The 52,690-nt window shown below is 69.1% G+C and carries 35 protein-coding genes and 1 pseudogene; 13 read left to right on the top strand and 23 right to left on the bottom strand.

All coding sequences use genetic code 11. From position 1 onward, the window contains the following. From M4D77_RS09880 to M4D77_RS09870, 3 genes are all read left to right on the top strand, one after another. The coding region (locus tag M4D77_RS09880; RefSeq protein WP_396266571.1) for an amino acid adenylation domain-containing protein at positions 1-7,573 on the top strand (7,573 nt) is incomplete at its 5' end. Between the two features lie 121 nt (positions 7,574-7,694). Next, positions 7,695-7,922: an MbtH family protein gene (locus M4D77_RS09875; protein ID WP_006360234.1), complete on the top strand. Its 228-nt coding sequence runs from the start codon at positions 7,695-7,697 to the stop codon at positions 7,920-7,922. Positions 7,923-8,227: 305 nt separating this feature from the next. Further along, the gene (locus M4D77_RS09870; protein WP_006360233.1) at positions 8,228-8,545 is read left to right on the top strand and encodes a hypothetical protein; all 318 of its coding nucleotides are present in this window, start codon (positions 8,228-8,230) and stop codon (positions 8,543-8,545) included. Positions 8,546-8,665: 120 nt separating this feature from the next. Here the strand turns inward: M4D77_RS09870 and M4D77_RS09865 are convergent, their stop codons facing one another. Both M4D77_RS09865 and M4D77_RS09860 read right to left on the bottom strand, forming a co-directional pair. Further along, positions 8,666-9,301, bottom strand: a complete 636-nt coding sequence (locus M4D77_RS09865) for a DUF4190 domain-containing protein (protein ID WP_259936123.1) — start codon at positions 9,299-9,301, stop codon at positions 8,666-8,668. An 80-nt stretch (positions 9,302-9,381) separates the two neighbouring features. After that, the gene (locus M4D77_RS09860) at positions 9,382-9,915 is read right to left on the bottom strand and encodes a DUF4878 domain-containing protein (protein ID WP_006360231.1); all 534 of its coding nucleotides are present in this window, start codon (positions 9,913-9,915) and stop codon (positions 9,382-9,384) included. A 132-nt stretch (positions 9,916-10,047) separates the two neighbouring features. Between M4D77_RS09860 and M4D77_RS09855 the strand changes: the two genes are divergently transcribed. Beyond that, positions 10,048-11,148 carry an LLM class flavin-dependent oxidoreductase gene (locus M4D77_RS09855; RefSeq protein WP_165629707.1) on the top strand — a complete coding sequence of 367 codons (1,101 nt, stop codon included), beginning with the start codon at positions 10,048-10,050 and terminating at the stop codon, positions 11,146-11,148. Continuing rightward, a complete protein-coding gene (locus M4D77_RS09850) occupies positions 11,145-11,816 on the top strand; it encodes a CE1759 family FMN reductase (RefSeq protein ID WP_259936122.1) in 672 nt (223 codons plus the stop codon). Before M4D77_RS09855 ends, M4D77_RS09850 begins: the two co-directional genes overlap by 4 nt. 7 nt (positions 11,817-11,823) lie before the next feature. Here the strand turns inward: M4D77_RS09850 and M4D77_RS09845 are convergent, their stop codons facing one another. Together M4D77_RS09845 and M4D77_RS09840 are read right to left on the bottom strand one after the other, a co-directional pair. After that, positions 11,824-12,840, bottom strand: a complete 1,017-nt coding sequence (locus tag M4D77_RS09845; RefSeq protein ID WP_259936121.1) for a pirin family protein — start codon at positions 12,838-12,840, stop codon at positions 11,824-11,826. Between the two features lie 56 nt (positions 12,841-12,896). Beyond that, complete coding sequence (locus tag M4D77_RS09840; RefSeq protein WP_259936120.1) at positions 12,897-13,652, bottom strand: acetoacetate decarboxylase family protein; 756 nt, start codon at positions 13,650-13,652, stop codon at positions 12,897-12,899. A 378-nt stretch (positions 13,653-14,030) separates the two neighbouring features. Between M4D77_RS09840 and M4D77_RS09835 the strand changes: the two genes are divergently transcribed. Next, a complete protein-coding gene (locus M4D77_RS09835; protein ID WP_065631886.1) occupies positions 14,031-14,705 on the top strand; it encodes a LuxR C-terminal-related transcriptional regulator in 675 nt (224 codons plus the stop codon). A 135-nt stretch (positions 14,706-14,840) separates the two neighbouring features. Next, positions 14,841-15,191 carry a response regulator transcription factor gene (locus M4D77_RS09830; protein ID WP_374100826.1) on the top strand — a complete coding sequence of 117 codons (351 nt, stop codon included), beginning with the start codon at positions 14,841-14,843 and terminating at the stop codon, positions 15,189-15,191. A 25-nt stretch (positions 15,192-15,216) separates the two neighbouring features. On the opposite strand, the gene M4D77_RS09825 is transcribed toward M4D77_RS09830, so the two are convergent. The 7 genes from M4D77_RS09825 to M4D77_RS09795 all read right to left on the bottom strand — a co-directional run bounded on the left by M4D77_RS09825 (position 15,217) and on the right by M4D77_RS09795 (position 34,185). Next, the gene (locus tag M4D77_RS09825) at positions 15,217-16,266 is read right to left on the bottom strand and encodes an alpha/beta hydrolase (protein ID WP_374247445.1); all 1,050 of its coding nucleotides are present in this window, start codon (positions 16,264-16,266) and stop codon (positions 15,217-15,219) included. 144 nt (positions 16,267-16,410) lie between these two features. After that, on the bottom strand, positions 16,411-17,355 hold the full coding sequence (locus tag M4D77_RS09820) for an anti-sigma factor (RefSeq protein WP_259936119.1): 945 nt from the start codon (positions 17,353-17,355) through the stop codon (positions 16,411-16,413). 7 nt (positions 17,356-17,362) lie between these two features. Beyond that, positions 17,363-17,971, bottom strand: a complete 609-nt coding sequence (sigK, locus tag M4D77_RS09815; RefSeq protein WP_259936118.1) for an ECF RNA polymerase sigma factor SigK — start codon at positions 17,969-17,971, stop codon at positions 17,363-17,365. A gap of 91 nt (positions 17,972-18,062) precedes the next feature. Continuing rightward, the gene (locus M4D77_RS09810) at positions 18,063-18,845 is read right to left on the bottom strand and encodes an ABC transporter permease (RefSeq protein WP_058252001.1); all 783 of its coding nucleotides are present in this window, start codon (positions 18,843-18,845) and stop codon (positions 18,063-18,065) included. Then, positions 18,835-20,091, bottom strand: coding sequence for an ABC transporter ATP-binding protein (locus M4D77_RS09805; protein WP_396266570.1), 1,257 nt, complete (start codon positions 20,089-20,091; stop codon positions 18,835-18,837). The genes M4D77_RS09810 and M4D77_RS09805 overlap by 11 nt, the downstream gene beginning before the upstream one ends. Then, positions 20,069-20,326, bottom strand: a complete 258-nt coding sequence (locus M4D77_RS09800; protein WP_159371338.1) for an MbtH family protein — start codon at positions 20,324-20,326, stop codon at positions 20,069-20,071. The genes M4D77_RS09805 and M4D77_RS09800 overlap by 23 nt, the downstream gene beginning before the upstream one ends. Then, positions 20,323-34,185: a non-ribosomal peptide synthetase gene (locus M4D77_RS09795; RefSeq protein WP_259936116.1), complete on the bottom strand. Its 13,863-nt coding sequence runs from the start codon at positions 34,183-34,185 to the stop codon at positions 20,323-20,325. Before M4D77_RS09795 ends, M4D77_RS09800 begins: the two co-directional genes overlap by 4 nt. A gap of 604 nt (positions 34,186-34,789) precedes the next feature. Between M4D77_RS09795 and rplN the strand changes: the two genes are divergently transcribed. Genes rplN through M4D77_RS09775 form a run of 4 tightly spaced genes read left to right on the top strand, consistent with a single transcriptional unit; the run spans position 34,790 to position 36,247 of the window. Further along, entirely contained in the window at positions 34,790-35,158 is a 369-nt protein-coding gene (gene rplN / locus M4D77_RS09790) for a 50S ribosomal protein L14 (RefSeq protein WP_004019493.1), read from the top strand. Position 35,159: 1 nt separating this feature from the next. Continuing rightward, positions 35,160-35,477 carry a 50S ribosomal protein L24 gene (gene rplX, locus M4D77_RS09785; RefSeq protein WP_065631805.1) on the top strand — a complete coding sequence of 106 codons (318 nt, stop codon included), beginning with the start codon at positions 35,160-35,162 and terminating at the stop codon, positions 35,475-35,477. Position 35,478: 1 nt separating this feature from the next. Further along, the gene (gene rplE, locus M4D77_RS09780) at positions 35,479-36,060 is read left to right on the top strand and encodes a 50S ribosomal protein L5 (protein WP_055475154.1); all 582 of its coding nucleotides are present in this window, start codon (positions 35,479-35,481) and stop codon (positions 36,058-36,060) included. A gap of 1 nt (position 36,061) precedes the next feature. After that, on the top strand, positions 36,062-36,247 hold the full coding sequence (locus M4D77_RS09775; RefSeq protein WP_004019490.1) for a type Z 30S ribosomal protein S14: 186 nt from the start codon (positions 36,062-36,064) through the stop codon (positions 36,245-36,247). Between the two features lie 107 nt (positions 36,248-36,354). Here the strand turns inward: M4D77_RS09775 and M4D77_RS09770 are convergent, their stop codons facing one another. The 8 genes from M4D77_RS09770 to M4D77_RS09735 all read right to left on the bottom strand — a co-directional run bounded on the left by M4D77_RS09770 (position 36,355) and on the right by M4D77_RS09735 (position 46,735). Continuing rightward, a complete protein-coding gene (locus M4D77_RS09770; protein ID WP_065631889.1) occupies positions 36,355-36,810 on the bottom strand; it encodes an SRPBCC family protein in 456 nt (151 codons plus the stop codon). Positions 36,811-37,076: 266 nt separating this feature from the next. Beyond that, the gene (locus M4D77_RS09765; protein WP_159371336.1) at positions 37,077-37,529 is read right to left on the bottom strand and encodes an SRPBCC family protein; all 453 of its coding nucleotides are present in this window, start codon (positions 37,527-37,529) and stop codon (positions 37,077-37,079) included. 369 nt (positions 37,530-37,898) lie between these two features. Further along, on the bottom strand, positions 37,899-39,191 hold the full coding sequence (locus tag M4D77_RS09760) for an HNH endonuclease signature motif containing protein (protein WP_137809566.1): 1,293 nt from the start codon (positions 39,189-39,191) through the stop codon (positions 37,899-37,901). A gap of 214 nt (positions 39,192-39,405) precedes the next feature. After that, on the bottom strand, positions 39,406-40,014 hold the full coding sequence (locus tag M4D77_RS09755; protein WP_159371335.1) for a DUF4262 domain-containing protein: 609 nt from the start codon (positions 40,012-40,014) through the stop codon (positions 39,406-39,408). Positions 40,015-40,095: 81 nt separating this feature from the next. Further along, positions 40,096-41,523 carry an AIM24 family protein gene (locus tag M4D77_RS09750; protein WP_259936115.1) on the bottom strand — a complete coding sequence of 476 codons (1,428 nt, stop codon included), beginning with the start codon at positions 41,521-41,523 and terminating at the stop codon, positions 40,096-40,098. 46 nt (positions 41,524-41,569) lie between these two features. Then, complete coding sequence (locus tag M4D77_RS09745; protein ID WP_159371333.1) at positions 41,570-44,953, bottom strand: helicase HerA domain-containing protein; 3,384 nt, start codon at positions 44,951-44,953, stop codon at positions 41,570-41,572. A 4-nt stretch (positions 44,954-44,957) separates the two neighbouring features. Then, positions 44,958-45,638 carry a hypothetical protein gene (locus M4D77_RS09740; protein WP_058251995.1) on the bottom strand — a complete coding sequence of 227 codons (681 nt, stop codon included), beginning with the start codon at positions 45,636-45,638 and terminating at the stop codon, positions 44,958-44,960. Beyond that, entirely contained in the window at positions 45,620-46,735 is a 1,116-nt protein-coding gene (locus M4D77_RS09735) for a DUF559 domain-containing protein (protein ID WP_068972020.1), read from the bottom strand. The genes M4D77_RS09740 and M4D77_RS09735 overlap by 19 nt, the downstream gene beginning before the upstream one ends. Before the next feature lie 191 nt (positions 46,736-46,926). Between M4D77_RS09735 and M4D77_RS09730 the strand changes: the two genes are divergently transcribed. Together M4D77_RS09730 and M4D77_RS09725 are read left to right on the top strand one after the other, a co-directional pair. Next, positions 46,927-48,369 (top strand): PLP-dependent aminotransferase family protein, encoded by a 1,443-nt coding sequence (locus M4D77_RS09730; RefSeq protein ID WP_238994927.1) that lies wholly within the window; start codon positions 46,927-46,929, stop codon positions 48,367-48,369. Between the two features lie 257 nt (positions 48,370-48,626). After that, on the top strand, positions 48,627-48,767 hold the full coding sequence (locus M4D77_RS09725) for a hypothetical protein (protein WP_165629719.1): 141 nt from the start codon (positions 48,627-48,629) through the stop codon (positions 48,765-48,767). 22 nt (positions 48,768-48,789) lie between these two features. Here M4D77_RS09725 and M4D77_RS09720 read toward each other — a convergent pair whose 3' ends face one another. The 4 genes and pseudogenes from M4D77_RS09720 to M4D77_RS09705 form a co-directional block, all read right to left on the bottom strand. Next, positions 48,790-50,283 carry a sugar transferase gene (locus M4D77_RS09720; RefSeq protein ID WP_159371332.1) on the bottom strand — a complete coding sequence of 498 codons (1,494 nt, stop codon included), beginning with the start codon at positions 50,281-50,283 and terminating at the stop codon, positions 48,790-48,792. A 131-nt stretch (positions 50,284-50,414) separates the two neighbouring features. Continuing rightward, positions 50,415-51,083: a GAF domain-containing protein gene (locus M4D77_RS09715; RefSeq protein ID WP_137809571.1), complete on the bottom strand. Its 669-nt coding sequence runs from the start codon at positions 51,081-51,083 to the stop codon at positions 50,415-50,417. Between the two features lie 43 nt (positions 51,084-51,126). Continuing rightward, positions 51,127-52,344, bottom strand: a complete 1,218-nt coding sequence (locus M4D77_RS09710; protein ID WP_137809572.1) for a lipase family protein — start codon at positions 52,342-52,344, stop codon at positions 51,127-51,129. Next, positions 52,341-52,690: pseudogene (locus tag M4D77_RS09705) on the bottom strand (hypothetical protein); the annotation flags it as partial. The gene M4D77_RS09710 and the pseudogene M4D77_RS09705, both read right to left, overlap by 4 nt.

Below are 52,690 nucleotides of genomic sequence, written 5' to 3'. Positions count from 1 at the left end.
CCTGCCCGCACCCGACGCGCCGTTCCTGCCGGCCACGGTGTCCGACGGGGTGGCGGCCATGAGCGTGCTGACGGTCAACGCGAGCACCGGTGCGTCCTCGAAGGGGCGTGTGCTCTCGGCCGATCTGCAGTTCCCCGCGGCGATCCTGTCGCCGGAGGATGTCCGCGACATCGCACGACGGTGGACCGCGGAACTCGCCGACGTCGTCCGCCTCGTCACGGACGGCGTCGACGTCGGCCGCTCGCCGTCGGATGTCCCGGGCGCCGAGGTGACCCAGCATGACTTGGACGTCGTGGCGCAGCGGTTCCCCGGCGCGCAGGTCTGGGCCCTGTCGCCGCTGCAACGCGGGCTGTACTTCCAGTCCCAACTCGCGGGCGCCGATGAACTCGATGTGTATGTGACGCAAGCGGTTCTGCACCTCGAGGGTGAGGTCGACCTCGAGCTGCTGCGCACCGCGGTGGTCGCACTGCTCGATCACCACCGCACCCTCAAGTCGGGGTTCGTCCGGGTGCCCAGCGGGCACGTGGTCACCGTCGTGCCCGAGACGGTGCCGCTGCGCTGGCGCGTGCTCGACGTGCCGACCACCGCCGAGGTGGATGTCCGGGCTGCCGTCGACGAGGTGTCGGCGGCCGAGCGCACCGAACCGTTCGACCTCGCCGACCCGCCGCTGCTGCGAGCGGTGGTCGTGCGCCACGCACAGGGCACGAGCGTGGTCATCACCAACCATCACATCCTGTTCGACGGCTGGTCCGGGCCGCTCGTGTTGGCCGACCTGCTGGCGCTCTACGCGACGGGGACCCCGTTCACCGGTCAGGGAACGACCGAACGCACCGACTTCGCCGACTACCTGGCCCGCATCGCCGACACCGACCTCGACGCCGGTCTCGCGGCGTGGCGGCGGGTCCTCGAACCGGTCGAGGAGCCGACCCTGGTCGCCCCCGGACTCACCGGCCACGCCGTCGAGGATGCCGAGAACGACTCCGCGGCAGACCATCTGCCGCGCGAGCATCGCTGGGTCCTCGAACCCGACCTGGTCTCGGGGCTCGAGCGGACGGCGCGGCAATCCGGTTCGACGACGGCCACGGTGTTGCAGCTCGCCTGGGCGGTGCTGCTGTCCCGGCTGACCGACAACCGGGTGGTCACCTTCGGCGAGACCGTGTCCGGACGTCCCGCCGGACTCGACGGCGTCGAGTCGATGGTCGGCCTGTTCATCAACACGCTGCCCGCCGTCGTCGACGTCGACCCGGAGGCGACGATCGCCGAGGTCCTCGGCCGGTTGCAGTCGGACAAGACCGCCGTGCTCGATCACCAGCACATCGGCTTGCCCGAGATCCTCACCGCCGTCGGACGGCCACAGTTGTTCGACACCCTGACCGTGCACGAGTCCTATCCCGTCGACAACGACTCACTGGCCGGCGGTGCCGCCAGTGCGGCAGTGGGACTGGCGATCCGGGACGTCGAGGTCTCCGACGCCACGCACTACCCGCTCAACCTCGCGACCTCGCCGACCGCGTCGGGCATCGCGGTCCGCTTGACCTACCTTCCCGACGCCTTCGCCACCGACGAGATCGCCGTCTTCGCGCGGTCCCTCGAGCGCATCCTGCAGGCCATCGCGGGCGACGCACAGACCCGGATCGCCGACATCCCACCGATGTCGAAGGACGACGAGGCCCGCCTCGACACATGGTCGACCGGCCCGGAGCTGATCCCGTCCGGCACCCATGTCGCCGATCTCCTGCTCGAGCGCGTCGCCGCGTCGCCCGACGCGATCGCGGTGGAGAGTCCGGCCGGGGCCTCGACCCGCGCGCATTCGACCTATGCCGAATTGGGAAGCAGGGTGAGCGTTCTCGCCCGGCGGCTGGTGGGTCTGGGGGTCGGACCGGAGGTCGCGGTCGGCGTGTGCATCCCGCGGTCGACGGAGATGATCGTCGCCGTCCACGCGATTCTCGCCGCCGGTGGGCAATTCGTGCCGATGGACCCGGCCGCGCCGGCCGATCGCATCGACTATCTGGCGCGCACCGCCGATGTCGCGGCGGTGCTGATCGGCCCGGGACTGGTCCCGGCGGGCATCGAGGCCCTCGACCCCGGTGTGACCGTCGTGGCCGTCGACGACGACTCGGGCGCCGGTGAGCCGGCGTCGCTCTTCGCGCCGGCGGAGCGTTCGTCGGCAGTCGTCGGCGCGAATCCGGCCTACACCATCTTCACGTCGGGTTCGACCGGTCGTCCCAAGGGCGTCACGGTGAGTCACGAAACCCTGCGCGCCCATCTCGACTACGACTGCGGCGCCTACGATTTCGGACCCGACGACGTCTTCCTGCAGGTGTTGGAGCTCACCTTCGATCCGTCGGTCGGCGAGATCCTCCGCCCGCCGCTCTCGGGTGGCCGCCTGGTGGTCATGGAGCCGGGTGAGCATCGTGACCCGGTCGCCGTCCTGCGCTACCTCGCGGACTTCGGCGTGACGTCGGCGACGCTGGTGCCCTCGATGCTCGCCGTGCTCACCGAGGTCGCCGATCCCGAACAGCTGCGCGGTCTCTCACGGCTGCGCTACCTGCACACGGGCGGCGAGGCGCTCCCGCAGCGCGTCGCCGAGACGGTACGGGAGCTGATCCCGCACGCGCCGATCCACAACCAGTACGGACCGACCGAGGCGACCATCTACGCGACCGTCGCGCGGGTCGCGGGCGACTCGGTCTCCATCGGGCGGCCCGTCGCGAACACCACCGCGCTGGTGCTCGACCATCGATTGCGCCCGGTGGCACCAGGATTCACCGGCGAGCTGTACCTCGGCGGCATCCAGTTGGCACGCGGATACACCTCGCGGCCCGCGCTCACGGCCGAACGCTTCGTGCCGAACCCCTACGGCGTGCCGGGGTCTCGCCTGTACCGGACCGGTGACCTGGTCCGCTGGCGAGCCGACGGTGAGCTGGAATACCAGGGCCGCACGGACTTCCAGGTGAAGCTGCGTGGCCAGCGGATCGAGCTCGGCGAGATCGAGTCGGCCCTCACATCGGCGCCGGGCGTCGTGTACGCGGCGGCGGCCGTCGTCGAGACGCCGGCCGGGCAGCAACTCGTGGCCTACCTGACACCGGCGTCGGTGGACCTGGATGCGGTCAAACACGCGGTGGCGCAGGCGCTCCCGGAGTTCATGCGTCCCGGGATGTGGATGCTGCTCGACGAGATGCCGCTGAGTAGCGCGGGCAAGATCGTGCGACAGCAGTTGCCGGCGCCGACCGTCGACACCGCCGCGATCGTGCCGGTCGCCGGCCCGCGGGAAGCGGCGGCGGCGTCGGTCTTCGCCGAGCTGCTGTCGATGTCGCCGGAGAATGTCGGCGCCACCACGAACTTCTTCGACATCGGTGGCAACTCGCTGTCGGCGATGCGGGCGGCGGCCCGGCTCGGAGACGCTCTCGGTATCGATGTGACGGTGCGTGACGTCTTCGAGGCGCCGACGCCGCGCCTGCTGGCCGAACGCCTCGGCGACCGTACCGGCGGACTCCCGCCCATCGTCGCGGTGACGCCTCGTCCTGACCGGATTCCGTTGTCGTACGCCCAGCAGCGGATGTGGTTCATCAACCGTTTCGATCCGACGCTGGCGGCCTACAACATCCCGGCGGTGATGCGCCTGACCGGTGATCTCGATCCGGCCGCGCTCGGCGCCGCGATCGCCGATGTCGTCGCGCGCCATGACATCCTCCGCACCACCTATCCCGAGACCGGCGGTCAGCCGGTACAGCTGATCGCCCCGGTGGCCGACATCGCGACCCGGCTCGACCACGAGTTCGTGCCGACCGCAGCCGGGCGCGACGGGGGAGAGGTCGTACTGGCCGCGGTCACAACGGGATTCGACCTCGCCGTCGACTGGCCGGTGCGGACCAGGCTGATCGAGATCGGAACCGGTTCCGGGACATCCGAGTACATTCTCGCGGTGGTCCTGCACCACGTGGCGTCCGACGGCGAATCCCTCGGGCCGCTGGTCACCGATCTCACCGCCGCCTACCTGGCACGGGCCGCCGGTACAGAGCCGTCGTTCGAGCCACTGCCCGTCCAGTACGCCGATTACGCCATCTGGCAGCGCCGCGCCCTCGGCGATGTCGACGACGCGGCGTCGGTGATGGGTGCCCAGCTGGAGTACTGGAGCGCGCACCTGGCCGGGATGCCCGATCTCCTGGAACTCCCGACCGATCGGCCTCGCCCGGCGGTCGCGTCGCAGCGTGGCTCGCGCGTGTCCTTCACGATCCCGGCGGACGTCACCGCCCGGATCGACACCGTCGCCGACGAGTTCGGGGTCACCCCGTTCATGGTGCTGCACGCGGCGCTGGCGGTCCTGCTCGCCGACCTGTCGGGAACCGACGACGTGGCGATCGGCACGCCGATCGCCGGACGTGGTGCCGCGGTACTCGATCCGCTGGTCGGCATGTTCGTGAACACGCTCGTGCTGCGTACCGCCCACGCGGCCGGTGACACGTTCGTCGACGTCCTCGGTCGCGTCCGACGCACCGACCTCGATGCCATCGCCCATGCCGATCTGCCGTTCGAGACCCTCGTCGACCGGCTCAACCCGGTTCGTTCCGAGGCGTTCGCCCCGCTCACCCAGGTGTGGCTGACCCTGGACCAGGCGGTGGTCCCCGAGCTCGCCGGACAGTCGCTGTCGGCCGATCTCGGCGACATCTCGGTCAGCCCGCTCGACGCGGGCGAGGTGCCGGCGAAGGTCGATCTGCTGTTCTCAATCGCGAAGGCGGAGGCGGGCGAGACCTGGTCGGCGGCACTGCAATACGCCACCGATCTGTTCGCGGAATCCACCGCCACCGGCTTCACGGCCCGATTCGTCAACCTGCTCGGCGCGCTCACCGCGACCCCGAGCGCCCCGGTCGCCGCGGCGCCCATCCTGCTGGCCGGTGAGGCCGAGTCGCTGGTGCCGGTACACGGCGGCCAGGCCGCCGAGGCCGTGTTGCTGGGCGAGCTCTTCACCGAGGCCGGCACGCGGTACCGGCGTCGTACCGCGGTGGTCGACGCCTCCGGCGCTACGCTGTCGTACTCCGCGCTGCACGCCCGGTCCAACCGCCTGGCGCGCTGGCTGATCGGTCGCGGCGTCGGTGCGGAAACACTGGTGGCGCTTGCGATTCCCCGGTCCGTCGACCTGTTGGTCGCGATCTGGGCGGTCGCGAAGACCGGCGGCGGTTACGTTCCCATCGATCCGGATTACCCTGCCGAACGGGTCGCGACGATGGTGGAGGACTCCGGCGCCCGGATGGGGCTGTCGGTCCACGCCGTCGGCGCGTTGCCGGACGAGGGCTTCGAGTGGCTCCGCCTCGACGACGCCGCGGTGGCCGCCGAACTCGACGCCACGTCGGATGCACCGGTGGACCCGGCCGAGCAGACCGGTCCGGTCAGAACCGACAACGTCGCCTACGTCATCTACACCTCGGGGTCGACGGGACGCCCCAAGGGCGTCGCGGTGTCGCATTCGGGACTGCGCAACTTCGCCGTGGCGAAGTCGACGGCGCTGGGAACCGAGGACGGGGCGGTGGTCCTGGGATTCGCGTCCCCGAGCTTCGACGCCTCGGTGCTCGAGTACCTCCTCGCGACGGTCAACGGCGGCACGCTCGTCTACCGGCCGTCGACCGCGGTCGGCGGTACGGAGCTGCAGGAGTTCATGCAGCGACACGAGGTCGCCACGACCTTCCTCACGCCGTCGGTGCTGTCGACGCTCGACCCGGCCGCGCTGCCCAGCCTGCAGGCGGTCTCCGTCGGCGGCGAGGCCGTGCCGCAGTCGGTGATGGACGTCTGGGCGCCACACACCCGCATCCACAACGGATACGGCCCGACGGAGACGACGATCATGGTCGCGGTCTCCGAAGCGGCGGCGCCCGGCGACCCGGTCCGCCTCGGTGGTCCGCTGCCCGGCCTCGAGTTCCTCGTGCTCGACGCCCACCTGCGGCCGGTGCCGGTCGGTGTGGCGGGGGAGCTCTACGTCCTCGGCCCCGCACTCTCGCGCGGTTATCTCGACCAGCCCGGCCTGACCGCCGCGCGGTTCGTCGCCAGTCCGCTCGCCGGACCCGGACGCCGCATGTACCGGACCGGCGACGTCGTGCGCTGGCGCGAGTCACCGTCGGGCGACCTCACGCTCGAGTACTCCGGCCGCAGCGACGACCAGGTGAAGCTGCGCGGCCTGCGCATCGAACTCGGCGAGATCGAGGCGGTGCTGCGCTCGGCGCCCGAGGTGCGTTCCGCGGTCGTCGTCGGCATCGGCTCGTCGGGGACCCCGAGTTCGGTGGCGTCGAGCCTCGCCGCCTATGTCGTCGGTGACGGTGTAGAGGTGGACGCTCTTCGTGGTCTGCTGGCCGCGCAGCTGCCCGGACACATGGTGCCTGCCTCGATCACGGTGCTCGACGAGTTCCCGCTGACCCCGGTCGGCAAGCTGGACCGAGCGGCGCTGCCGGCTCCCGAGGTGGCTTCCGTCGAATTCGTCGCCCCGGCCACCCCGGTCGAGCAGGCGATCGCCGATGCCTACGCCGAGGTCCTCGGCGTCGAACAGATCGGTGCCACCGACAGCTTCTTCGACCTGGGCGGCAACTCCCTCTCGGCCACCCGGGTCGCGGCGACGCTGCGCGACCGCAACGGCTTCGACATCGAACTCGCGTGGTTGTTCAGCGATCCGACGGTGCGTGGCCTGGCCCGCCGACTGGCCGAGGACAACGCGGTGAGCAACGACGTGGTGATCAGCCTCCGCGGCGAGGGTTCGCGGCCGCCGCTGTTCTGCGTGCACCCGGCCGGCGGCCTGGCGTGGTTCTACGGCGGGCTGGCACCGCACCTGCGGGATCGGCCCATCTACGGACTCCAGGACCCGCATGTGGTGACCGGAGAGCCGAGCGTGACCGACGCGCGGGTGCTGGCGCGGCGCTATGTCGAGGAGATCCGGCGGGTCCAGCCGCATGGCCCCTACCATCTGCTCGGCTGGTCGGTCGGCGGCGTGATCGCCCACGCGATGGCCGTACACCTCGTCGAACTCGGGGAGCAGGTCGCCTACCTGGGGATCATGGACTCCCGCCCGGAGGACGAACCGGTGATCGTCCACGACGTCCCCCAGCACGGGGAGCCGGTCGAGGCGGCCGCGGCGGAGCCCGGGCCGGCGATCGAGCCGGACGCGTCCACCGTGGTCGACGTCCTCGGCGGCTGGCGGGATCTCTTCGATCTCGGCGACGACGTGCAGGCGTCCACCTCCGAGGAGGTCACCGCGATCATCCGGCAGCAGATCTCCGGCATGGGCCTGCTCGCGGAGGATCAGGTGGAACGCATCATGGACAGCTTCGAGTCCTCGACCCAGGTGGTCCTCGACTACCGGCCCGATGTCTTCGCCGGCGACGTACACGTGTTCACCGCGACCGAGGACAAGGACGACCCGTCGACCCTGGCCGCGGCCTGGCGGCCGTTCGTCACCGGCGCCGTCGACAACGTCGATGTGGCCACCCACCACCTCGGGATGGCGAACGCCGACGCGCTCGCGGTCGTCGGCCCCGCGCTCGATGCCCAGCTGTCGCAGGTCGACGGCCTCGGCGAGCGGACACCGGAATGAGGGGATTTGCGTGACATCATCGACCTGACCTCGCGTGAATCCGGGCGGCGAGCCACTACGTTCGACAACAACAAAGCAGGCGGGTGACGACAGTCGCCGTGCCGATGGAGAAAGGACACCCATGACGAACCCATTCGACGACGAGGACGGCCGCTTCTACGTGCTCGTGAACGACGAGAACCAGCACTCGCTGTGGCCGACGTTCGCCGACATCCCCGCCGGGTGGACCAAGGTCTTCGGCGAGGACAGCCGCGCCGCGTGCCTGGAGTACGTGGAGCAGAACTGGACCGACCTCCGGCCCAAGAGCCTCATCGAGGCGATGGAGGCGGACAAGAGCGGCGACGCCTGAGTCGGTGACGGGCCCCGACACTCGCGATTGCGAAAGTCGGTCGTGCTCGAATGTCGGGACAGTTGCACGTGGATAACAGGTAAAGAATCAACCCAGTGGTGACCTGTCGCAACTGCAGTCACAGCCGTAACATCGGATTGCAGCACAGTTACCGAAATTGTTGTGGAATATCCCACACATGTTGAGTCAGTGTTCTACTAGTTGAATGAGGTAGGGCACACTTGGTTGAAGGATCGCATGAGTACCAACGTCAGGGGAGGCGGGGACACAGCGATCGACGCTCCACGGGCGGGAAGGCAGTAATCATGGACCAGCTACTACTGGATGACATCCAGACACGAGGGGCGATCACGCCCCACCTGACCGCTGTTCGGCTGGGCGATGACGCTCTCACCTACGGTGAACTCGCCGATCGCGTCGAGGACTACGGCAGCGTGCTGGCCGAGTACGGTATGTCGCCGACCTCGGCGTTCTACGCCGCCCTGATGCACTGTATGCCGTCTCTCGTGGACATCGACCCGGTCGATTCCCGGTTGCAGGTCATCGGCGAGATCCAGGCCTGGCTCGGCCGCGAGCGCGGCGAGGTCGCCTCGGTCCGGCCCCGACTCCGCGCGGTCAGCTAGAGACCCGCACCGACATACCCGACGAGACCCGCCGACAGGCGGGTCTCGTTGTTTCTGCGGTCGTGCGACCGTGGCGGCGACAAGCGTGGCGGCGACAGGCCTCGAAGAATGCGCCCGCGGCTACAGTCCGGCGAGGAGCAGAACGAGGAAGAGGATCGGGCCGCCCACGATCACGCTGCCGGCGCCGGTCACGATGCCCGTGATCGCGCGACCGGTGCCCTTGCGCTCCGCGGGGGCGCGTCGAACCTGCCTGACTCCGACCGCGCCGGCGACGACGGCGATCAGCCCGAGGATCGCGCCCAGTCCCAGCAGGAGGGTCAGGGGTATGGAGATCAGCCCGGTGGTCAGCGCCAGCGAGGCTGCCGGAGCGACGGAACGGCCGCCGACGGGCCTGGTCAGGTACGGAGCCGGACGCGCCGGAAAGGTCCGCGCGGGCAGCGGCATCGCGGCAAGGGGTGCCCGACCGGCGTTCTCCAGGTCCCAGAAGTCGCCCACCGGCGGCAATGCGGCGTGCTCTCGTGCCGGCAGCCGGTCGGCGTTGCGCGTCACCATCCGCGGTGACGATTCCGCCGCGGGCTCGACTTTGGTCGGCAGCTTCGGCGACGCGGGTACCGCAACGTGCAGGTCGACCCGCGTGCCGGTCGGTTCGGCCGCAGCCGGCAACTCGGTGTCGTCGAGATCGTTGACGAGCGGCCACCGCGCGTGCCGCTGGGTCACCGGCGGAGCGAACGGTTGGGTGGGTTGATCGGTACGCACGTACACCTCCTCGCCGCCCGGCTCCGGGTCGGAACCGCACCCGTCCGAGTGTAGGCGAGGAGGCGACGTACGCCGTGGGTCTAGTTGCCCTCTTGCTGGCCGCTGCCCATGCTGATCAGCTGCTGAATGGCGTCACCACTGAGCTTCCAGTCGCCGTCGACCTTGACGAAGCCGAGCTGGATGTCAACCGGCGTCGAGGAATGCGGGCTCTTCACCGCGACGGTCGCGGTGGCCTTGTCGCCGTCCTCGGTGACCTCTTTCACCGAGAACGCGTCCGGGGTGTATCCCGCGGCGGAGGCGCCCTTGGCGAAAGCCATCGCGGCCGGTTTGGTGGCGGGATTGGTGACGTCGATGACCTGGTCGAGCTCCTCGGAGGAAGTGTTCGGGTCGATGGCCTGGCGCAGGGTTTCCTGTGCGTCGTCATTGCTGAGCCCGGTGACCTCGTCGACCGCGTCGCTGGCGGCGGTCTCGACCTGGCTCGCCGCGGACTCGACGGCGGTGGACACCGCGCTCGTCGCCTCGTCGACGGTGTCGGTGGACTCCGAACAACCGGTGGCGACGAACAAAGCGGCCCCGGCGAGGGTGACGGCAGCGACGGACTTCCGGATCTTCATGCGACTCTCCTCGATGCAGTTGTCTATCCGCGGCGCTTCTCCGCAGTGAGCCAACACTAACTCACCGGCCACCGGAATTAATCGGACCGCGGTCCGGTTATGCTCGATGTAACCATCACAAGGAGGCGCGACATGCAGTTCGGACTCTTCAGCGTCAGTGACATCACCACCGACCCGACCACGGGCACGACGCCCACAGAACACGAGCGGATCAAGGCGATCGTGGAGATCGCCAAGAAGGCCGAGGACATCGGGCTCGACGTGTTCGCGCTCGGTGAGCACCACAACGAGCCCTTCTTCTCGTCGTCGCCCACCACGACCCTGGCCTACATCGCGGCGCAGACCGAGCGCCTGCAGCTGAGTACCGCGACCACGCTGATCACGACCAACGACCCGGTCAAGATCGCCGAGGACTTCGCGATGCTGCAGCATCTGGCCGACGGGCGCGTCGACCTGATGCTCGGGCGCGGCAACACCGGTCCGGTCTATCCGTGGTTCGGCCAGGACATCCGGCAGGGGATCCCGCTGGCGATCGAGAACTACCACCTCCTGCATCGGTTGTGGACCGAGCACGTGGTGGATTGGGAAGGACAGTTCCGGACCCCGCTGACGTCCTTCACCTCGACGCCCCGCCCGCTCGACGACGTGGCACCGTTCGTCTGGCACGGTTCGATCCGCAGTCCCGAGATCGCCGAGCAGGCCGCCTACTACGGGGACGGGTTCTTCGCGAACAACATCTTCTGGCCCAACGAGCACTTCCAGCGGCTGATCAACTTCTACCGCGAACGGTACGAGCACTACGGCCACGGCAAGGCCCACCAGGCCATCGTCGGGCTCGGCGGACAGTTCTTCATCCGGCCGAAGTCGCAGGACGCGGTGCGCGAGTTCCGCCCGTACTTCGACAACGCGCCGGTGTACGGACACGGTCCGTCGCTCGAGGACTTCACCTCGCAGACGCCGCTGACCGTCGGCAGCCCGGCCGAGTTCGTCGACAAGACGTTGACCTTCCGGGAGACCTTCGGCGACTACCAGCGTCAGCTGTTCCTCGTTGATCATGCGGGACTGCCGCTCAAGACCGTGCTGGAGCAGCTCGACCTGCTGGGCGAGGTGCTACCGGACCTGCGCGCCGGGTTTGCGGAGGGACGTCCCGACGACGTTCCCGACGCGCCGACGCACGCCTCGCTCGTCGCCGCCCGCCAGGAAGCCGATCAGGATGTGGAGGTGTCCTCGTGACCGCCCTGCGGATCGTCGCGGTGAATGCCGGTCTCTCCGAACCGTCGTCGACGCGACTGCTCGTCGACCGGATGGTCGCCGCCGTCACCGAAGGACTCGGGGCGGGCCGCGCGGACGTCGAGATCGTCGACCTGCGTGACCTCGCCGCCGACCTGGGGCAGGCGATGACGGTCGGCTTCGCCTCGGGCCGGGCGCGCGCGGCACTCGACGCGGTCGAGGGGGCCGATGCCCTGATCGTGGCGACCCCGGTCTTCAACGCGTCGTACAGCGGCCTGTTCAAGATGTTCTTCGATCTCGTCGACATCGACGCCATGTCGGGCAAACCGGTGCTGATCGGCGCGACCGGCGGCAGTCCGCGCCACTCGATGGTGCTCGACCACGCGCTGCGACCGTTGTTCGCCTACCTACGTGCCGTCGTCCTGCCGACCGGCGTCTACGCCGCGTCGGCGGACTGGGCGGGCGCCGGTGGGGACACCGCGTCGTTGAACGACCGGATCGGCCGTGCCGCAGCTGAACTCGTCTCGCTCCTCGGACCGAGGGGTGGCACGGGCCCGGGGAGTGCCGCCGGCGACGGGGAACCGCCGCGCGCGGCCGTGGCCGACGGCAGGCAGCAGGCGGTCGAGGCCGCGGGGATCGCAAACTTCGCGAGGTTGCTCGGAACGGCGTGATGCGCCCTCACTCGGGGGCGGCGCGCCCCGGGGTGTTGACCCGGGCGCGCAGCCGTGAGTGCGGCAGCGGCGGCGCGGGCAGGTGCTGCGTCGAACCGACGTAACCCTGCACCTGCCCGAAGCGTTCGCTGCGCGCCTCCCACTGGTCCCGGAAGCCGACGATGTCGTCGTGTGTGCGCCCGATGAAGTTCCACCACATGACGATGTCCTCCGCCAGCGGTGCGCCGCCCAGGAGGATCACCCGGGCGTCGGTCTCGGCGACGTTGGTGAGCGTGATCCGCCTAGCGCCCAACCCGATGTAGCCCAACTCGGTGCGGGCCAGCGGTGCGGCATCGGCGCCGGCGACCTCTACGGTTCCGGTGTCGACAAGAATGCCGTGCTCGTGTTCGGGATCGACGTCGATGTCGACGGCGGCGCCGGGTTCGAAGTCGAGCTGGGCGCCGGTCAACGGCGTGAACGTGTGCACCGGCGAGCGGGTGCCGAACAGTTCGCCGAGAAAGACCTTGGCGGTGACCCCGTCCAGGTCGAGAGCATCGGGCCGGTGGTGTGCGAAGTCGCGTGCGGTGTCGGCATTCTCGGCCGGCAGCGCGACCCACAGCTGTACCCCGTGCAGGGTGGTGGTGTCGGGTGTGGAGACCTCGGTGTGTGCGATGCCGTGCCCGGCGGTCATGAGGTTGATCTCGCCGGGGCGGACCATCGCGTGGTTGCCCATCGTGTCCCGGTGCTCGACCTCGCCGGTGAACAGCCAGCTGACCGTCTGGAGTCCGGTGTGCGGGTGTGGAGGCACGTCCATCCCGCCGCTGCTCGCGACGTCATCGGGGCCGTAGTGGTCGATGAAACACCAGGCTCCGATCAGCGAACGTGACCGCTGCGGGAGGGTCCGGTGCACCGTCATCGCGCGTGGGCCGCCGAGCGGTACGTCGCGCGCGGTCAGGACGTCCATGTGGAGGAGGCCCGGGCCCGCGGCGACGCCGGCATCGGCATGGCACTCGACCTCGATCGGGTCCGTCTCGAGATTGCTCATGGAACCATTGTCCGCGACGACGGCACGGACGTCCGCGAACCCGGCGGAGATCGCGGTCAGACCAGCGTGGGGTTCTCGAAACGCATCGTGATCCGATCGACCGAGCTCGACATCAGGGCGTGCCGCCCCAACTGCAGGGATCGGAGTTCGTCGGCGATGGGGTGGTCGCCGAGGGTCAGGCGCGCGCCACCGATGCGGGTGCGGGTCCCGGTGGTCGAGGTGAGCCGCCACGGTGTCATCCGCGTGATCCCGTCGAGCTGCGAATAGGCGTGCAGCACGGTGTCGGCGGTGGAGTCCGGGACCTTGAGTCCCGGCTTCACACTCAGGTCGGCCACGAGTGCGCCGTCGGCCACGAGGCGGCCGCGTCTGGTGGCGGAGGAGTGATCGACCTCGAACTCGGCGAGTGTCTTCGGGAATCCCCAGATGCCGCGCCCGGCGGCCAGGGTGAAGTCGCCGTCGACGGGGAGCCGGTGCACCAGCGCACGCGCGTCCCCCTTCAGCAGGGAGCGCAATGCCCGGATCGGTGAGGCGGGTGGGGTGGTCGGATCCTCGACGAGGAAGCACACGCCGAACTCGTTGTACGGTCCGAGGTCGCCGTCGACGTAGTCGACGAACACGAGCATGCACATGGTGCGACCCGGTCGGATGCGCAACGGGCGAAGCGTCCCGGGCTGTGCCGATTCGGCGTCGATGGCCCGTGCCACGGCCCGGGTGTCGGCGGTGAAACCGGCGACGAAGCACCGTGCGTGCCGGATCTCGACCGGCATGGTCACCGGGGTGCCGAGTACATCGTGCGTCGAAGGTGCGCTCACCTGTTCTGCTCCTGCGTGTCGGGTCGGGTCTGGTCGGGGGGGGGCTGGTCGGTTTGTCGCCGGCTGGCGCCGGCACGATCACCCTTTTAGAACATGTTCTAGTCTTGCATGCCTTCGCTCCCGGCGGGACCCATCCGGGTGGTGTCCCCAAGAATGTGGACACGCCAGCGGTCAGATCGGGACCAGTTGATGCAGTTTCGCGCTCCGACGGGTGATATGTCCGACTCGGCACGTAGCTTTGGTCGAGGTTTCAGTAACGTGAAGCTGAGTAAAGGCTGAGAGTCTCGCATGTGCCTCGTGGGGGTGTTGGTGAACGACGAGCAGACGACCTTGATCGACGAGGATTCGTCGGAGGGTCATGCAGCGATCCGGGTTGGAATGGTCGACGACCATCGGTCCCCGATCTGGGGAATCGAACGAGTGTTGGACCCAGTTTCGGACATCTCGTTGGTCTGCTCGGCGACGACGGTTGCCGGCGTGCTCAGTGTCATGCAGCTCGACGTGGTCCTGCTGGACCTCCGTCTCGACGACGGAACCACGCCTCGCGAGAACGTCAACGCATTGTCGGCGGCCGGAGTGGCCACCGTCGTGTACACCTCTGGAGAGCATCCGGCGCTGTTGAGATCGGCGGCGCGCGCCGGAGCGCTCGGCGTGGTGCTCAAGTCGGCGGACGAGTCGGTCATCATCGACGCCATCCGGGCGGCCGCCGACGGCCGGGCGGTCCTCACCACAGAATGGGCTGCCGCCATAGACGGCGACCCCGAACTGGCGACTGTCGACCTGTCGCCTCAGTTGCAGAAAGTGTTGGCGCTGTACGCGTCCGGCGAGACGTCGGCCCGAGTCGGGGCTGCTCTCGGGGTCTCCGCGGAGACGGTCAACGAGTACCTCAAGCGAATTCGCCAGAAATATGCGGACGCCGGGCGGCCGACGCGCACCAAGGTGGATCTCTTCAAGCGTGCCGTCGAAGACGGATGGCTCCCGGTGCCGCAGCGGTACCGGCACGAGGGACGGTCAACACCTGACGGGGCCTGGGGGCGAACGAAACATGGCTGACGGCATGGCAGCGGGAGTCGAGTCCCCATTTCTGGGTCTACCGACAGTTACTACGCCGTCTTAACGTTGGAACAGATTGATTTGGGGCGTCGGGGACACACGAGATAGCGCCGGTCTGAACAGGGGATGGGAACAATGACGGTCACTTCAGATATCTTCCGAGCCAGGACGGCGGCCGCACCGCGGCACGGAGTCGTGCCACGGCAACGTTCCAAGCCGGTTGATTACCTGGTTCCCGTCGAGCGCTCAGCGGCAGTGACACGTCCGAGTCTGTCGGACCGGGAGGTCGAGGTTCTGCTCGCCTGGCTAGCCGCCGAGTCCAAAGAAGATGCCGCCGCACGACTCTTCATCTCGGCGTCCACGGTGAGCACGCACCTTGCGCGCATCCGGGCGAAGTACACCGCGGTCGGGCGAAGTGCGCCGACGAAAACCCACCTTTTCGCGCGAGCACTCCAGGACGGTTACACCGGTCTCGACCAGTGGTGAGGCCTGGCCCTCGAATACTGAGCGCTCAGCGCAGGTCGCGTTCGATACGCGGCCAGGTCCGGTACAGGTCGTCCTGCCAGTAACCCCATGAGTGGGTGCCGGTCGGGCGGAAGTTCACCTCGACCGGGACGTCGAGCGCACGCATACGCTCGACCATCTGCCGGGTGCAGATGTCGATGGCGACCTCGATCCCGCCGCCCACGATCGCCTGGTTCGCCAGCGTGAAACCGTCGCCCGCGATACTCGGGTCGGTCAGCTGCTCGTGGACACCCGGTGCTCCCGTCCCGGTCGTCATGTAGACCTTGCTGCCGCGCAGTTTCGCCGCGTTCAGGTACGGATCGTTGGCTCGCCAGCCGGGACCGTCGAGCGGGCCCCACATGTTGGTCATGTCCGCTTGACCGCGGTCCTCGACGACCAATCGGATGTACTGCTGGCCGGCCGGGTCGCTGGTCCGAGCGCACCCGCTGAAGGCGGCGACGGATCGGTACAACCCGGGGGCGGCGATGGCGAGATTGAGCACCGAGGTCCCCGCCATCGAGATCCCCGCGATCGCGTTGACGCCGGTGGTGTCGAACTCGTCGTCGATCAGGGGCGGCAGTTCCTTCGTGAGGAAGGTCTGCCATTTGTTGCGGCCGAGAGCGGGATCGTCGCGCTGCCAGTCGGTGTAGTACGAGTAGGCGCCACCGATCGGGGTGACGACATAAGCGTGCCGGTCGGCGAAGTACCGCTTGTAGGTGGTCCGTGCGTCCCAGGTCGCGGAGTCCTCCCCGCCACCGGCGCCGTTGAGTAGGTACAGGGTGGGTGCCGGCCGGGTCCGATCCCGTGGCGTGAGCACCGTGACCGGGACCGTGCGGTTCATCGAGGCGGAGTGGACGAGCAGCGTCACCTGCTGCGGGTCATCGGTGTAGGAGTCGACGACGCGGGAACCGTCGGGGGACGACGGGGTGGCGGCCGCCGGCGCCCCGGGAGCGGTCGCGAGGCCCGCGATGACCGCACCCACCGTCAGCAACCCGGCGAGGACTCGCCACCCGCCGAGATGTCGCTGCCGCTGTTCCCGACGACCGATTCCGTTCACATCGCACCTACTCGTTCTCGAGATCCCGTCGGATCGGACGCGCCGACGTGCCGGCCCCACAGTCTATGGATCGCCCGCACACAAAAGAACGATACGAGCGGAGATCGCCAGGGCTGTCACCCGAAGGATCGAATTCTCGCCGGCCTAGAGGGCGACCTGGGCGAGGATCGGTGTCGTCGGCTGCGGCGAACCGCCGGCCGGTTCGATGGTGACCGCGAGCACGCTCGACCCACGCACGTCGTCCACCACCACCGGGGCGGTGTCGTCCCCGGGGATCAGTCCGGCCGACACCGGTTGCGGTGCGCCTCCCACCAGCCACAACTGGTAGGTGCTGTCGGCCGGGATCGGCGTGCGCAGGTCCCGCAGGAGCGCGACCGCCTGATCGGCTGACTCGGACGTCACCACCGCGATGGTGCCCCGGTCGTCGGCCAATGGCTCGACGCTCACGGACGCGTCCGCGGCCGTGAGTACCCCGAGCACCTCACGCTGGGAGTCGCTGAGCGCCGTCGACGAGGTGGACGACTCGGGGGCGGTGGTGCGACCGATGAGCACGCCTGCCCCGAGCGCCACGGCCACGGTCACCGCCGCGGCCGCCAGGATCGCCGTTGCGCGTGCCGGGCGCCGCGCGGTCCCACCCGATCGATGCTGTCCGTGGCGCGAGTCGCGGGGCCGCAATTCGACCGGCGGCGGTGGCGGCGCGAGGTCGCTCTCGCCGGATCGGCCCGTTCCCGCGGGTGCGACCGGCGGGACGGGATCGACCGCGGCGGCCGGGTTCTGCGGACCCGGCTCGATGCCCGAGGGTACGTAGGCCTCCGGGGTCAGCGCCGCACCCTCGAAGACGTGCTGCAGCACCCGGTCCCGGAGTTCGGGCGGTGCGTCGAGCGCATAGGTCGTCGCGAAACCCGCCATGGCCGCCTGGATGTCGGCGATCTGGGCGTCGTGTTCGGCCCGCTCGTGCGGTGGGAGTGCGGCGAGTTCTGACTCGACGCGTCTGGTCTCGTCGGGGGTCAGCGCGCCGACGGCGAACAATTCGACGTGGTCGTCGAGCCAGGTGGCCCCGCGGTCCCCGGTCGTATCGGATGTGGTCATTGTGGGATCAGGCGTCCTCGTGCGTCCTTAGGCAGGTTCTCAACCGACGCAGGCCATCTCGAATCCGAGATTTGATGGTGGGCAAGGGGGTATCGGTGTGCCGGGCGACCTCGGGATAGGTCAGGCCCCCGAAATACGACATCTCGATGCAGCTCCGTTGCAGTTCCGTGAGCGTGCCGAGACATGTTCGTAGCGTACGCGCCTCGTCGGTCTGCACAACGACCTCGAGCGGTATGTTGCGCGGGGTCTCCACCGACACCGCGCCGTACTGCGACATCCGCTGTTGCTGCAGTTCTTCGGATCGCACGCGGTCGACGGCGCGGCGGTGTGCGATGGTCATCATCCAGGTGATGACCGAACCGCGTCCGGGCTGATATTCGCCGGCCTTCTGCCAGTACTGCAGGTAGGCCTCCTGCACGATCTCCTCGGCGTACTGCCGGTCGCGCACGACCCGGAACGCGAGTCCGTAGATCCGTGAACTCGTGCGGTCGTACAGTGTGGAGAACGCGGCCCGATCGCCCGTTGCGGCTGCGGCCAGCAACTCTCGCAGCAACTGTGCTTCGCCCCCGCGTCCGTGGTGCGCGTCGGCGGCCGCGCTGCCATCGTCCGGTGTCACCGCTCCACAGTAACGAACACATCGGGATTCCTCGGCGGATCGTTGATCGCGGATCTGTCGATCGCGAATGGATGGGTCACTGACGTGTAGATCAACGATTCGCGGCCCGGCGGTACAGGATGAGCGACGCAGGTATGCACACCGCCAGGATGACCAGCGCCGATCCCACCGAGTAACCGACCGCGTGGTCGGCGACCCAGCCGGTGGCCTCCGGGAAGGTCGGTGGCGCCTCGTTGCCGAAGAGCTGCCGGGACGCGGTCGCCACTGCCGTCACCGGATTCCACTCGGCGATCGCGCGCAGCGGACCCGGCAGGCTCTGGGCGGAGATGAACGCGCTCGACAGGAACGTGACCGGGAACATCCACAAGAACCCGATGCTCTGTGCGGCTTCGACATTCGGCGCGGCGAGACCGGTCACCGCACCCACCCACGCCATGGCGAGCGCGAACAGTCCGATGATGCCGAAGGCGAGGGCGGCGTCGCCGGCACTGCCCTGGACCCGCCAGCCGATGGCGAGCCCGCACGCGACCATCACCGCGAGGCCGACGACGCCCAGGAGCATGTCCGAGGTGACACGGCCGCTGATGACGCCCAACCGGGACATCGGTAGCGACCGCAGCCGGTCGACGATGCCGTCGGAGGTGTCGTTGGCCAGACCGACCGTGGTGAAGGCCGCGTTGAAGACGACGGTCTGCGTGAAGATGCCGGCCATCAGGAATTCCCGGTAGGAACCCCCGCCGAAGGTCGCGCCGAAGACGTAGGCGAACAGGAAGACGAACATCAGCGGCTGGATGGTGGCACTGATCAGCAGGGTGGGAATTCGCTTGACGGTGAGCAGGTTTCGCTCGACCAGCACTGCGGTGTCAGTGAGCATGGAGTCGATCCGTTCGGGTCGTCGGGGCGTGGGAGAGATCGGGATCGGCGTCGGCCACCGTCGGGATCACGGTGGTCTCGGCATCGGCGGTGGCCGATGTTTCGCCGTGGTCACTGCCGCCATCGTTGTCCGGCGTGTCCCGCTCCGTGAGGGCCAGGAACACATCGTCGAGGGTCGGCGTGGCGACGGTGGCGTCGACGACGACGATGCCGGCGGCGTCGAGCGCCCGGACGGCGGCGACCGCGCTGCGGCTCCCGTCGCTGACCGGCAGGGACCACCGTGAGTTGTCGGTGTGTGCCGGGTCGGGGCGATCCGACTCGTCGAGCCGTTCGGGCATGCCGAGTCCGACCTCGGCGAGGGTCGTGGCGACCAGCTCGTCGTGAGCGGTCCCGTCCGAACGCACCTCGATGGTGAGGATCGACGCACCGGTGGAGGCCTTGAGGTCGGCGGCACTGCCCTGGGCCCGGATCGTCCCGTGGTCGATGACGGTGATCTCGTCGGCCAGGGCGTCGGCCTCCTCCAGGTACTGCGTCGTGAGCAGGACCGTCGCGCCGTTCGCGACCTGTTCGGTGATGACCTCCCACATCTGGCGTCGCCCACGGGGATCCAGCCCGGTCGTCGGTTCGTCGAGGATGACCAGGGACGGTCGGTTGATCAGGGCGCCGGCGAGATCGAGCCGCCGGCGCATGCCGCCGGAGTAGGTACGCATCGGGCGGTCGGCGGCGTCCTGCAGGGCGAGGTCGGCGATCAGTTCGCGCGCCCGTGCCGAGGCCTCGCCCCGGGAGAGTCCGTACAGCTGACCGACCATCCGCAGGTTCTCGAAACCGGTCAGGTTCCCGTCGACGGCGGCGTACTGCCCGGACACGCCGATGATCTTGCGGGCTGCGCCGGGATTGGCGAGGGCGTCGACGCCGTCGACCACGACGCTGCCCTCGTCGGGCTTCATCAGCGTCGCCACCGCGCGGACGGTGGTGGTCTTGCCGGCTCCGTTGGGGCCGAGCAGCGCGTGCACGGTGCCGGCGGGCACGGTCAGGTCCAGGCCGTTGAGGGCATGGACGCGGCGACCCCGGCCGAACAGCCCGGTGCGGAACGTCTTTCGCAGGCCGCGCAGCTCGAGGGCGTTGCGGGCGGGGGAGACGCCATCGGTGGATGTCGCGCCGGGAGTCGTGACCGGACCGGACGGCGACGCCGTGGTCCCCGGAGTGGTTTCGGCCGACGTGGTGTCAGCCATACTGTGCCGCCCCATGTGTGACCTCCCTTTCACTGTTCTGCGAACGTTCCATCGCGCGGATCAGGCTGGCGGGCCGCATGTCTCGCCAGTTCTCCTCGACGTACTCGAGGCACTCGTCGTGACCCGACGGACCGAACACGACGGTCCAACCGTCGGGGACGGGGGCGAAGTCCGGCCACAAGGAATGCTGGTTCTCGTGATTGACGAGGACGCGGAAGGTCCCCTCGGTGTCGTCGAACGGGTTCGTCATGATTCCTCCTCCTGTGCTGCGATTCCCGGTGTGCCCGGGTCCGATTCGATCGGGCCTGATTCGATTGCGGTCAGCCACTCGGAGACGTTCTCCGGCAGCAACATGCGTGCGTGGGTGCTGGTCGCCTGGACCTCGACGACGCGACCGGTGACCTTGCTGCGCCAGTCGGTGACCGCCGGCGGGCCGTCGTGCGCGTCCACGGTCGCGGTGACGAAGGTGAGGTCGCCGTCGAAGACCCGGGGTCGCCAGTTCCGGGCGAGTGGGGACGCGTGGCGGAACACCTCGTGCACGGTCGTGAGCGTCTCCTCGGACAAGCCACCGAGCGCGCCGCCCGCCGCGGAGATGACGCGGAACGCGTCCGCGACCGAGGGCTCGGTGCCCTCCTCGCCACCGTCGGGGACGTCGAGTCCGAACTCGCGCATGAGTTCTGCGATCGACGCCTCGGTGTCGAGGTCGGGCCGTTCGGCGACGACGTAACTGTCGAGCACGACGAGTTGCTCGACGGTCTCGCCGGCCTCCTGGAGTTGCACGGCCATCTCGTGGGCGATCAACCCGCCCAGCGACCACCCGAGCAGGTGGTACGGCCCCTCCGGTGACACCGTGCGCAGCTTTGCCACGTACACCTGGGCGAGGTCGGCGATCGTCTGCGGGCACGGATCACCGGCGAACGCCGGGTGCTGTAGGCCGTAGACCGCGCGGTCGGCAGGCAGGTGGGGCAGCAGGGAGGTGAAGCTCCAGGACAGTCCGATCGCCGGGTGGACCACGAAGAGCGGTGCGGGAGCATCGCTTCCGGCGTCGCTGCTGGTGCGGCGCAACGGCAGGAGGGTGTCGAGACCGGAGGCCGACGGTCCGGTGTCCCCGTCGGAGTGTGCCCCGCCGTCGAGCAGCTCGGCGAGTTCGGCGGGACTCGGGGCCCCGAACAGCGATTGCGCCGCCAGGTGCTGTCCGGTGAGCTCGCTCAGCTTGCCGGTCACGGCGGTGGCCATCAGGGAGTTGCCACCCAGGTCGAAGAATCCGTCGTCGGCACCGATGGCATCGAGGTCGACCTCGAGCACCTCCGCGAAGACGCGGGCGATGGTCGTCTCGGTCCCGGGGGCCGGCGCTCGGCCCGAGGCGGAGACGGCCGGGGTCGGCAGCGCCGCGCGGTCGAGTTTGCCGGTGGGGGTCAGCGGAATATTCTCGAGCACGGAGACGGACACCGGCACCATGTGCCGCGGCAGCCGTCGTCCCACCCGGCGCCGCAGGTCGGCGGGATCGGGTTCGTGCCCGCGCGTCGCGGTCACGTAGCTGCGCAGGATCGCCTGGGCCCCGGTGCCGTCTACGAGTGTCACGGCGAAGTCGACGTCGGGTTTGGCGGCGAGCGCGTCGTCGATCTCACCCAGTTCGATGCGGAATCCGCGGACCTGCACCTGGGAATCGCTGCGGCCGACGTAGACGAGCTGCCCGTCGCCGGTCCAGCGGACCAGGTCGCCGGTGCGGTACATCCGTTGGCCGGCGAACCTGGGCCCGGTGACCATCGGAGCCGGGACGAACCGGACCGCGGTGAGGCCGGGCCGACGGTGATAACCGCGCGTGAGCTGCACGCCGGTCAGGTACAGGTCGCCGGTGACGCCGGGCGGCACCGGATGCAGCCGATCGTCGAGGACGAGCGCGCCGACGCCGTTGTTCGGCGTGCCGATCGTCAGCGGCGTGTTCGGGGTCAGCGACCGGCTGCCGGTCGTGATGATCGTCGTCTCGGTGGGTCCGTAGACGTTGATCATCGTGCGACCGGGCGACCAGCGCCGCACGAGGTCGGTTCCGTAGGCCTCGCCACCGACCGCGAGTGCGCGCAGCGACGGCACGGCAGCGGGGTCCATGCTGGCCACCGCGGCGGGGGTGATGAACGCATGCGTCGCCTGGCGCGCCCTGATCACATCGCTGAGCGCGGTGCCGCCGTAGACGTGGGGTTCGACGATGGTCAGTGCCGACGAACCGGCCAGCGCGAGCAGCATCTCCAGCACCGAGGCATCGAAACTCGGTGAGGCGAAGTGCAACACGCGGGACGTGGGTCCGGGGGTCATCCGTTCCGCGAGTTCGTCGTGCACCGCGCGCAACCCGCTGTGCGGGACCAGGACGCCCTTGGGCTTACCGGTCGATCCCGACGTGTAGATGATGTACGCCAACTGATCCGGGCGGATCGTCGACGCCCGTTCGGCGTCGGTGATCGGCGCCGGCGAGGAGTGCTTCATGCGGGTCCGGGTCGACGCGGCGTCCAGGACGAGGGTCGGGACCTCGCTCCCGGCCGAGCTCTCCGCGATGCGTTCCCACGACGACGAGGTCGTCACGACCAGCTGCGCGCCGCTGTCGTCGAGCATGTGCGCGATGCGGTCGGCGGGATACTCGGGGTCGATGGGAACGTATGCGGCGCCGGCCTTCACGATCGCCCAGATCGCCACCAGGGAGTCGATGGAACGGCTGATCGCCATCGCGACCACAGGTTCGCGGGACGACCGGACGTCGGGACCCTCGGTCCCCGGCTCGTCGTCCGAGCGCGAGTAGGCCCCCACCCCGCGGCCCAGGAGGACCCGGGCCAGCCGGTTCGAGCGGGCGTCGAGTTCGGCGTAGGTGAGCGTCTCGGGGCCCTCGCCGTCCGCGGTGGGCTGCCCGATCGCGGCGAGCCCGTCGGGGTGCCGCCGCACCGCATCGGCGATCAGCACGTCCAACGTCGTCGGTGCGTTGCCGCGCGGTCCGAGAGCGGGGGTGCGCTCGGCCACCTCGAGGGGGTCGGTGATGCGGATGTCGCCGATCGCGCGTCCGGGGTCGCCGAGCATGCCGCGCAACACGCGCATGAGCCGCGTTCCCAGCATCTGGGCGTCGTCGTGGCCGTATCGCGCCGCGTCGTAGGTGATCTGGACCGCGGCGTCGGTGTCGGAGTCGGTCGCGCCCAGGCCGGTGACGGTGAACTGCAGGTCGAACTTGGCTGCGAGGGAGTCGAATTCGGCCACCTCGGCCATCAGGTCGTCGTCCATCGGAACGGCGGTCCCAGCGAGGGAATCCGCACCGCCCACCGGGGTCGGCGCGCCACCGGCGAAGTCGTGCACCGACAACGCCACCTGGAAGAGCGGGTGTCGACCGTGCGCGCGTTCGGGATTGAGCGCGGTCACGATGTCGTCGAAGGGCACCCCCCGGTGATCGAGGGCGTCGATGTCGGTGTCGCGGGTCCGGCGGACGAGTGCGGCGACGGTTTCCGCGCTGCGCAGGTGGCTGCGCAGCGGCACCATGTTGACGAACATGCCGACCACGCCGCTGTAGTCGCGGTCGACGCCGGTCATACCGGTGCGGTTGTCGACCGGACTGCCGATGACCAGGTCATCGCCGACGCCCAGACGGTGCAGCAGGATCGCCAGTGCGGTGTGCAGGACGGAGAACGGCGTCGTCGACTGTTCGCGGGCGAAGGCGGTCAGGCCCGCCCGGGTGTGTGCCGGGAGCGGCAGACTCACCGACCGGGCACCCGAACCGCGTCTGCCGCCGCCGACCGGTTCCACCGTGCTCTCGGCGGGCGCACCCGCTAGGTGCTCGGTCCAGAATCCCAGCTCGTCGGTCGCCGCGGGCGCCGTCGCACTCTCGACGGCGTGGTCGCGGTAGTCGAGAGCGGCCGCATCCCAGGTCTCGGCGCGGCCGGCGCGTCGTTCTCGGTAGGCCTGCGCCAGGTCGCCGACGAGGGTCGGCAAGGACGCGCCGTCGACGGCGATGTGATGCACGACGAGCAGGAGGATGTGCGTCGCGGTCTCGCCACGCGCACCGGGGTCCGCGACGACCGTGGCACGCAGCGGCGCCTCGGTGGTCGGGTCGATGGGCGTCGACGCGAGGCGCGCGATCTCGCTCATCAGCGCGTCGGGGTCCGCGGGGACGACGGGGGTCAGCGGGCCGACGACGGCCGCGGGATCGTCGAGCACCCGGCCCGTCGGTGTCCCGTCGACCGCCTCGAAGACCGTCCGCAGGCTGGTGTGCCGGGCGACGACATCGGTGAGTGCACCGCGGAGGGCCGCGAGATCGATGTCCCCGGTCAGTCGCAGGACGAAAGGCATCAGGTACTCGGTCGACGCGGGGTCGGCCGCCGCCAGCGACCACAGGCGGCGCTGGACCGGCGCGAGCGGGAATGTCTCCCGTCGGACCGGGCGACCCGACGACTCGTCGGACTCCGCGGTCGGTGCCCAGTCGGCCGGCAGGCTGATCAGGTCCGCGAGGGCTTCGGCGGTCGGGTGGTCGAAGACGTCCCGCACGCGGAGGCGGCCCTCGGCCGACACGCGGTTGATCCGACTGACCAGGGTGGTCGCCTGCAGCGAGGTGCCACCCAGCAGGAAGAAGTCGTCGGTGGCTCCGATCTCCTCGCGGGCGAGGCCGAGCACGTCGGCGACGATGCCGACCAGTGCGGTCTCGGCATCACCGCGCGGTGCGCGACCGACGGACGACATGCTGCTCGCCGACGGCTCCGGCAGTGCCCGATGGTCGAGCTTGCCGTTGCCGGTCAGCGGGATCTCGTCCAGCACGACGATCGCGGACGGGACCATGTGGCGCGGCAGGCGGCTGCGGACCGACTCCAACACCCTTGCGGTGTCCAATGTTTCAGGGGCGTCTGCGGACTCGGGATCGCCGGCCGCCCCGGCGGAGCGCGTCACGTAACCGACCAGGGTGGCCGATGCGCTCTCGCCGCGGACGACGGTGGTGGCGAAGTCGATTCCGTCCACGGCCGCCAGTGCCGCACTCACCTCGTCGAGTTCGATGCGGAAACCGCGGACCTTCACCTGGTTGTCACTGCGACCGTGGTAGGTCAGCGCGCCGTCGGCGTCGCGGTGCACGATGTCGCCGGTGCGGTACATGACGGCGCCGCTTCCGACGGGGGAGGCCACGAACCGGCCGGCGGTCAGGCTGCGCCGTCCCAGGTAGCCCCGTGCCACTCCCGGCCCGGTGAGGTAGAGCTCGCCGGGGACGTGGTCGGGCAGCGGGCGCAACCGGTGGTCGAGGACGAGTGCGGTGCACTCGTGGACCGGCGTGCCGATGGTGATCGGCTCACCCGGGTGCAGCGGCGCCGACATCGTCGCGACGATGGTCGTCTCGGTCGGCCCGTAGGAGTTGATGTAGCGACGGCCGGTTCCCCAGCGCGCCACCAGTTCCGGGGTGCTGGCCTCGCCGCCCACGCCGAGGGTCTTCAGGTGGGGGAGTGGATGGGGTGCCGCGGCGGCGAGGGCCGACGGCGTGATGAACGCGTGGGTGACCTCGCGCTCGTCGAGGAACTCGACGAGTTCGTCGCCGCCGTAGATCGTCGTCGGTGCCACCACCATCGTCGCGCCGGACTCGACGGCGAGGAGGAACTCCAGCATCGATGCGTCGAACGAGGGGGAGGCGAACAGCAGGGTGCGATCGCCGGGGCCGACCTCGTACCGCTCCCGCTCGGTCTGGGCGAACGCGGCCAGGCCGCGATGGGACACGCTCACGCCCTTCGGTTTTCCGGTGGAGCCGGAGGTGTAGACGATGTAGGCGATCGAGTCCGGGTGCCGGGCCGGGGGTCGGAAGCCTGCGCGCTCGCCGGTACTCAGATCCTCCGGGGTCAGCCACCAGATGTCGTGCGGCACATCGCGACGGTGGTCGGAGCTGCTGATGCCCAGGATGGCGCCCGAATCGGCGATCATGTGGGCGATCCGCTCGGCCGGGTAACGCATGTCGACCGGCAGCGCGGCCGCGCCCGCCTTCGTCACGGCCCACGTGGCGACCACCGACTCCAGGCTGCGATCGACGGCGATCGCGACCACGTCCTCGGTGCCGACCCCGAGTTCGCGCAGCGTGAGTGCCCAGCGCGCGGAGATCCGATCGATCTCGGCGTAGGTGAGCGTGCGGTCTCCGTCCTCGACCGCCACGCGATCGGAGTGGTCGATGACGGTGTCGGCGAGGATGTCGGCAAGATGCCTCGGCTCGATCGAGCCGTGGTCGCGGAACTTGGGTTCGGCGGCGGCCGCGAGATCGGCCGCCCCGGTGAGGTCGTCGAGAGGTGTCGACGGATCCGCGGCGACCGCGCGTGCGAGATCGACGAACATCCGGGCCAGTTCGCTGACGCGCTCGCGCGTGTGGACATCGGTCGCATAAGTGAACCGCGCGCGCCCATTGCGGATTCGCAGTTCGAGGTCGAACCGGGCGGCCGCGGTCTCGATCTCCTCGGCGACGACCTGCAGGCCGGGCAGATCAACCCTGGTGTGGTCCGGTTCGAGGGTGTCAGAGACCCCGGCGTCGAACGCCAGCGCGATCTGGAATATCGGATGCCGGTCCGTGCGAGGCGGATTGAGCATCGAGACGATCTGCTCGAACGGCATGTCGGCGCCCGCCAGCGCGTCCAGGTCGCGGCTGCGGACGGAGTCGAGCAGGGCCGCGAACCCCTGGCTCCCGTCGACCGGGGTCCGGAGGACGACCGAGTTCACGAACATGCCGACGATGTCGGCGAGCCGGGGATCGGCGCGTCCGGCGACGGGGGTGCCGATCACGATGTCCGACGCCGAACCGGCGACATGAACCTCCGGGTCGGCGTTCAGCCGATGCAGCAGCGCGGCGAACACCGCATGCACGCACATGAATTCGGTCGCCCGGCCGCCGCCCAGTGCGGACAGGCGGCTGCGCAGTTCGGCGTCGAAGTCGACCTCGACCACGCCCGCGGTGCGGGCGGACCCGCTCGGCGCGTCGGGCACGAGGACCGGACCGACATCGATCCCGTCCAGGTCCTGTCGCCACCGGTCGGCCAGATCGGTCCGGGTCTCGAGGTGATCGGCCTGCCAGCGCAGGTAGTCGCGATAGTCCAGGGCCGGCGGAGCGGCGGTGACCGCGGCTTCGGTACCGTTCTCGGCCGCCGTCCGCAGTTCGGCGTAGGCGGTGGTGATGTCGCGGTGCAGCGGCACCATCGACCAACCGTCGGCCGCGATGTGGTGGATGACGAGGGTCAGCTTGTGATGCGCGGTGTCACTGTCGATCCGGTGCAGCGCGACGCGCAGCGGTACGTCGACGGTCAGGTCGAACGGACGACGCGCCAGCGCCTGCGCCTGGGCCGGCCACTCCGCCGAAGTCGTCTCGACGACGGTGAGTTCGGTCTGCACCTCGTCGGTGGGACGTACGTCCAGGTCGGGGCGCCCGTCGTGCTCGGGATAGACGGTGCGCAGCATCTCGTGGCGGTCGACGGCGTATCGGAGCGCGCCGGACAGGGCGTCCACGTCGAGATCGCCACGCAGATCCAGCGCGAAGGCGATGGCGTAATCGGCTGTCGACGAACCGTTGTCGGAGTCGGCTCGACCCGGATCGGCCTCGGCACCGCCCGCGAGCTGGTTGAGGAACCAGAGCTGCTGCTGCGCGGGTCCCGGTCGCGCCGGGCTGTCCGGATCGTGCCGGAGGTCGGCGAGCGTCCGCGCCTCGACGAGGGCGGTGTCACCCTCGTCGGCGCCGCCGAGCCGGGCGATGCCGGCGACGGTCGAGTGGTCGAAGACCTCGCGGACGGGGATTCGTCGCCCGGTGAGATTCTCGAGTGCGCCGACGATCTGGGTCGCCAGCAACGAGTTGCCGCCGAGGTCGAAGAAGTCATGATCGCGGCCGATGGTGCCGGGCTCCAGCTCGAGACGCTCGGCGATCAGATCGGCGACTGCCTGCTCCAGGGGGTTGCGCGGCGCGACGAACGCCACGTCGCCGTCCACCGATCCCGGCTCCGGCGCGGGCAGTGCCCGGAGGTCGACCTTGCCGATCGGGGTCGTGGGGATCTCGTCGAGCTCGATGATCGTCGACGGGATCATGTGCCGGGGCAGGCGCTGCGCCAATCGGTCTCGCACCGCGGCGGCCTGCCCGTGAGCGCCCGCGGTCACGGTCACGTAGGACACGAGATGGGCGCGGTCGCCCTCGCCATGCGTGGTGGTGACCGCCGCCCGCACCGACTCGTCGGCGACCAGGGCGGCGTCGATCTCACCGAGTTCGATGCGATGCCCGCGGATCTTGGTCTGATGGTCGGCCCGCCCGCGGAACTCGAGTTCGTGATCGGAGGTCCATCGGACGAGGTCGCCGGTTCGGTACATGCGCTCGCCGGGATCGCCGTAGGGGTTGGCGATGAAGCGTTTGGATGTCAGCGGTCGGACGCCGTGGTATCCGCGGGCGAGATGCTCACCGGCGATGTACAACTCGCCGATCGCGCCGGGGGCGACCGGGCGCAGGCGCTCGTCCAGGACCAGCGCGGAGATGCCGCGGATGGGCCGGCCGATGGTCAGCGTCGTGTAGTCGGGGCTGATCGGCGCCGACACCGCGGCCACCACGGTGGTCTCGGTGGGACCGTAGGCGTTGAACAGCTTCGGGCCGGTCGACCAGGTGCGGACCACCTCGGAGTTCGGGTGCTCGCCGCCGATGACGAGAACCTCGAGATCGGGGACGTCGTCCGGCGTCATGGTGGTCAGTACCGACGGGGTGAGGAAGGCATGCGTGATCCGCGCATCGCGCATCAGCTCGGCGAGCTCGGTGCCGCCGACGATGCCCGGCGGCACGATGTGCATGGTCGACCCGGCGGAGATCGCCATCAGGATCTCGAGTACCGACGCATCGAAACTCGGCGACGCCATGTGCATCGTCCGACTGGTGGGCGTGATCCCGTACTGCGTGACCTGTTGCGCGCCGAAGTCGGCGAGTCCGCGGTGGCTGACGACGACGCCCTTGGGTGTGCCGGTGGTCCCCGATGTGTAGATCAGGTAGGCGGGCTGGTCGACGTCGAGGACGCCTCGGCGCTCCGAGTCCGCGATGGGCTCCGTTGATTCGGCTTCGATCCATTCGCGGATCGCGGGGTCGTCGAGGACGACTGTGCTCAGAGCGGGCCCGGCGCCGGGATCGGCCGACCGATCGGTGACGAGCAGTCGTGCGCCCGAGTCGGTCAGCATGTGTTCGATGCGGCCGGACGGATACGCGGGATCGACCGGGAGCCAGGCGGCTCCGGTGCGGGCGATCGCCCACATCGCGACAATCCACTCGACACTGCGCGGAAGTGCCACGGCCACATGGTTCTCAGGTCCGGCGCCACCGTCGATGAGCGCCCGCGCCAGCTGGTTCGACGCCGCGTCGAGTTCGCGGTAGGTCAGCGACCGGGTGCCGTCGGTGACCGCCACGCGGTGCGGCGAGGACTCCGCGGCCGCCGACAGCAGCCGGGTGAGGTGTTCGACCGGACGGCGGCCTTCGCCGACTGCCGGGACGAGATCGAGACGCTCGTGCAGGTCGAGCACCGGCAGGTCGCCGATCGGGGCGCTCGGGTCCGCGGTCGCCGCCTCCAGCATGCGGACCAGGCGCGAACCCAGTCCGGCCACCGTGTCCCGGTCGAAGAGAGCGGTGGCGTAACCGATCTCGAGGGTGAGGCCGGCGGGCTCGCCGGTCGCCCCGCGCACCTCGGTGAACGTGAACTGCAGATCGAAGGTGGTGCGACCGGTGTCCACGCGGGATGCGGTCGCCGAGAGCCCGGCGAAGTCGAGCCGGATGGCGGAACGGTCCTCCAGGGCCATCGACACCTGGAAGTACGGGTGGACGTTGCCCGAACGGGCCGGGTTCAGTTCGGTCACCAGTCGGTCGAACGGCATGTCGGCGTTGTCGAACGCGTTCAGATCGGTGTCCCGGACATGTGCCACCAGGTCGGCGAACGGCAGGTCCTTGTCGACGACGGTGCGCAACGCCAGCGTGTTGACGAACATGCCCACGAGGTCGTCGAGGTCGGCGTCGCCGCGTCCGGACACCGGTGTGCCGATGATGACGTCCGAGGACTGCGCGAGGGAACGGAGCAGGAGCGCCACCGAGGCGTGGAGCACCATGAAGACCGTGGCGTCGGCCTCGGTCGCGATGGTCCGGATCGCGCCGTAGGTGTCGTGGTCGATGGTCGAGGTCACCGACGATCCGGACCGGCCGGTCACCTCCGAATCCCGGCTTCGGGGACGGTCCAGGGGCAGCTCGGTCTCGCCCGGCGCCCCGTCGAGGGTGTCCCGCCAGAACTCGAGTTCGGCTGCGGCATGCGGACTCTCGCCGAGCCATGCGTGACGTGCGGCGCTGGTCTGCGAGTAGGAGACCGGCAGCTGCGACCATTCGGGCTCGATGCCGTCGCGGCGGGCGCGGTAGGCCGTGGCCAGGTCGCCGGCGAGGGGGGCCAGCGACCAGCCGTCGGCCGCGATGTGATGGACGACCATCGTGAGTCGATGATCGTCGTCGGCGGTTCGGACGAGGCGCGCACGGACGGGGATCTCGGCGGCCAGATCGAAGGGGAGCGAGGCGAAGTCGCGGTCTGGGCACTGGGCGACGTCACCGGTCGCGAGGACCGGCAGGTCGACGTCGACCGCGTCCGGGTCGATCGCGGAGATGCATGCCACACCGTCGATCTCGGCGACGACGCTGCGCAGCGGCTCGTGTCGGCGGACGACGTCGATCAGGGCCGTCCGGAGTGCGTCGGTGTCGAGTGCGCCGACGAAGCGGACGGTGAACGGCATGTTGTAGGTCGCCGAGGACGCGGAGTCCAACCGTGTCGCGAGCCACAGCCGATGCTGGGCCGGGGACAGCGGCACGGCTCCGGAGACGGTCCGCCCGGCGGTGTCGTCGGAGGGGACCGAGGCGGAGCCGACGGCCGGCTCATCAGTGTCGACGCCCAGGTCGGAGAGGGCCGCTACTAGGCCGGCGAGGTCGTCGGCGTCGAACACCGTACGGATCCCGATCCGATGGCCGGTGGCGCGAGACAGCCGCGAGGCCATCCGTGTCGCCGACAGTGACGTCCCGCCGATCTCGAAGAAGTTGTCGCTCAGCGACACCGACGCCGGAGCCGTGGCGGGAGCCTCGTTCGCCACCTCGTCGGACATGCCGTCGCGCAGGTCGAGCACATCGGCGACGGTCGCCACGACGAAGCGCTCGAGCGCGGTACGCGCGGGGACGAACTCGCGGTGGGTACGCAGATCGGGCCGAGGCAGCGCACGGCGGTCGAGCTTGCCGTTGGCAGTGGTGGGCAGTGCGTCGAGGACCATGATCGCGGTGGGGATCATGTGATCCGGTAGCGCGGTTCGGAGTCCGGCGCGCAGGTCAGTGTCGGTGAGTCCGGTGCCGGTGACGTAACCGACGATCGTGGGCTCACCGGCGACCAGATCGTCCCGGATGACCACGCCCGCGGCGGTCACGCCGTGCAGCCGGCTGAGGGTCGACTCGATCTCGCCGAGTTCGACCCGCTGGCCGCGGATCTTGACCTGTGAGTCGGTGCGACCGAGGTACTCCAGCTCGCCGGCGGCGTTCAGACGGACGAGATCGCCGGTGCGGTAGAGCCGTTCGCCCGGCACGACCGGCGAGGCGACGAACCGTGATGCGGTCAGGTCCGCGCGGGAGCGATAGCCGCGGGCCAGCTGGATGCCGCCGAGATAGAGTTCGCCGATCGCGCCGGGCGGTTGCGGCCGCAGGCGGTGGTCGAGCACGTGGACACCGGTGTTCCACACCGGGGAGCCGATCGGGATCACCGGGACGTCGGCGCGGCAGTGGTCGTGGTGGGTGACGTCGATCGCGGCCTCGGTGGGGCCATAGAGGTTGTGGATCGGAGCGGACGTCAGCATCGCGGCGGCACCGACCGTCGCGGGAGTCAGAGCCTCACCGCTGGTGAAGATGCGGCGCAGGCTCGTCAGCTCCGATGCATCGTCGGCGTCGAGTGCCGCGGTGAAGGCGGCGAGCATCGAGGGCACGAAATGCAGTGTCGTGACGCGGTGTTCGGCGATCACGTCACGCAGATACCAGGGGTCGCGATGACCGTCGGCAGTCGGTACGACCAGTGCCGCGCCGGTGGTGAACGGCCAGAAGAACTCCCAGACCGACACGTCGAAGGTGGACGGGGTCTTCTGCAGCACCCGGTCGTCCGGTGCGAGCTCGTAGCGGGCCTGCATCCACGCGAGGCGGTTGACGATGGCGCGGTGGGTGATGACCACGCCCTTCGGCTTGCCGGTGGAACCGGAGGTGAACAGCACGTACGCGGCCGTGTCGGGGCCCGGGGGCGTTGTCGCCGCGGCGACCCCTTCGTCGGCACGCAGTTCGGCCAGCACCGTGTCGGTTATGACGAGGTCGGGGGCGGCCACCTCGAGGATGTGCCCGAGCCGGTCCGCCGGCTCGGCCGGGTCGATCGGCAGGAATGCGCCGCCGGCACGGATCACCGAGTGCAGCGCCAGGATCTGGTCCGTGCTGCGGGGCAGCTGAACGCCGACGACGCTCTCCGGACCGATCCCGCGCCGGGTGAGTGCCGCCGCGAGCTGTGTTGCCGCTTCGGTGAATTCGCGTTGGGTGAGTGATCGCCCGTCCTGCGCGTCGGTGAGCGCGGTGTCGTCGGGGTGGGCCCGGGTCGCGTCGTCGAGCAGGTCGACGAGGGTGGTGGTGCCGTGGTCGACCCGTTCCCCGGTCATGCGCTCGGGTAGCGCTTCGCGTTCGGCGTCGGTCAGGAGGTGCAGGTCCGACATCCTCGTGTCGCCGGGCGCACCGACGAAGGCGGTCACGAAGTCGACGAGACGACGGTGGTGGGTGGTGATGTCGTCGTCCGGGTAGATGTTCGGATTCGCCTCGAGGTCCAGGGTCATCCCGCCGTCGAGGCTGTCGTACACGTTGACCGACAGGTCCTCGATCGGTCCGGTGGACAGGACGTGCAATTCGCCCTTGAGCGGGCCGAAGTCGATGTGCTGGAAGAACAGCATGACGTTGACGAGCGGGCCGAAGAAGCCACGCCGCGCCCCCGCTGCCCCGAGGATCTGGGAGGTGATGTCCTCGTGCCGGAACTTCTGGTGCCGGACGGCGGCCTTGATCTCCGCGTTGACCGATTTCAGGAGATCGGTCACGGTGGCGGAATCGTCGTGGAGCGCGATACGCAACGGGACGACGTTGGAGGTCAGACCCGCCGAGGTGCGCAGCACGTCGCGGTCGCGGGCCGCGACCGGCAGGCTCAGCATGGCCTCGTCGCGGTCGGTGTAGCGCGCGACGTAGGCGGCCACCGCAGCGGTGATGACCGACGCCGGCCGGACCCGGTGGCTGTGTCCGAGCTCGCGGATCCGGGCGACGAGGGTGTCGTCGAGGACCGCCGATCGGACGACCGACAACGGCGCGGCCGGAGCGGAAAGGCTGGTGAGAGTGGTCATCTCGGGCATATCGGCCAGATGGGACGCCCAGTGCTCGCGGTCCTCGGCGAACTTGGCGGAGGCACGGTACTCGCGGTCGAACTCGGCGATGTCGACCATCGACGCGGTGTCCGCGATCGGCGGCGGCGTTCCGTTCACGATCGCCGTGTAATGTGAGGCGACACGCAGCATCATGTACATCGCGGCATAGCCGTCGAAGCCGATGTGGTGACCGTGGCAATACCAGATCGAGTGTCCGGGACCCACTTTGAGCAGGTGTGTCTCGAGGATGTTGTCGGCGAAGACGTCTGAGCTGGCACTGCGCCGGCGGTCGATCCAGGCCAGTGCGGCCGCGCGCGGGTCCTCGGCGTCAGAGAAGTCCTTTCGACCCAGCACCACGTGCTGCGACCGGTCGAGAACCATCATCGGTTCGCCGTCGTCGGTCGGGATCAGCCGCAGCAGCGGGGCCTCGGTCTCACTCTCGGTGAGGGTGACAGCACGCTGCATGATGTCCGGATCGACGTCGACGAGTGGGTCGTCGCTCTCGCCCTGCGGACCCGATGTGTCGCCGCGGAATTCGACGAACGCGTCGATGGTCATCGGCACGTCCGGCTCGAGCTGCTGGGCGTAGAAGATGCCGCGCTGAGCGGCGGTCATCGGGATCGTCAGGTCGGTGTCGATGTCGGTAGCAACGGTGTTCCGGACCGCGTCGTCTGTGGTCACGCGTGCCTCCCCTGTGAGTGCGTGCCCGCACGGCAGCGTCGAACCCGGCTCGGACTGGGGGATTCGAACTCCGGTCATCGCTCACGGGGCTGGTGGCCCCGAGTCGAGGACTTGCCGTCAGGCCGCAGTTGTCGGACTGAACTGCGGAGCCCGGGGAGCATGGTGACCGTTCGGCTCACGATCGGCAGCCGAGAATTACCCCCGGCGCTGACACGCCCCCCGTGTTGAGCTCCCTTCCGGCTCGCACTGATCGCTCGCCGGACGGGCTTGTGTCTGGTCGATCTCGTGTCATGGGTGCTTCGCGTGGCGGTGCACCCCAGATGGGTCAGTGCGCGGAAAACTTTGCCGGCCCGGCGTCATCCGAAACCCCCGCGCGGTCGCCGGGACCATCGATTTGGCCGGGACCTGGGCATTCCCCTACACTTGTGGGGTTGCCTGCGGCACCGCTGTGTCGCGAATCGGCTCACGAACCCACTGGGGCGGACGGCCCGGGTGTCACAACCTGGTCAAAACCCCAGGCAGGCGTGTGTTCGATGGCAACAGACCGTGTGCGTCGGGTCGGAAATCCGCCGTACATAAGAAGCCAGGTCAAGGAGACTAACGAGTGATTCAGCAGGAATCCCGCCTGCGAGTCGCCGACAACACCGGTGCCAAGGAGATCTTGTGCATCCGCGTGCTCGGCGGTTCCTCGCGGCGCTACGCCGGCATTGGCGACGTCATCGTCGCCACTGTCAAGGACGCCATCCCGGGCGGCAACGTCAAGAAGGGTGAGGTCGTCAAGGCCGTCATCGTGCGCACCACCAAGGAGCGCCGTCGTGCGGACGGAAGCTACATCCGCTTCGACGAGAACGCCGCCGTCATCCTCAAGGGTGAGAGCGACCCCCGCGGAACCCGCATCTTCGGCCCGGTCGGCCGCGAGCTGCGTGAGAAGAAGTTCATGAAGATCGTGTCGCTGGCACCGGAGGTGATCTGACATGAAGATCCACAAGGGCGACACCGTGATCGTCATCTCGGGCAAGGACAAGGGCGCCAAGGGCAAGGTCATCCAGGCCTTCCCGAAGACCCAGCGTGTCCTCGTCGAGGGCGTCAACCGAATCAAGAAGCACACCGCCGCGTCGGCCAACGAGCGCGGTGCCTCCTCCGGCGGCATCGTGACCCAGGAAGCCTCGATCCACGTCTCGAACGTGATGGTCGTGGACTCCGACGGCAACCCGACTCGCGTCGGCTACCGCGTCGACGAGGAAACGGGCAAGAAGGTCCGGATCTCGCGCAAGAGCGGGAAGGACATCTGACATGACCTCTACTGAACCCAAGATCCAGCCGCGCCTGAAGACTCGCTACCGCGAGGAGATCAAGGACACGCTGAACAAAGAGTTCGAATACCCCAACGTGATGCTGATCCCGGGCGTCGTGAAGGTCGTCGTGAACATGGGCGTCGGCGACGCCGCCCGTGACGCGAAGCTGATCAACGGCGCCGTCGAGGATCTGGCCAAGATCACCGGCCAGAAGCCGGAGATCCGTCGCGCTCGCAAGTCCATCGCACAGTTCAAGCTGCGCGAGGGCATGCCGATCGGTGCGCGCGTCACCCTCCGTGGCGACCGCATGTGGGAGTTCCTGGACCGTCTCGTGTCCATCGCTCTCCCGCGTATCCGCGACTTCCGCGGCCTGTCGGACCGTCAGTTCGACGGCAACGGCAACTACACGTTCGGCCTGAACGAGCAGTCGATGTTCCACGAGATCAACATCGACAACATCGACCGGCCCCGCGGTATGGACATCACCGTCGTGACGTCGGCCACCACGGACGACGAAGGCCGGGCGCTGCTGCGTGCCCTGGGCTTCCCGTTCAAGGACAACAACGTTAAGGACAACTGACATGGCAAAGAAGGCTCTGGTCAACAAGGCCAACAAGAAGCCCAAGTTCGCCGTGCGGGCCTACACCCGGTGCAACAAGTGCGGCCGCCCGCACTCGGTGTTCCGCAAGTTCGGCCTGTGCCGAATCTGCCTGCGCGACATGGCGCACGCCGGCGAGCTGCCGGGCGTGCAGAAGTCCAGCTGGTGACTCTCACCTCACGGATTTCGTAGCACGAATGCGCTCATGGAGCGCATTCGTGCTACCGATTCCCCAGCGGCCCCATCTCGCTTCGGCGAGGTGGGGCCGTTGTCGTGTCACTGCTGGGTGAGCCACTCGTCGATGAGGTCGGGGATGCTCTCGATCGACGCGGTGAGCGAACGCTGATAGATGCGGTTGACGATGGGGTCGGCCATCTTGCCGAACACCCCGCCGAAACCGGTCGAGGACGTGATCCGACACGTCACCCGGACGCCGTCGGAGGTCTCCTCCAAAGAGATGTGCGTGGTGAACGGGAACGGCGCTTCGACGGTCTGGAACTCCGTCTCCTTACAGGTGTCGACGCGGGTGAACTCTCCCCGCCAGTCCACCGTCCGACCGAGGACGGCCGTCTTACCCTTCCACTGTGAGCCGACGGCGAGTGGCCCATCGGACAGCGGAGTGACCTCGACGGTTCCCGGTAGGTAGGCGGTGGTGTGTTCGGGAGCGGACATGTACTCCCAGACGATGTCGAGTGGTTGCTGGACTGTGACGGATGCGCTGGATTCGGGCATGACGGAACCCTTTGTGTGCGAACGATTGTGGGTCGGCAGGCCGGAGCCACGCCGCACACCGTCTCGGGGCGGGTGGTGCACGGTCCGAACGAGATGCATCCGCCGGTCAGAGTACTCCCCGTCGGCCGCGAAAGGCTACGTCCGAATTGTCCCCGATTCGTATGTCTAACAAAGACTTTCATGACCGTCGTCCTCATGGATTTCTCCGTCGGAGATCGATCGCTCGTGGCTGATGCCGACATCGCACTCCTCGGACCGCGTCGTCGTCAGCGGGTGGCGGCCCATTCGTCGACCAGGCGCGGCAGCTTCTTCGCGTTCGCGGCGAGCGACCGCTGATACGCGCGGATCGCCAGCGCGTCGGCGAGCTTCCCGACCGCCCCGCCGACGCCGGCGTTGCGGATGCGATAGGTGAGTTCGACGCCGCGACCAACCTCCGCGAACGTGGCCGAGATGGCGAACTCGAGCGGTGACTCCGTGGAGGAGAACTCGGTGGCGGTGTGCGCATCCACCCGCGTGAACTCGCCGGTCCAGTCGACGGCGCGGCCGAGCCCCTTCATCTGGCCGCGCCAGACGGTCCCGACCGAGACCGGCCCGTCGGTGACGGTCTCGACGCCGATCACGCCGGGCGTCAGTGCCGCGACGTGCTCCGGGGTGAGGCAGTACTCCCACACCGTGGTGAGGGGTTGTCGGACGAGGACGGTCGCACTGGCTTCGGGCATGGCCTCGACGTTACCCGCCCGCCGGATTCGGTAGCCAAGTATGTTCTATGACATCGCTTTTCGCTACGAGACCCGGTGGGCCACAGCGCCCGAGGATCCCGCCCAGCACACCACCGGTGCCGAGCCCGGCCGCTGTGAGGCCCCACCTCCCACCAAGGAGGTGGGGCCTCACGCTTTTCGCCCGCACCACAGGCCGGGCGTGAACACTATGGAGTTCTCAAAGGGCATGCGCGGTCCGACGGATCGGTGCGCGAAGGTGCCGAGCAGGGCGTCGCCCTCGTCGGGATTCGGCTTCAGCAGTGTTGACGCCCGGGTCTTCTCGGGCCGCTCGCGTATGCGAGCCGGTCATCGATCACCGAGGTGGATCGATCAGGCTGCGGCCCGGTCATCGAGAGTCATGGTGCGGCGGTTGTACGCCGGGAGTGGCGTTCGCAGCCGGTCGATCGATGCGGGTGGGATCAACCAGGGGTGGCGGTCGGTGCCCATGACGATGTCCCATTCGCCGGCATGGATGTGGGCATGGCAGGACGCGCAGAGCAGGCACCCGTTGTCGAGGTCTGTGGGTCCGCCCCTGCTCCAGAACTCGATGTGGTGGACCTGGGTACGCCCGGCCGGCGCCCCGCATTTGATGCAGCCTTGATCGCGGATGATGATCGCTCGCCGCAGGTGCGCCGGAAACAGTCGCTTGCTGGTGCCCATCTGCAAGGGGACGTTGTCGCCGTCGATCACGACATCGGTGATCGTGGAGTCGCACGCCAGCAACCTCGCGGTGGTGAGACTGATAGAGCCCATCCACAACAGGCTCGCCTTGTCCGGAGCGGTCGCCGGCAGCAGCACGCTGACGTGGGTCTTCGGTGGTGTGGCGAGGCTGGTGTCGGCCACGGCCGCGGCATCGAGGATGAGTTCCAGGGCGTCCGAGTTTCGGGCGCCGGGCGTCCGAGAATCGTCGGATCCGTCGGGCTCCGGTCGCGGACTGTTCAGGGATTCGATTGCAGCGGTCAGCTTTTCGGCGATGACCGTGTCGAGGTCGCCACGTACGCGGAGCCTGCCGTCGCCGGTCGGTGTGAATGTGAACTCGTTGATGGTGCGGTCTTCGCCAGGCGGTAGCCCGCCGGTGATGGCCGCATACTCGTTGCCCAGTTCGCGGGCTCTCTTCGCGATCTGCGCAGGGGTGGCTCCGGACATCGCCTGGGCGATCAATGCCTGCTCGACTTCTGCTCGTTCCTCGATGCAGACACCCTCGGGTGCTCGACGCTCGACGTGCGCGATACCGGTGACGATGGCGTCGGCATGTTCGCCGGGGATGGCGCCGTCGGCGGTGTAGCCGGGTAGCTGCGTAAGCCGGGGGTGGCAATTGCCAATCCGTAACCAGCGGTGTGCGATTGTGGGGGCCGCGCCCATGGCGATCAAGAGGATGGATGTCTTGCCGGTCGATTCTCGGGCGACTCCGAGGCGGTCGAGAGTGGCGGCGCCGACGGCGGCATGGTGGTCCACGATGGCGCGGAGTTCGATCAGCAGGGTCATCGCGGTGTGCGCTTGACGAGCGGTTGGCTCTGCGCCACCAGGTGCGAGATCCCACAGCGACTCGCGAATCGCGGTCAGCACAGCAAGATAACCGTCACCGTCGAGGTGTTCGACACGTCCGGTTTCTGGGCTCGGCATGCTGGAGAGTGTTGTCATGACGGACCTTCCACATCACAGGACAGAACTGGAGGTAGGGCTTCTCGTCATCGTAGGTTCGACACCGGCGTAACCGTTTACCGATATGCGTCTTTCATCTGTGGCCTGTAGAAATCACTGTATCCGGGGGCACCGACAAGGAGAGAACGGTCGATGGCCCCCGCAACTCAGGCTGATCACCTGGCCGCTCGCCTGCTCAGCGTCGGCGTCGGCGTCGGGCCGCCTTGCGCCGCTGGGCCCGGTTCATTCCGGGGTGCGGGTAGATGACGCGCGGACTGTCGCCACCGGTCGCTCGCTGGTCGTGCACGCCCATCACGAATTGGTGTTCCGGTGCAAGGGTGTAACCCTCTTCCCACGGATAGCTGCCCAGATCGTCAGGCCACACCGCCTGCAAGACCGGAGCGTCGGGGTAGAGGACGTTGGTGACGATAAGATCGGATTTGTCCACCAGTTCGATGACGGTGACCGGAACCTCAAGCGAATCCAGTTGTATGAGAACCGAATTCGACACGATCGAGTGCCAGTCATAGGTGTGAAACACGCTGCCCAGCTCGTTGAGAACCGATGCACTCGTTCGTGCATCCAGTCCGTACACCGCCAACTCGGGGAGGTCGTGTAAGCGCAGGCCGGTGGTGTACGCGAAAGAGCAGTCAGGTGCTTCGCATTCGGGAGAGTGACACGTGCACTCGTCACTGACGGCCGTCACCGCCCAACCGTAGCGCCGGATGCGGTCGAGCGTCTCGCGTACCAGCGGGTCGGGGTGCCAGCGGGGCAGACCCCGCAGATCGGAGAAGTGGTGGGTCATGCTCGCTCCTGGTGTTCGAAGGTGGAGCGTAGTAGAGCAGTCGGCACCGACAACTTCGGGCGACGTCCGAGTTCCGCCTCGTCAGCGCCCGAGGATGCCACCCAACACGCCGCCGGCCCCTGACCCGGCCGACCCGCCGCCACCGGTCCCGCCGACGAACCCGCCGGGCGGGAGTTCGGACGGCTGCACGACGACGAACCCGCGGCCGGAGAACTCGAGGGTGAACCGCTCGCCGGTGCTGCGTCCCATCAGGGTGCCGAGGTTGAACGAGTCGTTGGACTTCACCGAGGTGCGCAGGCTCGACGACCACGCGACCGCGGCCTGGGGGTCGGCATAGGTCGCGGCGTCGACGTTGAGGACGACCGGGGTGCCGTCGGTGGTGATGGCGATCCGGCCGCGCCCGGTGAAGACGCAGTTGAACAGTCCGGCGTTGCTCATCGCGCCGGCACCCTGCACACGGGCGATGTCGTAGGACAGCGAGGAGTCGAAGGCAAGGACGTTGGCGCCGTTGATGGTGAGGCCGTCGGAACCGTCGAGGTCGATGAGGTGCACGTCCGACGCCGCATCGGCGAGGAACAGGTCGCCCTGTCCGGTGACCTTCATCAGCGGAACGCCCTCGCCGGTCATCGCCTGACGCATCATCCGTCCGAGGCCGCCCGAGCCGAGCGCCTCGAACTTCAGGTTGCCCTGGTAGGCCACCATCGAGCCGGTGCGGGCCATGACCTCACCGGCGAGGCCGACCCGGCACATCTTGCTGCCCTGCTTCTGGATGCCCTGCCCGGTGACCTCGGCGTGGGACGGCGCGAACAGATCGCTGTGCATGGGAACTCCCTGTGGTTGGGCGGTGACCGGGGGCCGGGGCGAAGGCGGCGGTGCGGACGATGTATTCCATTGCGGGGCTGGTGGTTCGGGTGTCGACGGCGGCGCGGTTGGCGTCGACGCGGCCGGCGGCCAGGGCTGCGGATCGGTGACTCGCGGAGGCCGACCAGGAGGCGGCGTCGCGGGCTCGTCGTCGACCTCGATGCCGAAGGCGGTGGCGAGGCCCGCGAGACCGGCGTCGTATCCCTGGCCGACGGCACGAACCTTCCAGACGTCGTTGCGCCGGTAGATCTCGAGGCACACGACGGCCGCCTCGCTGGTGAGACCGGAGGGGCTGAAGACGAGTTCCGTACCGCCGCCGGTCAGCGTCGCGGTGAGGGCGCCGGCGGTCGCGAAACTCGCGGGTCCGGTCCCGTCGAGGCTCGCCGCGACGACGACCGTCGCGATCTCCCGAGGCAGCGCGGCGGTGTCGACCGAGATGATGTCGGCCGAGCCGGCAGAACGGTATCCGACGCCGGGGCCGCTGGGCTGGTTGTAGAAGACGAGGTCCCCGTCGGAGCGGACGCGACCGGCATCGGTGAGCAGGATCGCCGAGGTGTTGACCGGCGATGCCGAGCGCACCGAGACGGTCACGGCCGTCGACGGCAGCGGACGGTTCTCCCCGGCGGTCAGCGTGAGCACGGTGTCCATTGTGCCAACCATCGTCTTCGGTCGTCGGCGAAGTCGGGCCCGGCCGTCACCGTGGACGCGGTGTCGTGGAGCGCGCCAGCTCGACGACCTCGTCCTCGGTCGGCGGACTCGCCGGGTGGTAGGTGAGACAGAGCGGCGTCTCGGCCTTGGTGAACCGCCCGCCCTCGCTCGCGATGTAGAACGTCCCCGCCGGGAGCTTGCCGATGTCGGGAATCCTGCTGCCCTTGTTGGCGGCGAGTTCCTTGGCGCGTTCGATCTGCGTCGGATGATTGAGCAGTCCGAAGATCTGGGTCGAGGAGTTGGCCGAGATCTTGTTGTCGATGCCGGTGGGCGACTGGGTCGCGAAGATGAGCCCGAGGCCGTACTTGCGAGCCTGCGACGCCAATGCGCTCGTGCTCTTCGACGCCGCGGTCATCCGGACGGACGGGGCGAAGTTCTGCGCCTCGTCCATGACGAGCAGTCCTCCGAGTGGCCGGTCGGCGGCCGGATTCTTCTTGATCCAGGCGAACAGGGCCATCTGGAGCTGATTGACGAAACCGGCCCGCCGGTCGTCGGTGCCGAGGCCGGCGAGGTTCACGACCGACACCCGGGCCCGGAAACCCGGTGAGGGAGTGAGCAGGTACCCGGGGTCGGCCGGGGCGGCGTCACCCCCGAAGACGGGATCGATCGCCATCGAGGCCTTGAGGTTCTCCGCGAGTTCGGCGGCGAGCTTCGGGGCGTCGGCGAGGGTGCTCGCGTCGTCGGGCAGTTCGGTCAGCAGTCCGACGTAAGCCTGCAGGGCGCCGCCGCCGCGTCGTCCGAAGGCCTCCATGGACTGCTGCAGGACTGCTTGCTGCCGATAGGCTTTCGCGCTGGTCCCGATGGCCCGGGCATGCGGGATCAGGGCGCCGACGGCGGAGTCGACCGCGGCACGGAACTCGTCGGGGTTGCCGACCACCGTGCTGAAGTCGGGTAGCGGCTGGAAACTCAATGGCCGCCCCGATGCCCGACCCGGGGTGAAGACCGCGACCTCGGTGTCGTGCAGGTAGCGCTTGGCGTGCTCGCGGTCGTCGGGCGTCCACGGACGCGGGTCGGCGTCCGGCCACGGTGTCCCCAGGCGTGCGAGGTCGTTGTTCACGTCGAGGATGATCGACGAAACTCCTTGCAAGGCAGCCTCTTCGACGATGCGCCGAATCAACACCGTCTTCCCCGAACCGGATCCGGCGAACAGCGCCACATGCTTGCGCAGGGCGAACAGCGAGACGGTCACCGCCTCGCCGGTGGCGACACTTCGCCCGAGGGTGATCGACTGTTCGCTGGCGGGGGTGGTTCGCGACGACGATTCGGCGGTGTCGGACCCCGACGTCCCCGACCGAGGGTCGGTCGACCGGAACTCGTCCGTCGTCGGCTCGCGGGGTGGCGTCGTGGTCGAGCGTTCGTCCGCGGTGCCGGGCTCGTGGCGTTTGGCAGGCGTGTCCGAAGTGGTTCCCGCGGAATCCGTTGACTGCACGCCTGGCGCCGGCGCCTCGAGTGCGGGGCCCAGGATGTCGGTGAGGAAGGCGATCTCGGCAGCCGGGTTGCGGTCGGAGATCCACTCCCGGAGATGCGAGGGCCGTTCGGCCCGCAGCTGTGCCAGCGCGCTCAGCCGCTTGATGTCCTGTTCGGTCCAGGCGACGACCCGTCCGCCCCGATCGTGCAGCTCCTCGACCATCTGCCGGGTCTTGGGTCCCGTGGGCCAGGGATCCCGCCGCAGGATCACCAGGGTGCGTTCGATGTCGCCGAGGGTGAAACCGGAGGTCGTCGTCGCGCTCGACAGGCGCGTCTGGACGGCACGCGCGTTCGATGCCGCGATGGCACGGAAGCTCCAGGACTGCTCGATGTCCCGGTTCGGGTCGACGAGTTGTCGGATCCGCCCGTGCAGCGGACTCTTCGGTCCCGGCCGGGCATCGAGCTGCCAGCGGTCGGCGTCGCGGGACAGTGCCTGGATCCACGTCGCCAATCCGGCATGGAGCAGCGAGGGGACGATCCGGTCCTCGGTGTCGGGTACCAATGCGGGTAGCGGGTCGGCACGCCGGATCAACTCCGTGTACCGCTGGTCGAGCTTCGCGAACGCGGGATCGTCCGAGGTGGTCGTCGACGACGAGTCGGTTGACGACGATCCCGCAGACGACGATTCAGCAGACGACGAGCGCCCCCGAGCGGTCGCTCCCGTGTCAGGAACGTCTGTCGTGGTGCGGGATTGGGTGATCAGGGGGAGTGTGCCCTGGCCGGCGGAGGTCTTGGACGTGGCGCCGGAGAGGTCGGTGATCTCGGCGAACGTGTCGCTGCGGAGCATCGCGGCGATCTGGCGGTCCACGGTCACCATCAGCTCGCGCGGGGTGTAATCCGTGGCCGCCGTCAGTGCGGTGTCGGTGACCGGCCAGGTGGGATGGGGCGGCGTGAATCCGACGCCGGCGAAACCCGGTGCGAAACGCCGGGCGAGCAGGAGCCGGCCGAAGTCCGCACTCGTGGGCCGTTGCAGGGTGGGTGGCAACCGGAACCGATCAACCGCTGATCGCATGACGTGTCCGGCGAGGTACTCCCACGCGGCGGTGATCGAGGAGACCACACATGTGGTCCGACTCATGGTGTCGCGCACCGACATCAGGCCGTGCGCCAGTTTCTCCACCTGTGATTCCTCGCCCGGCTCGGCGGTCTTGCCGGCCTCGATCAGGGTGTCGATCTGGTCGATCGCGAGCACCGCCGCATCGTCGAAGGCGATGATCCGCGAGATGTTCTCGACGATCTCCTGATAACCGAGGCGCGCATTGCGGATGCCCCAGGCGGCCAGTTCCTCCGCGTCGTCGATGTCCAGGTGCAGAAACGCCTCGCCGAGGTCTTTGGCCGCGAAGTCGTCGGACTCCAGCAGTACGAGCGCACGCAGGATGTGCTGCGACCGGCGCCGGTGCCGCGAGTGGCGGGTGTAGACGCCGTGGACGAAGTCATCGAGGGCGGCGGGTGTCAGCGGCGCGCCGCCGGTCACGGCGTCACGTGTCCCGTCCGCGACCCCGGCGTCGATCGCGAGGCGGTGGAGGAGCTGATTCAACTGCGAGCGGTGGCGGGGCGTCGGTCGGCCGAGGTCCTCGATGATCGCCACGAGCACCGAACGCCAGAAGTCGGTGGCGTCGAGCAGTTTGACGAGGAAGAAGTACCCGCCCTCCTCTTGGACACGATGCCGGACCCGGCCCAGGAGATGGGTCTTGCCGGATCCGGCCGGGCCGCGCACCGTGACCCCGATCGGACTCCCCGACGGCGAACGACGGGCGTCGTCGAAGGAACGGATGATGTCGACGATGGTGTCCTCGTGCAGGCCCCCGACGTGGAAGGGGTCGGCGGTGCCCCACACGTCGTCGGGGGTGTCGGCCCAGTTGAGGCGGATCGATTCCAGTGCGTGACGGGCGTCGGCGTCCATCGGATCAGCTCTCCTCGATCGCAAACAGATGGCACGGTTGCGTGCCCACCGTCACCGCGGCCGCCCGGTCGGCCGGGGTCAGCAACGCCTGGTCTTCCTGCGGGATGAGGCTGACCCCGGGTGCGCGCTGGAACTCCACCATCGTGGCGTCGAAGACCTCGTCGCTCATCCCGGGCAGGTCGGCGCGCAGATCGGTGACGAGGACGAAGTCGCCCGCCGTGACGGCTCGGGTGCGGTAGGCGGCCGCGATCTGGTCCCGGGGATCGACGGTGGACGACGCCGGGTCGGACGCAGCCGTTGCGATCGGGGTCCCGGGCTCCTCGTGGGTGGGGCGTCGGGGACGGCCGAACACCTCGTGGAGACGGAGGTCCTCGTCGTCGAGGTACCGGGCGAGGCCGGCGAGGACCGCGTACATGGCCTTCGTCGGTGCAGTCGATCTCTTCGGTGGCTCGGATGTCAGTTCGGCCGCGCACCAGGCCCACCCGCGGTCGGTCAGGGTGTGGAAGTACGCGCGGCGTGCGCCGAGTCGCGAGTCGACGAGGCCGAGGGCGTTGAGATGGTTGCGGGCCGGCTTGTCCAGTGCGGCACCGAACTCCTTCAGTTCCGGGTTGGAGAGCTCTCGGGACTCGGCCAGCAGGACGAACAGCGCCGCACTCTGGATCGGCGTCAGCTGGGCGTGGTCCACGGATGCTCCTCGCGGGTCGAAGGGGGTCGGGCGGGCGTCGGTCGGGACGATGCCGGTGGTCGGGAGCGCTCGGCGATCACGGCGGCCAGCTCTGCGACGACAAGGGACGTGTCGTCGAGAACGTGGTCGTTCGTGTAACGCAGAACGAGGTACCCGGCACGCTGAAGCATGTTGTCGCGACGTCGATCTCGCGCGTACTTTACCGGGCCGCGATGATCCGCGCCGTCGACCTCCACGACCACGCGTTCACTCGGCCACAGCAGGTCGACGATGACCGCGGGGTGGAGCGGATCGAGGTCGCGCGGACTCCGGTTCCACTGTCGGTCGCGAGCCCACGGTGCACGCGCGAGGGCGCGTTCGAGGGTTTGCTCGGCATCGCTGTGCGGTGCCGGTCTCCCCGACGGACGGGAGGCGACGAGGACGGGCCTCGCCGAGGCCGACGACGGATCGTGCAGCGCCTCCACCGGACCGGGCGGCGGGAATCGCCGCCCCGCGGGTACTCCGATCCGGATGGCCGGCACCCTCGTGACCGCGGGCAGGGCGTCGGCGGTGAGCCACACGGTGAGGTCGGCGTGGTCGGCCAGCCATTCGTACGCGGCGGCGGCCGCGTGCTGGGCCCGCTCGCCCAATGCGGTGTCGGCGCGCACGGCCAGGACCACGGAACCACGTCCGTATCCCCGTCGTAAGAGAAACGTCAGCGCGGCCGCCCGGGCGTCGTCGGCGGGGCCGGGGCCGGGACGTCGCGCGCCGGCGGCCGCACGGGCCAGATGGATGACGGCGGGCGAGGGGAAGCCGGCGTCCCGGCACAGCAGGCGCGCCGTGGCCTCGGCGTCGTCGGCGTCGACCGGCAGGCCCGGCTCATGGCCCGGGAGCCAGACCGGGAAGAGGGCGACGACGATGTCCTCGAGCGCGTCGAGGACCTCCCGGACGACCTCCCGGGCGGTGCGATCGCCGGGTCCGCGATGGTCCAGGAACACCGGTAGGTCAGCCGAGACCGAGTCGACGAGGTCGGCCAGGGCGAGGCCGTCGACGTCATCGACACGTAGCACATGCCCGGGACGCACGGCCGCGTCGAGAGCTGACGGGCGGATGTTCATCGACGCCGACGATATCGCCCGAACCCGACAGCCGCCCGGTGGTCACGGGTGATCTGCGGACCGCCACCACCGCTCGACGGCAGTCCACCGACCGCGGATTGGACCTTGTGGTGCCCGCGGGCACTGCGTTTGACTGGACGTCGACGGCCGCAGGGCGTCGTTGGACCCTGGCGACCGGTGAGGAGGATTCTGTGGGTGCACCGCGAGCCATCGGCCGGCCGGTGGCTCGCTCGAACCTCGGGGTGAAGCAACTCGTCACGCTGCTCGGTGAGTGGGAGAGCGGCGACGCGGCCTACGCGGCCCTCGCCGCCCGCATCCGACTCCTCATCGACGACGGCCGGATCGCGACATACACGCGGTTGCCCGCCGAGCGAATCCTCGCCGATGCGCTCGGGCGGAGTCGGACCACGGTGGTGTCGGCGTACGGAGCGCTGCGCGAGGCCGGCTATCTGGTCAGCGTCCGGGGATCCGGCTCCGTCGCGATGCTCCCGCGGAGGGGTCCGGGCGCGGTTGCCGAGATCGACTTCGCGCACGCCGTTCCCGAACCGGTGCCCGGTCTCGAGGCGATCATCGAGCGGGTCACGGGCAATGTGCCCGACCTGCTGCGCCGGCCCGGACTCGACCTGGTGGGCGATCCGCTGCTACGCCGACGAATCGCCGATCGATACACCGACCGCGGACTGCCCACGACCCCGGCGCAGATCGTGGTGACCCTCGGTGGGCAACACGCCATCGCACTCGTCGCGCGGACCCTGCTCCGACGAGCCGACCGGGTGGTCGTCGAGACCCCGACCTATCCGCACGCCTACGAGGCGATCGCCGAGGCCGGCGGACGGCTCGTGTCGACGCCGGTCACCGCGGCCGGCTGGGACATGGACCACTTCGTCGAGGTCCTCAGCCGGTTGCGACCCGAGATGGCCTATTGCATACCGGATTTCCAGAACCCGACGGGTGCCTCGATGCCGTCCGCCCACCGAGAGCGGCTCGCCGACGCGGCGCGCCGGGCCGGGACCGCGCTGCTCGTCGACGAGACGACTGCCGAGCTCGACATCGATCGTCGGACGGACCATTTCCCGTTCGCCGCGCATGCGCCGGTGAGGTCCTCGGTGCCGGTGGTGACGATCGGATCGCTGGGCAAGACGGTGTGGAGTGGATTGCGGGTGGGATGGATTCGTGCCGACGAGGACATCGTCGACCGGATCGTCCGACGGCGACCCGCCGGTGACCTCGGTTCTCCGATCATCGACCAGCAGATCGCCGCCGAGGTCTTGGCCGGTTACGACGACCTGCTCGCGGTTCGTTCCGCGCAGCTTCGTATCGGCCGGGACACGCTCACCGGACTTCTACGAAATCATCTGCCGGAGTGGGAGATTCCCGACGTCAACGGTGGGTTGGCGATGTGGGTCGGGCTCGGGGCGCCGCTGAGTTCCGCGCTCGCGGCCGCCGCCCTGAACCGAGGTGTGCGGATCAGCGCCGGACCGAAGTTCGGCGTCGACGGGGCGCACGAACGCTACATCCGCGTTCCGTTCACCGAGGATGCCGACGACCTCGCCGCCGGCGTCGACGTGTTGCGGGACGTATGGACATCACTTGATCGCCCGGGGGCGCCGGACGCGTTGACGCGCCCGGCGTGAGAGGTACCGACCGTCGAGGACTGCGTGTCGTTGCCGCACCGGACTTCTCGGCGGTGTGCCGGATGATGCTGTCCGTCGGCGATGCCGTCGCCGGACCCCGGCACCGGCCGGCCGGAGAAAATCAGTGGCGCCGACCGGCGGAGTCGCGTCACCATGGGCGGGCAATTGAGTCCACGGATGCGCGGTTGGCATCTACCACCAGGTCGTGATCGGCGATTGAATACCGGCACACCATGTTCCGGCGTCAGGAGGTCGTCATGACCGCACTGCTCCTCGCGATCGTCAGCGGCATCATCCTGCTCGTCGTCGTCGCCCGCACGTTGATCGTCACCATCCGCGACGAACGGGGACGGGTGCCGTATCGCCCCGCGTACGACACCCGACGTCCGACGATGTGACGACGCGGGTGGGTGGCCGCGGCTACTCCGCCCGTTTGAGCACCGCGAGCACGGTCAGGAGCAGGATCTTGACGTCGAGCCAGAGTGACCAGTTCTCGATGTAGTAGTTGTCCCACTCGGCGCGGTCGGCGATGGAGGTCTGACCGCGCAGGCCGTGCACCTGCGCCCAGCCGGTGACCCCGGCCTTCACCCGGTGGCGTTCGCCGTATCGCCGGATCTGCACCTCGAACAGCGAGACGTACTCGGGACGCTCCGGGCGTGGACCCACGAGACTCATGTCCCCGCGGATCACGTTGAGCAGCTGGGGTAGTTCGTCCATCGACGTCGAGCGCATGATCTTGCCGATCCTGGTGCGGCGGTCGACGCCCTCGACGCCGCCGGGTGCGCTGCCCTCGGTCGGCCGGAACTTCTCCGCGGCGGGGTCCTCGGGCCGCATCGAGCGGAACTTCAGGCAGTTGAACACCCGCGCGTCGCGACCCACTCGCGGCTGGGCGAAGAAGATCGGCCCGGGCGAACTCAACCGCACCAGCAGCATGAGCGTGAGGAACAGCGGTGAGATCGCCGCCAGGATCAGGGCCCCGGCCACCCGGTCCCCGATGTGCTTGGTCCGGAACTGCCACCCCCGCGGGTTGGTGTGCGGGACCGACATCAGGGGCAGCCCGCCGATGTGGTCGACCCGGCTGCGGCGTCCGACGACGTCGAACATGCGCGGCACGATCCACACCTTCACCCCATGCCGGTGGGCGATACGGACGGCGGCGGTGAGCCTTTCGACATTGGTGACCGCGAAGGCCACGACCAGGACCTCGGCCTTCGTCGCCCGGATCGCGTCGTCGAGTTCGTCCACCCCGCCGAGCTGCGCGATCTCGTTGGTGGGTCCCTCGTCCCGATCGGCGCGGGGTGGCGCGCCGGCGGCCAGGATGCCGACCGGCCGGAGGCCGTGCTCCGGCGCGGCCACCATGCGGCCGACCACCTGTGCGGTGATCGGCCCGTCGCCGATGATCAGCGTGGGGGACAGCAGATGACCGTTCTTGCGCAGGCTCCGCTGGATGATGTCGCGGATGAGACGACCGAACGGAACCCAGAACAGCGCCGACACCCACACCTTGGTGACCGCGGCGCCGGGTCTGTCGTCGGAGTAGGAGAGGAGCAGGGAGCACAGCAGGATCATCGCGGTGATCGTGCATCCGGTCATGACCCGGCCGACCTCGTCGAGGAACCGGCGATTGAGCCCCCGACGGTAGACCCCGCGCAAGGAGAAGACGATCACGAGGATCGGCACGAAGGTGGCGAGTGTCCACAACGGCGGGTTCGCGCCGCTGCCACTCCTCACCCACCAGATCCCGGCGGCCACCGCGATCGTCGCGGACAACACGTCGATCGACACGGTCACGATCGTGCTCAGGGGATCGTCGCGGATCAGCTCGTGAAAGGTGCGCCGACCGTTGGGCGACGAGTACACCGGGGTGCGCCTCGTGGTCTGCGGGAACTCGGCCTGCGATACACGGGTCGACAAGTCCACTCCATCCGAAAGAACAGCCCCCCGTCCCGACGATTGTAGGTGTACGCGGCGGTCCCGCGTGCGCCTACCGGCCACGTGTTGGGTACCGAATGCTCACCGCCAGGTCACGAGGGCACGCGCCCGTGTCAACGCCCGAAGATGAGCTCCTGGACCAGGATCGAGAGATCGGACATGAGCTGGACCTCCGCGGTGGACCAGTGATGCGCCTCCGAGTCCCAGGCGCAGAACGTGCCGATGACATGTCCGTCGTCGTCGGCGAGCGGGAGGCCGAGGTAGGCGGTCACCTCCCCGCTGACGGCGGTCGGGTGGTCGGCGAGGAGCGCGTGGTCGGCGATGTCGTCGATGATGAGGGGTGAACCGCTGACCACCGGGAGGACGCAGAGGGAGTTGACCAGCGACCGGGTGCTGGGACCGTCGGGACTCCCGGACCGGAAGGCGATTGCGGCGGTCGCCTGCTCGTCCGGTGTGATGAGGTTGACGGCGACGTGCGGGACGCCCACGGCATCGATCGTGAGCCGGATCGTCTCGTCGAGGCTGTGGGTCGGCGGGTCGTCGAGCAGGCCGCTGTCCTTCAGCGCGCGCATCCGCTCCGGATCGGACAGGATCGCGCGGAGCGACCGGGCCATGTCGGGGTTGCGCCCGCGCACCGCTTCGAGGACGGCGTGTACGCCGGCCTCGGGTGACGTGTCGAAGAGTGCGGCGAGCTGGGCGGGGTCCGTGGTCGCCTCGCCATCCGGAGTGGGGTCGTCGACGGGGTTCGCGGTGTTCGCACCGTCCTCGGTGTTCGAACTCATCGTCACTCCTCTCGCTGCCGGGTCGACCCGGTCGGCACACAGCTCACGCGCAGGTGTTCGGCGGACGCTGTCCTGACCGCACGGCCCGGACCCAGTCGGTCGCCGCGGAGCCGATGTCGAGTATGCCGTGCGGCTGACCGCGGACCTCGATCGCGGTGATCGCATCACCCAGCCGGCATCCCCGATCGATGGCTCCCGCGGTCCACGGGGCCGGGATGACGTCGTCGGCGTCGCTGTAGGCGACGAGCATCGGGGCCGAAGCCCGCCCCTGGGGCAGACTCACCTCGCGCAGCCACGTCCGGAGGCGGTCGGTGGCCGCGTCGTCGACCGGGCGATAGTCCTCCGGTCGCACCTCCTCGACGATGGCCTGCTTCTGGACCATCGCGGCGTCGTTGCACTCCAGGAGCACGCCGAACGCCTCGCGCAGCGGTCCGTGCACGTAGTCGTCGATGACGAGTTCGGGATGGATCGCCTTCAATCCCGTCAGGACCAGCGGAAGAAACGCGATCTGCTCCGGGGTGAGGGTGCCGGCATCCATCGCATCAGCCAGCGGCGCGACGTCGAGCGCGGGACTCATGCTCACCGTCCCGCGCAGTCGCAGATCGCGACCGTAGGTCGCCGCGATCTCGTTGGCGTGGAACACCGCGTGTCCGCCCTGTGACACCCCGAAGCCCCACCACTGATCGCTGGTGCCGTCGACGATCATCCGCGTCGCACGCACCGAGTCGATGATGTCGTTCGCGGCGGGCGCGGGGTCGAGATACCGGTGGGGTCCTGGTGTGCCGAGTCCTCGATAGTCGGTCTGTACGACGACGAACCCCTGCTCGAGCAGCGACGCGATGAGCCCGACGGTGCCCAGCAGGTTGCCGTACAGCGACGGGGCACAGTTGCCCGCGATGCCGGTCGTCGGGTGACCGACCGCCAGGATCTGCCATCCGCCCGCCGGAGCCCGGCCGCGCGGCACGAACACCGCGGCCGAGACGGGAACCAGCTCACCGCTGACCGGGTCGGTGGACAGGTAGCGGAGCCGTACGGCGCGGTCGACGATGCGCCGCAGGGAGATGTAGGCGTCGGTCGGTATGGGTGATCCCACCAGATCGCCGGCCGCCGCCCCTGGCGGTGCCGAAAAGCTCTGCGATGCATCGTCAGACGCCGGGCCGGCGGAGGCCGAACATGCGGCGGTCAGCAGTGCTGTGACGAGCAGGACGGCCACGAGCACGGTCGCAGGCGGGCGCCCGACGCGCCGCGACACCGTCCTCATGAGCGCGTGAGCAGCCGATCCAGCAGGGACACCGGATCTTCGCAGAGGTGGTCGAGGGCCGCCTCGATGACCGGGCGACCGACGAAATCGCTGCAGAATGTCGCGGTGAAACTGCGCGAACCGTCGATCTCGCTGACGAGCATGCTCGCCGCATCCGGGCCATCGGGCTCGACATAGGCGAACAGGTGATGCGAGGCCGCCGCCAGATCCCACGGCAGATCACCGAAGATCCCGATCCGCCCGAGGTCGCTGACCGACAGTCGTAACCGGTCGGGCACCTCGACCCGGCGCGGGACGGGCGGCTCCTCGGGTGACGATCGACGCAGGCGCGCCCGGAGTTCTGCCC

Source organism: Gordonia sp. p3-SID1431 (genome assembly GCF_025143765.1).
GTDB classification, from domain to species: domain Bacteria; phylum Actinomycetota; class Actinomycetes; order Mycobacteriales; family Mycobacteriaceae; genus Gordonia; species Gordonia hongkongensis.
The sequence above is the reverse complement of the archived record's forward strand: the minus strand, read 5'-3'. Positions and strand labels throughout refer to the sequence as shown.

Coding starts and splice junctions, on each gene's coding strand:
- M4D77_RS09875 (WP_006360234.1), top strand. CDS start 7,695: ATGACGAACCCATTCGACGACGAGGACGGCCGCTTCTACGTGCTCGTG.
- M4D77_RS09870 (WP_006360233.1), top strand. CDS start 8,228: ATGGACCAGCTACTACTGGATGACATCCAGACACGAGGGGCGATCACG.
- M4D77_RS09860 (WP_006360231.1), bottom strand. CDS start 9,915: ATGAAGATCCGGAAGTCCGTCGCTGCCGTCACCCTCGCCGGGGCCGCT.
- M4D77_RS09855 (WP_165629707.1), top strand. CDS start 10,048: ATGCAGTTCGGACTCTTCAGCGTCAGTGACATCACCACCGACCCGACC.
- M4D77_RS09845 (WP_259936121.1), bottom strand. CDS start 12,840: ATGAGCAATCTCGAGACGGACCCGATCGAGGTCGAGTGCCATGCCGAT.
- M4D77_RS09835 (WP_065631886.1), top strand. CDS start 14,031: ATGGTCGACGACCATCGGTCCCCGATCTGGGGAATCGAACGAGTGTTG.
- M4D77_RS09830 (WP_374100826.1), top strand. CDS start 14,841: ATGACGGTCACTTCAGATATCTTCCGAGCCAGGACGGCGGCCGCACCG.
- M4D77_RS09820 (WP_259936119.1), bottom strand. CDS start 17,355: ATGACCACATCCGATACGACCGGGGACCGCGGGGCCACCTGGCTCGAC.
- M4D77_RS09810 (WP_058252001.1), bottom strand. CDS start 18,845: ATGCTCACTGACACCGCAGTGCTGGTCGAGCGAAACCTGCTCACCGTC.
- M4D77_RS09805 (WP_396266570.1), bottom strand. CDS start 20,091: ATGGGGCGGCACAGTATGGCTGACACCACGTCGGCCGAAACCACTCCG.
- M4D77_RS09800 (WP_159371338.1), bottom strand. CDS start 20,326: ATGACGAACCCGTTCGACGACACCGAGGGGACCTTCCGCGTCCTCGTC.
- rplX (WP_065631805.1), top strand. CDS start 35,160: ATGAAGATCCACAAGGGCGACACCGTGATCGTCATCTCGGGCAAGGAC.
- rplE (WP_055475154.1), top strand. CDS start 35,479: ATGACCTCTACTGAACCCAAGATCCAGCCGCGCCTGAAGACTCGCTAC.
- M4D77_RS09775 (WP_004019490.1), top strand. CDS start 36,062: ATGGCAAAGAAGGCTCTGGTCAACAAGGCCAACAAGAAGCCCAAGTTC.
- M4D77_RS09770 (WP_065631889.1), bottom strand. CDS start 36,810: ATGCCCGAATCCAGCGCATCCGTCACAGTCCAGCAACCACTCGACATC.
- M4D77_RS09765 (WP_159371336.1), bottom strand. CDS start 37,529: ATGCCCGAAGCCAGTGCGACCGTCCTCGTCCGACAACCCCTCACCACG.
- M4D77_RS09760 (WP_137809566.1), bottom strand. CDS start 39,191: ATGCCGAGCCCAGAAACCGGACGTGTCGAACACCTCGACGGTGACGGT.
- M4D77_RS09755 (WP_159371335.1), bottom strand. CDS start 40,014: ATGACCCACCACTTCTCCGATCTGCGGGGTCTGCCCCGCTGGCACCCC.
- M4D77_RS09750 (WP_259936115.1), bottom strand. CDS start 41,523: ATGGACACCGTGCTCACGCTGACCGCCGGGGAGAACCGTCCGCTGCCG.
- M4D77_RS09745 (WP_159371333.1), bottom strand. CDS start 44,953: ATGGACGCCGACGCCCGTCACGCACTGGAATCGATCCGCCTCAACTGG.
- M4D77_RS09735 (WP_068972020.1), bottom strand. CDS start 46,735: ATGAACATCCGCCCGTCAGCTCTCGACGCGGCCGTGCGTCCCGGGCAT.
- M4D77_RS09725 (WP_165629719.1), top strand. CDS start 48,627: ATGACCGCACTGCTCCTCGCGATCGTCAGCGGCATCATCCTGCTCGTC.
- M4D77_RS09715 (WP_137809571.1), bottom strand. CDS start 51,083: ATGAGTTCGAACACCGAGGACGGTGCGAACACCGCGAACCCCGTCGAC.
- M4D77_RS09710 (WP_137809572.1), bottom strand. CDS start 52,344: ATGAGGACGGTGTCGCGGCGCGTCGGGCGCCCGCCTGCGACCGTGCTC.